Raw genomic sequence first — 57483 nt, 5'->3', positions numbered from 1 at the left:
TTGGGAATACATCTATCGCATAAGCATAACAGCTTAAACATAGGGGTTGGACTTTTAGCTGGTTCAATTTTTCCTGGTTCTAACCGCCTGATTGTAAACGGAATTTCGCCATGTTGGCATGGTTTTTACATATCGTCGATGGGTGGTGCCGGTTTGGTATTCGATAACCTTGGAATAAATATGTTTTCCATTGTAGGCAAGGCTGCAGCACCGTCAATCCTTTACCTAAACCGTATTCATGGTGAGGAAATTGAGGTAGAACTTCTACCAGTACGGCCGCGAACCATTTGGGCCGAAGGCCGTGGTGGGGTTTACTCCATGATGCAGTATGCACTCAACCAGTTTGGTAGCCGCTATGAGAATGAACCCCGAATACTTGCTACTGGGCCAGCATCGATGTACACCGATTTTGGAGCTATTGCCTCAGCTCCAATCCGTAAGAATGAGATTACCTATGTTGACACCTGGGCTGGCCGTGGAGGTTTTGGAACCAAAATGGTGCAGCAGCATAACATTGTTGCCATTATTTACGGTGGAACATATATCGATGAGGACTTCCGCGACCGTACCGTTGCCGATAGTTGGTTTGAGGATCGCTACCAGAAACGCCTTGCTGCCAAGGATATGGAGGCTACCACCAAGTATCGCTTCGATCCAAAGTTTGAAACCGGTGGAACCTTTGGCGTAAACTACGCCACCATGAAGGGCGATATTATGGCCTTCAACTATCGAACAATCTACATGACTGAGGAGGAACGCCTTAAAATTCATAACGATTTCATACTAAACCACTACCTTAAGCAGTTTAACGAGGAAACCATTAAAACCAAGCAGCAACGTACCTGTGGTGAACCTTGTGGGGCTGTATGTAAAAAAATGCACGGGGAGTTCAAGAAAGACTATGAGCCCTATCAAACCATGGGGCCTCTTTGCGGAATATTCGATCAGCGAGCTGCCGAGAAGCTAAACCACCATGCCGATATGCTTGGTTTCGATGCCATTTCGGTGGGTGGTGTGTTATCGTGGCTTATGGATTGCATGGCCGATGGGCTTGTAGAGCCTCAAGAACTTGGCATGGCCGATATTCCCGTGTTTACACCCAATGGTTTCCGTGTTGTGGAGGACTCCATGCATAACGCTAACATTGGAATTGCTTTACTCGACCAGATGGTGAATCCCAACGGAGTTTTTCACTTGCGCGAGGGGGCACGCAAGTTTGCCCGTCATCTTGCCCGGCGTAAGGGAACATCTGTACTCGATAAGTTTATGTACATAGGTTTTGCGCGCTCCGGCTGGATGGTACCCAACCAGTACTGGACACCCGGAGTACTATCGCCCATGGCAATTATGGGTAAGTACTACATGTACTACGGAAAGGATTTTGTTCCTCCACGCCAGTTAGGAAGGGAAAACGCTAAGCGCATGCTAAACGAGCTTGTAATGGATAACCTGGGAATGTGCCGCTTCCACAGGGCATGGGCTGAGGATATTCTCCCTGATGTAATTGAGCAACTTTACGGGTTAAAGGAAAAGTTTCAACGTTCGATACTTCTTACTGCAAGCCGAATAAACAGCCGTAACGCATCCATATTCTGGGAAAGCGAAAGGAATATCGATTTTGTTTACTCCTTCCTAAGGAAAAAGAAGGAGGTTGATGGTGTAAACAATCCTGAACTCGACCGATGGATAAAGTATTTTGAGGAGGACAAGCGCAGTGCTGCACTTGATTTCTGGTACGAAATCCATAAGGGCGTACATGAATCGCTTCTTGAATTTCATTAGTAGTTATATTTGACGAAAAAAATGAAGATCATTCGTAGGATACTTTTTTTCATTACACTATTACTAGTTGCTATAGCTGCATTCCTTTACTGGGGTACTTATGAGGAAGGCGTTATGGCAGGGAAAATAATTCGCATTAGCCAGAAAGGTGTGATATTCAAAACCTATGAGGCCAAGTTAGGCCTTGAGTCGTTTGGCGCATTAAGGGGAACCAGCCCCATTGCTGAAACCTTCGATTTTTCAGTTGAACCCAGTAATCATGAACTTGTTAGGGAACTAGAGCAGGTAGCTCTAAGTGGTGAAAGGGTAAACATACATTACAAGAAACGCTATTTCAGGGTTCCCTGGAGGGGCAGCACTAAGTACTTTGCAACAAGAGTGGAACGTTTACATAAGTAAATTAAAAAAGGCAGCCATTTGGCTGCCTTTTTACTTGGTATTCTTGAAAGAATCCTAGTAATCCCTTCTGCCACCGCGACCGCCACCACGGCTATCGCGACCCTCGCGGCTGTAACCCCCACGGCGTTCACCGTAACCACCGCCACGACGCTCACGGTTGAATCCACCACCGTTGCGGGGCTTGTCGGTTTTGGGTTTTGCTTCTGAAACGCTGATTACCTTACCATCGTATTCAGCGCCGGTAAGTTCCTCAATTGCAGTACGGGCCTCTTCATCATTGGCCATCTCAACAAAGCCGAATCCTCTCGAACGCCCTGTTTCCCTGTCGGTAATTACTTTGGCCGAGTTAATCTGGCCATACTCTTCGAAAAGTTGCCTTAGGTCGTCATCGTTAATGCGGTAACTCAGACCTGACACGTAAATGTTCATAAACTAAAATTAGATTGTGATTGATAAATAAATTGTTTTTTTGATTGAGGCCTTGCTTAACTGATGTTTTGTCGGGAATCGGCTAGATGCGGCAAAATATTCTGTGTTGAAGCGTTTCTCAATTCGCGGCAAAGGTAGTGCAATTAATTTAACAATCACCATTTTCGGAAAATTATTTTTTGCAAGGGAAAGACAAGGAAGTTTAAGTCAGATAACAGGAGCCCAAAAGTATAATATTGAATCTCACTTCAAATCAAAGCACTGAGAGCAATAAATGTTTTAAAAAAAAAGTGGGTACCTGAATGGGCACCCACTTATTAAGACTAGTATAATTGATTTTTACTTGGTTGCTTCTTCCAACCTCCGCATAATGGAGAAGATGAAAATTGCCGAGAGTAAGCAGCAAACAATAAAGATTGTCCAGAGCTGCCATAGCTCAATTCTTTCCCAGAAGAAGCTGCCTACAAAAAGCAACTTGTTTCCAATGGCAGTAGCAAGTAGCCAACCACCCTGCATTAATCCCTGGAAGCGTTGAGGAGCAACCTTTGATACAAACGACAATCCCATTGGGCTGAGGAATAGTTCAGCAATGGTTAGAATCAGGTAGCTGCTAATTAGCCAGTAAGGCGAAACTCGGCCCCATTCGGTTAGCCCTTGCGTCTCAATGGTTTTTGGAGCAATCAGTTCTATCGAACCTAATAGAACAACCACAAAGCCAATCGCAGCAATTATCATTCCTATACCAATTTTCTTAGGGGTTGAGGGCTCCATATTGCGTTTATTCATCCAGGCAAAAGCACCCATAACAGGGAATGTAAGCACTACTATGAACAATGGGTTAAACGATTGGAAAACCTCGGGTGCAATTGGGTTGGAAGCCCCAAATTTGATAGCCTGGTAGTAAGTTAAATAACCAAGGCCAAGAAACATAATTAGTCCAATTACTTTCTCACGAATCTGTTTACGGGCAAACATTAACACTAAACCTGCAATAGTGCCAATAAACGAAAGCATCGACCATAAGTTGAAGAAGATATTAGTGAAAGGTCCAACCTCCTTAACGGTATAGTCGCGGGCAAAGAGGGTCAAGGTTAAACCGTTCTGGTGGAACGACATCCAGAAAAAGATTACAACCACAAATACGAGTAGAAGCGAGGTAACCTTCGGAAGCTCTTCCTTGGTTGACATCATGAACATCATGGCCACAAAGCCAAAGAATAGACCAATGGCCAATCCTAAAGCAATTTCGGCTCCGAGCAACCAGAAAATCGCTCCTGTCAGTATTACGAGCGCAATGGGTACAATTACGTTTAGAAGGTTCTTTTTTGTAAATAGCGACCCCGCAGCTGGTGTAGTGCTAACTTTTTTCTCCTTATTGGGTAATTTTTTGTTGAAAATTACGTATACAAATAGCGAGATCACCATTGCAATTGCAGCAACGCCAAAAGCCCAGTTATAACCACGAGAAAAGGCATCAATGTAATTATTGGCAAATGTAGTGAGTTGTTCTGTACCGGCAACAGTAGCACCCGAAACCTTGCTGGCAAGGCTTTCGAAATTTGCGAGCGACTCAGGATCGGTTACCTTTCCGTTTAGGAATGCATGGCAAAGTGAGGGTAGGCTGGCATCGTGCTCAAAGCCTTGGCTGCGAAGAAACCAGTTACGGATACCGGTAGCTACAAATGGGGCAAAGAATGCACCTACATTTATACCCATATAAAAAATCATGAAACCAGTATCGCGAACCTTTGAGTATTCAGGGTTATCGTACATCTGGCCTACAACGGCCTGCAGGTTACCTTTGAATAAGCCATTCCCAAATGCAATGATGAAAAGCCCAAGTAATGTCATGGTCAGGCTCATGCCAGGCATGGCAATCATTGCGTAGCCACCAAACATAATGATTATCCCCAACAGAATTACCGTTTTATACCTGTTGGTTGCATCGGCTATTAATCCGCCAATAAGGGCTAACGCATAAATAGCAAAGTAAAACCAGCTGTAGTATCCGCCGGCTTCCTCGGCCGATAGGCCATACTTAGCTTGTAGGAATAACACCAGGATGGCCATCATGGTGTAGAAACCGAAACGCTCTCCCATGTTGGAGAAGAACGCTACCAGTAGTCCTTTAGGATGATTTTTCAACATATAAATTATGGTTTTGGTTTATCTTCAATTTTTCAAGATTGACAAAAATAGTATTTAATGGTTTATTTCCAAATCCACAAATTATGTTGTATAATGTTTTTGTTAAGCTTATTTTACCTAAATGTTAAAAGCGATAGCCATTTATTGGTTTTATTTTGTAAATATAATAAACCGAAGTGCCATGATTTAACGAATTCAGACGGGATTAGAGGAATGAGTCGGAATGAACGGAATATGATGGAGTTAGAGGAAGTTAGAGGGGGTTAGAACTAGTGAAAAGTGAAAAGTTAAAAGAAGAATTGAGGATATGAGGGGGTTGGAGAGCTTTATTTTCGTGAACCGTGTACCGTGAACCGTGAACCGGAAGAATTAGGAATATGACGGAGATAGAGGGAGTTAGAGGGAAGTGAACTGTTAAATCTAAATACCATGGATTATCATTATCAACCGGGTTGAAAAAAAGGGAGAGAAACATTTTTAGAGGAGATTCATCAATGGATTTTTTACAATTGACCAGTTCAGGATAAACAATCGGGAAAAATTAGTAACTTAGCACTATAGCCTGAATCAATGAAAGTATTCAAAACAAGCCAGATCAAAAGCATCGATGCTTTTACCATAGAAAACGAACCCATTGAGTCAATTGATTTGATGGAACGGGCTGCAACAGCTATTTTCAACTGGTTTCGAAGCAAATACCATAAAAATCGAAGGATTAAAATCTTTTGTGGCCCCGGTAATAACGGGGGCGATGGGCTTGCATTGGCTCGTTTGCTAATTAATTCGGGCTTTAACGCGCACTGTTACTACTTAAAAGCCGATTCTTACTCAGCCGACTTTTTAACAAATCTTGATCGTCTAAAGGAGTTAACGCCAGAATTATTTTTAGTTAAAAATCAATCCGATTTTCCTGAAATTCATACCGATGATCTGGTAGTTGATGCCCTATACGGTTCGGGGCTTAGTCGATCTATTGAAGGGGTTGCTGCTCAACTAATTGAGCATATCAACTCATCGGGGGCTAAGGTTATCGCTATTGATATTCCATCGGGTCTTTTTGGCGAGGCAAATCCAGTACCCAACAATAACCCTGTGGTAAAGTCCGACTACTGTCTTAGCTTACAGTTTCCCAAGCTGGCTTTTTTTATGCCAGAAAATGAGCAATTTCTAAAGCGCTGGGTAGTTCTACCCATTGGTCTGCATGCGGAGGCCATTGAAAATACGGCTACACCATACCATTATACCACGGCAAGTAGTATCAAAACCGATTTTTTCCAGTTGTCAACCTTTGCTCATAAAGGGACTTACGGGCATGCACTAGTTATTGCAGGTTCTAATGGGATGATGGGAGCAGCTTGCCTATGTGCTAAATCGGTAGTGAGGAGCGGGGCAGGATTAGTAACAATGCATATTCCCAAGGTAGGCTATACCATTGCCCAGGTAAATGTTCCTGAAGCCTTAGCTAGCATCGATAGCTGTGAAACTCACATTACCCAATTTCCTGAACTGGATCGATATCAAGCGGTTTGCGTGGGCCCAGGCATTGCACAAAGTACCGAAACCGAACAAATGCTCGTCAAGTTGATTAAAACCAGCCGATTACCTTTGGTGATAGATGCCGATGGACTTAACTTACTTTCCAGGAATATTGAAGTTCTTAACAATGCAAACAATGTATTGATATTAACACCACATCCCGGAGAGTTCGACCGCCTTTTTGGGAAATCGCAGTGTAGCTGGGAGAGGCTTGAACGTGCAAGAGAAATGGCACAAAAATACGGGGTGATAATTGTTCTAAAAGGAGCATACACAAGGGTAGTATTGCCCAATGGCAATGTTCATTTCAACTCCACCGGAAATCCGGGGATGGCAACCGGAGGGAGCGGCGATGTTCTTAGTGGAATAATTACCGGATTGCTGGCTCGTGGGCTTCCCCCAGCCGATGCTGCTATTACAGGTGTTTATATCCATGGCCTTGCAGGCGACTTGGCCGCCGACGAATTTGGACAAATTGGCTTGTGCGCTTCGGACATTGTGAACTATATTTGTAAAGCATTCCAACACATAACCAACAATGATGAGTAAAAATCATTTCTTAGTAGTTCTATCCCTTGTATTATTGGGCTGTAATAGTAAAACCATTCAAGTTGAACCAGTTGGTAAAACAATTGACTATAAAAAAGTTGCAGTTTACTATACGTTACCCCGAACTGTGGTTTACGTAAGGGTTGTTAGCTCTCAAAGCGAATATTTCCCCGGCCCATATGCCGATTATGCCAAAAAGTTTTTGGGTATCGACGGGGTAAGTAATACCGAAAAGGTTGAGTATCTAATTGAGAAAATAGATGTAGAAACCACCGCTGAACCTGATCCCAAAGCAGTCTTTGCCATTTACCCATCGGGAAAGGGTTATGGTAACTTTATAAAACTTTCTGATGAAGGGTTAATATTACCTGTTAACCAAACCCCTGAAAGTAGAGCCATTGCTAAAAACAAAGAATTTAGCATTAAAGGAGAGGTAATTTTTAAGGATTTATCGGTTAACCCTTTTGTTGCCGAGGAAACAACTACATTTTATGGTAGAACCCTGCGCGACAGTGTTTACGTTAGGGTACCCATACAGCGTTCAATGACCATTGAACGCAACCTTGAGGAAAAAGCTAAGGAGGCAGCCGATTTTATTTTTAGCATCCGAAAAAAAAGGCTCGATTTTCTTACCCCTGATATCGACCATCCATTCAGTGGCGATGCACTTCAGCTTATTTTGAAGGAGCTTCAAAGGCTGGAGGACGAATACCTGGCACTATTTGTAGGTAAAAGGTTTACTCACACATTCACTCAAACCTATAGTTTCATTCCTTCGAACACCGAAGGCGAGAGCGCTATCCTTTTCCGTTTTTCCGAAAGCAAAGGATTACTTTCATCAACCGACCTTTCCGGACGCCCAATACTCATTGAGTTTGATCAACCTGAATATCCTGAGAATATTGATGCTACCAAGAATAGCGTGGAAACCATTGCTTTAAAAGCCAAAATCGACAGGTTTTACTACAGAATACCCGTTGCAGTTAACATGAGAGTTATTGATGGCAAGCAGCTACTTGTTGAAAAGCGTTTAAGCGTATTTCAGTATGGACTGATAGCCCAATTGCCTGTTAATTTTCCGGGTAAGTGATTAAGGATTTGCCACGGTATTTAGTTTACTTACAAACTTTGCCCGAAAATCTTCCCATTTCTGGGTCTTGTAAGCATCGCTTTCAATGTAAGCCATTATTGGTTCTAGCTGTTCAGGAGTAAGGTATCCGGCAATGTAGGTAATTAGGTTATTGTTCTCGTCCATAAACACTATTGAGGGATACGATAACCTGCCTTGAAGAATAGCTATAGCAAACTCATGCGGATTACGTTGCCCCTGCCCCTTATTCTTGTATACCTTACCTTTATATGTAATATCTTTTGTCCCTTCGGCATTGAACTTTACTGCGTGAAACTTTTGGGTGAGGTACGAGGCTATTACAGGGTTGGTAAAAGTATTCTCATCCATCTTCTTACACCAGCCACACCAGTCGGTATAAACATCGATGAATATTTTTCGGGGTGTTTTTTCGTTTACCGCAAAAGCCCTATCTATTTCAATCCAGTTGATTTTTGTTTCTTGAGCCAAGGAAACCGAAGCGGATATGCCAAGCATCCAAATAGCTAAAACCCAGATTCTGTTTTTCATGGTTTTGATTTTGGTTAACGGTAAATGAGTTCAAAAATAATGCCTTAATATCACTTTGCATCACCATCTTTATACCAGCCTGAGTAAAAGAGGTAGTTGCGGGCTATACGCTCATTGGTTTCGCGGCTAAGTTCTGGGTCAACCTTTTTGACAAAACGAGCTGGAACTCCTGCATAAACGCATGTGGGCTCAACAACAGTGTTCTCCAATACCAGGGCGTTGGCAGCAACTATTGCCCCCTCACCAACTTTAGCGTTGTCCATAACGGTGCAACCCATTCCTAGCAAGGCTCCCCGGCCTACCTGGGCGCCATGAAGTATTACGCCATGTCCAATCGATACATCATCGCCAACCTCGATGGTTGTTTTCTGGTAGGTGGTGTGTAGCACCGCATTATCCTGGATATTAACCCGGTTACCTATTTTAATGGAGTTAACATCGCCACGAAGCACAGCGCCGTACCAAATACTGCAATCTTCGCCAATTTCAACATCACCTATTATCACTGCAGTCTCAGCAATAAAGCAGTTCTTACCAATTTTAGGGGTAATTCCCCTCAAGGGTTTGATTATTGCCATACCATTTTGTAATTTACTGCAAATTTAATACTTACTAACAGTTATCGTGCCGGTTGAGTTCAAAAAGTTTGTGAACATTAGAGTTTATGGCGATCTGAACGATTTTTTGCCACAAGGCAAAAAGCATAAGGATCAGCGTGTAGGTTTTTTTGGGATGCCCACTGTAAAGGACTTGGTTGAATCGATAGGGGTTCCTCATGTTGAGGTTTTTCTGATTTTAGCCGATAGCCTACCGGTTAAATTTGATTACCGTCCTGCCAACGGCACACTAATTTCGTGTTACCCAAAATTTACTTCATTACCAGTATCGGCAATTGCGTTAAGACCAGATTTTGAAAAGCCCCCTAGGTTTATTCTTGATGTTCATTTAGGCCGACTGGCCGCATACCTCCGCTTTTGCGGAATCGACACACTTTACGATAAGTCATTTACTGACAATCAGATACTTGATATTTCACAAGCCGATGGCCGAATTATTTTGACCCGCGATAAGGGTATCCTGCGTAACGGCCTAGCCCAATTTGGATATTTTCTCAGAAACACAAATCCTCAAATACAGCTTGCCGAGGTGGTTCATTACTTTGACCTTGATCACTACCTTGATCCGTTTTCAAGGTGCTCGCTGTGCAATGGTGAGGTAGAACAGGTTGATAAACCCATGGTTAAAAACTTAGTTCCTGCAACTACCTACCAGATTTACAGTGAGTTTTTTCAGTGTTCTAGATGTGGGCAGGTTTACTGGGAGGGACCTCACTTTATCCGGATTTCCAGGTTGCTTAGTAAGTATTCAAAGTAGTTGTTAGCTTATTTTTATGGTTAAGGTAAAAATGAAAAACATGCCGTAAAATATGTTTTAAAACGATTGCTGTGTATAAAAAAGCCTAATTTTGTGTCATAAATAAATAAGTAGTAAACAATATAACATTCTGGATATCAGATTTATACAATTCAGGATGTTTAAAAACTAAACAGCATCTTTATGGATAAACAAAAAAGTGTCCAAGAGCTGGACGAGGTTGTTGTTCGATTTTCAGGTGATTCCGGCGATGGTATGCAACTTACCGGAACCCTGTTTGCCGATGCATCGGCGCTTTTTGGTAACGATGTAAGCACTTTCCCCGATTACCCTTCGGAAATACGCGCCCCACAGGGCACCATTGGTGGTGTATCGGGTTTTCAGGTGCACTTTGGAAGCCGAAAAGTTAATACCCCAGGCGATTTTTGCGATGTGCTAATTGCAATGAACCCTGCAGCCCTAAAAGCCAACGCCAAATGGGTAAAACGTGGCGGTATGATTATAGTTGATGCCGACCAGTTTAATGAAAAGGGATATCAGCGTGCCGGCTATAAAACTTTCGATGCAGTATCGGAGTTAAACCTGCAGGATTACAAGGTGATTTTTGCTCCCATTACAAACCTTACCAAGGAAAGCCTTAAGGATAGCGGATTGGACAATAAGAGCATCATCCGAAGTAAGAACATGTTTGCCTTGGGTATGGTTTACTACATATTCGATAGGCCTTTAAACTTTACCGAGAAATTCTTTGAAAAGAAATTTTCCAAAAAGCCCGAAGTAGTTGAGGCAAACAAGAAAGTTTTACGCGATGGGTTTAACTACGCCGCAAATATTCATGCCATTGCAAGCACCTATAAAGTAAAGCAGGCAACTACTTTGCCCAAGGGTAAATACCGTAATATTAATGGAAACACGGCTACCGCATGGGGTTTAATAGCTGCTGCTGAAAAAGCGAGCTTACCCCTGTTTTGTGGTTCATACCCCATTACTCCAGCCACTGAAATTTTAATAGAGCTAGCCAAGCGTAAGGATTTAGGCGTTAAAACCCTTCAGGCTGAGGATGAGATTGCTGGAATATGTACCGCAATTGGCGCTGCATATGCCGGGAACTTTGCAGTCACCACTACATCGGGTCCTGGGCTTTCACTGAAATCTGAAGCTTTGGGGCTTGCCGTAATGACGGAACTTCCTTTAGTAATTGTTGACGTACAGCGTGGAGGGCCTTCAACAGGTTTGCCAACCAAAACAGAGCAATCCGACCTTATGCAAGCTCTTTGGGGACGCAACGGCGAGGCACCAATGGTTGTAATTGCCGCCAGCACCCCAAGCAACTGCTTCGATTATGCTTTTATGGCAGGTAAAATTGCCATGGAGCATATGACCCCTGTACTGCTTTTAACCGATGGTTATATTGCTAATGGCTCTGAGCCATGGCGCATACCAAGCATGAAGGATTATCCGGATATAAAACCACCAATTGTTGCGGAGGGAACCGAAGGGTATATGCCCTATGCTCGCGATGAGAAGCGCTTAGCGCGTGGTTGGGCTTTCCCCGGTAAAAAAGGAATTGCCCATAGGGTGGGGGGCTTGGAAAAGGATTTCCTAAAAGGTACCGTTTCGCACGACCCAACCAACCACCAACGAATGGTCGATATCCGTGCTGAAAAGGTTCAGCGTGTTCAGGAGTTCATCCCTGAGCAGCAAGTGATTGGCGACCCCGAAGGCGACCTGCTTGTTATTGGTTGGGGCGGAACATTCGGTCATCTGTTCGATGCAGTTCAGGAAATGCGTGCAAACGGCAAAAAAGTTTCACTTTGCCATTTCAACTACATAAACCCCATGCCAAAGAATGTTGCCGACATTTTTGGTCGTTTCAAAAAGCTTGTGGTATGCGAGTTAAACATGGGGCAGTTTGCAAACCACCTACGAATGAATTATCAGCAATTCAACTATTTACAGTATAACAAGGTTCAGGGTCTACCATTCACCGTGGTGGAGCTGGTTGAAAAATTTAACCAAATTTTGGAGGGTAAATAGCCATGGAAGAACAATATATGAATTACACCCCACAGGATTTTAAGAGCGATCAGGAAGTGCGTTGGTGTCCGGGTTGTGGCGACCACGCCATTCTGAATGCCGTACAAAAAGCCTTACCCGAGGTATCAAAACAGCTAAAGTATAACCTTGAACGCTACGTATTTGTTTCTGGTATTGGTTGTTCAAGCCGTTTCCCCTACTACGTTAATACATTTGGTTTCCATGGCATACATGGTCGTGCATCGGCTATAGCAACCGGAGTAAAGGTGGCAAACCCAACGCTGAGCGTTTGGCAGGTTACTGGCGATGGCGATGCCCTTGCCATTGGAGGTAACCACTTTATCCACGCAGTAAGGCGTAACATCGATATTAACATCTTACTTTTCAACAACCAGATTTACGGGTTAACCAAAGGTCAGTACTCACCAACCTCGCCACTTGGAGCAATAACCAAAACTTCACCATTTGGTACCGTTGAGCATCCATTCCGCCCAGGTGAACTGGTTATTGGCGCTCAGGGAAAGTTTTTTGCCCGTTCGCTCGATGTTGATGTTAAGCTTACCGCTGAGATTATGGTTGAAGCTGCTAAGCACGATGGCACGTCGGTTGTTGAAATTCTTCAAAACTGCGTCATCTTTAACGACGGGGCTTACGATAACATAGCCGACCGTGAACATCGCGACGATAGAGTGATTGTTCTCCGCCATGGCGAAAAAATGGTATTCGGAAAAAACAGGGATAAAGGACTAATTCTCAGCGGACTGAGCCTTAAGGTTGTAACCATTGGCCAGGGTGGCTTTACCATGGACGATATACTTGTGCACGATGCCTATAACCCAAATCCTGGTGTTCACATGATGCTTGCCAACATGGAGTACCCCGATTACCCTGTTGCCCTTGGTGTAATCCGTAACGTAAAAGACTCTACCTACGATGATAACGTACGCGACCAAGTGCTTGAGGTGATGAAAACCGCTAAGATTAAGTCAGTTGACGATTTACTCAACAGTGGCGATACCTGGGAAGTATAAAACCTTATTGTCTCTTTAATATATTAAGGCTGCCAACTTCAGGCAGCCTTTTTTCAATATTTTTTTTCACTATTACGTTGAACATTAGTTTATTTAGTTAATAAATGCTAAATTTGCTTATTTGATGAATTAAAAAGTTTAATGCAATTGGTTGCAAAATATGGTAAAGCAAAAGTTTATTAAGGCATTAATCGCACTGCAATTTATTCTTAGTTTCACAGCTAGCGAGGTTAAGGCTCAGGATAGTTTCAAGCAAATCTTTAGCGATGCAGAGTATTACTTCTTTCTTCAGGACTTCAAGGAGGCACTTCCCCTTTACCAGAGCCTATACAAACAAGATTCTACCAATGCCAATATCCTTTACAAGTTGGGTATGTGTTACCTAAACATACCCGGACTAAAACAGAATGCTATACCTTACCTAGAAAAAGCATCAAAGAATGTAAACCCTAAATACCGTGAAGGGTATTACCGCGAGACTGCCGCGCCCATTCAAACCTATTTTTACCTGGGACAAGCCTACATGGTAAATTTTAAGTTTGATGACGCCCTGCTGGCTTTTCAGAAGTTCAAGGATAATATTGATGTTAGAGATGTTTACAACCTCGACTATGTTAACCAGCAGATAAAAGCATGCGAGGTGGCTCGCAATTTCATTTCCAGGCCTATTGTGATGAAAACCGAACATATCGACCTGTTTCCCGATAGGAATAAGAATTGCAATTACCCAGTAATATCGGGCGATAGGCAAACCATGGTGTTTACGGTTAAGGAAAAATTCTATACTGCAGTATACTATTCCCGTTGGATTGATGGCAAGTGGAGTTCACCAAGGAATATTACACTTGACCTTAGGGTAGAGGGCGAACTTTATACAACCGCCCTTAACTACACCGGCGATTACTTGATTCTTTTTGTCAATGAAGTAACCTCGGGCAACCTATACTACTCAACGCTAGTAGGCGATAAGTGGCAACCCGTTAAAAAGTTACCAGCACCAATCAATTCAAAGGATTGGGAGACCTTTGCGTCGCTATCGGTCGATGGCAAACAGATGTATTTTGTTTCGAACCGGAAAGGTGGCTATGGCGGAACCGATATTTACATGTCCAGCTTGCAGCCCGATGGCAAATGGAGCAACCCAGTAAACCTTGGTCCACAGGTCAATACCCCATACAACGAGGAGTCGCCAATTGTATGCCCCGACGGACGAACGCTTTACTTTGCCTCGCAGGGGCATAACAGCATGGGAGGATTCGATATTTTTTACAGCCGAAAGATTGATGGTAATTCCTGGTCTATGCCCATAAATCTTGGGTATCCATTTAATACACCTGACGATGAGTTTTACTTTTACCCCCTCGATTCACTTTCTGGCGTAATGCCTATGGCCATTTCCAATCAATCAACCTTTTACGAACTTTACAAGGTAAACATCTACCCCAGTATATCACGTAAGATAGAACTCTTTGGCAAGGTTAATCTCTCTGACAATGCCGATATTAAATCCGACAGTATCGCCATTTTAGTTAAAGATACTGCAAATAACCTTATTGCCATGGCTTTACCCTTAAGCGATGGAACTTACAGCGTTGCAATTAAGCCTGGCAGATACTCCCTTGAGGCTACCAGCCAATTTTACGTAATGAACCCACTGCAGCTTCACATACCCTCCACCTATAACCAGGAAAAGTATCTTTTAGATATCAACCTTGATGCTAAGCCAATAACCAAAGAAGAGGTGATTCGGTTCAACTATGTACTTTTCGACTTTGACAGCTACGAGCTGAAACGCGATGCACAGTTTGAACTTGAAAAGGTTTACAAGCTAATGACTGATTATCCCGACTTGTATATCGAGGTGATTGGCCATACTGACAGCAAGGGCTCACCCATGTACAATCTTATGCTTTCGGCACGTAGGGCAAACGCCGTAGTTGAGTACCTGGTTAATAAGGGAATTGACGAAAAACGATTTGTAGTAAGGGGTATGGGCTCCCTGGTAAGCTTTGCCGCTAATACCAACCCCGACGGTTCCGATAACCCCAATGGCCGTAAGCTAAACCGACGAGCCAGCATTAGGGTATTTAACCCAAACAAGAATCTAAAAATTGAGTTTGTTGATGTTCCCGAACACCTCAAACCTCAAACCCAGAACTATACCATAATGCTTGCACCTATCGACGATACAATTTCTCCTGATCTAATTAAAGCCATTGAGAAGAAGTTTAATATCAACCTTCGTGAGTTTGTAATTGGATCACGACGATTGATTTGTATGAATGTTTACAAGTCAAAGGCCGACGCCATTGAGCATCTCAATACCATTATTGATATGGGTGCATCAAGGGCCGTGCTGGTAAATGAGGTTGAACTTCAACGCCTTGTGGCTGCTTTGCAGAAAAATCTTATAACAAAACAAAGCGTTTTTACCATTCTTGTTGCCACAAGCGAGATACCCTTAACGCTCGACTTTTTCCGGGGGCTATATGTAACCGAGGAGGTTGGTAACGACGGGTTATACCGTTACTACTTTGGAGCCTTCAATGAAAAAGCTAAGGCTACCGAGATGCTGGAAAAGGTAAACTCCATGGGATTCCCCAATGCAATTCTGGTTAAACTTGAAAAAAGGTAATGGAGGGTAATGTTTTAGAAAATAGCGTTGTAAAGCTTCGTGCACCTGAACCAGAGGATGTCGATTTGCTTTACAGCTGGGAAAACAACATGGAAATATGGAAGGTCAGTAATACGCTTACACCTTTCTCAAAATACCTGCTCAAAAAGTATATTGAGACATCGCATTTAGACATATGGGAATCCAAGCAGCTACGGCTGATTATTGAGGCTAAGGATCAGAACTCGCTTATGAATGTTCCGGTTGGCCTTGTTGATTTGTTCGATTTTGATCCCTACCATTTGCGGGCGGGCGTTGGTGTTTTGATAGCCAAAAACGAAGACCGCAGAAAAGGTTATGCTACTGAGGCTTTAAACGTGCTAATCCGATATGTATTTGAGGTGCTCCAGCTAAACCAGCTCTATGCAAATGTGTCGGCAAGTAATGTTATTAGCTTGCGCTTGTTTGAGAACCTTGGTTTTACTAAGGTTGGTGTAAAAAAGGATTGGTTAAAAACATTGAATGGATGGGAGGACGAGGTTTTACTTCAGCTATTAAATCCTAAACCTCGCCTACCCAAAAGTTAAAACTGGCGATAATTTTAGCTTTACTGGTTATAATTGAAAGTGCTCCTCAACATTTTTCCAAAGCATTGCTGCTTCAGGGTTCTTGTTGCAGAACTCATTGGTATGCTTGCAGTAGGAGTATTCGTTTTGCCATTCCTTACCGTTTGCAACAATCTCCGCTAACGCGTTGGCAATGTACTCTACTTCGGCATTGGTAGTTGTTGGATGTAACGACCATCGAACCCATCCGGGTTTTTCGGACAGGTCGCCTTTATTGATTAAATCAGTAATCCGATGCGATTGCTCCTTACTTACATTAAGTAGGAAATGTCCGTACGTGCCTGCGCACACGCACCCTCCACGCATTTGTATGCCATAGCGCTCGCTAAGTAGGGTTACAATAAGGTTGTAGTGCAAGTTATGAATATAGAACGAAATTGCTCCAATTCGATTTAGGCAGTTATCGGCTAAAATGTGTAACCCTTTAATTTTACTCAACCGTTCAAAGGCAAGGTGAACTAGCTCCTCTTCGCGTTTTTCGATATTCTCAACACCCATTTGCTCCTTCAATCGAATGGCTAATGCACTACGGATTGCTTGCAAAAAGCCTGGAGTACCTCCATCCTCGCGTCGTTCAATATCATCAATATATTTATACTCACCCCATGGGTTTGTCCAGTCAACCGTGCCACCTCCGGGTTGATCGGGCACACGGTTTTTGTAAAGGTTTGAGTTGAAGATGAGAACGCCTGAGGCCCCAGGGCCACCCAGAAACTTATGGGGCGAAAAGAAAATGGCATCTAAACGCTCCATGGGATCGGCAGGATGCATATCAATTTTTACGTATGGTGCCGATGCTGCAAAATCCACAAAGCATAAACCGCCAGCCTCATGCATGATTCTGGCAAGCTCATGGTAGGGGGTTTTTATTCCGGTTACATTGCTGCATGCGCTAAATGAACCAATTTTCATTGGTCTATCATTGTATCGCTCCAGTGTTTCGCGGAGTTTCTGTGGCGAAACCAAAAGATCCTTATCGGGTTCAACCACTACAACCTCAGCAATGGTTTCGTACCACGATGTTTGGTTAGAGTGATGCTCCATGTGTGTAACAAAAACCACGGGCCTTTCCTTGGGGTTTTGGAATACAAAGCTTTTGTTCTTAAGGCCAAGTATTCTTTGAAATTTGTTGATAGACGATGTCATTCCAAACCCTGATGTAACAATTACATCCTCGGGGCCAGCGTTAACATGTCGTTTAATCTCTTTAAGGGCATAGTGGTAAGCCTCTGTCATGAACTTTCCGGTAAAGCTACTCTCGGTATGAGTATTGGCAACCATTGGCCCAAAAAGATGGAGCATTTTTTCCTCTATAGGCCTGTATAGCCTGCCACTGGCAATCCAGTCGGCATATATTAGTTTCTGTTCACCATAAATGGTTTTATAGGTAGCATCGATACCTACAATGTTTTTACGGAATTGCTCAAAATACTTTTCAAGGTTACTCATATCTTAGTTATATTTTATTCCTTAGCTCAGGGAAGCCATCTAGGGTTATCCATCCTTTTCCCTCAGAAAGCCACAAAATTAAATGCTTTAACCCGTTAGTTACCAACAAATATTCGGCATTCAGCGCATAGTTATACCTGCATATCTGATCAACAACCTCGTTGGTAATTTCCACGTTAGGTGCTTTACATTCCGCAAGTAGTATTGGCTCGCCTTTTCGGTTATAGACTACAACATCGGCCCTATGGTTTACGCCATTGAATGAGAAACTTACCTCAACACCTATCAATCCTACTGGTAAGTTTAAATCGGTTATCAGGTAGCTAAGTAAATGCTGACGAACCCATTCTTCAGGGGTAAGTGCAATGAATTTTTTTCGGATTACATCAAAAATGTAACGGTTACCATTTTCCTGTTTTACCCGGAACTGGTAGGCAGGAAAGTTAAGTGAACCTCCGTTAACTGTGCTCATGCAGCAAAATTAAAAATTTTTAAATCATCCTTGGTCTTGCTAACGTTTTCGCCAGCCAAAACAAGCTGGTAATTATTAGCCTTTGCTAGAAAATTTCACCAAAATAGCACATCACTTTTGTTAAGTATGTTTAAAAACACTATTTTAAGATTGAGCGAATAGCCGTATCTTTGCCGAAATATACTTGTTGATAAAATTTAAATGTGTTGGTATGAAGACAAAAGAAGAAATTGTTGAGAACTGGTTACCAAGGTATACCGGGCAAGCACTTGAGGATTTTGGTTCCCATATTCTTTTAACCAACTTTAGGGGATACCTTGAATTCTTTGCTAGTTACTTTAATGTGCCCATTGTTAATCCAAATGCCAACATGCCCTGTGCCACTGCAAATGGTATAACCATGATCGATTTTGGCATGGGTAGTCCCAATGCTGCAACTATAATGGATTTGTTAAGCGCCGTAAAACCCAAAGCGGTACTTTTCCTTGGAAAATGTGGAGGCCTGAAAAAGAAGAACAACGTAGGCGATTTTATACTACCCATTGCAGCCATAAGGCACGAAGGAACCTCAAACGACTATATGCCCCCTGAGGTTCCCGCTTTGCCAGCATTTACGCTACAGCGTGTAGTTTCCTCAACCATTCGTAACCACAACCGCGATTACTGGACAGGTACTGTAGTTACCACAAACCGAAGGGTTTGGGAGTACGACGATAATTTCAAGGAGTACCTTCGCCGTACCCGTGCAATGGCAATTGATATGGAAACCGCAACCATTTTTACGGTTGGTTTCTATAATGAAATTCCTACCGGGGCACTTCTGCTGGTTACTGACCAACCCATGATTTCGGAAGGGGTTAAAACCGCTGAAAGCGATCAGAAGGTAAATTCACTCTTTGTTGAGGAGCAGATAAAGATTGGCATTGAATCATTAACCCGTTTGATAAACAACAGCGAATCGGTAAAGCACCTACGTTTTTAGGTTTGATATATGGCCAAGCAGAGTCAGACAGTTGAAACGTTTCAAAATATTCTTCAGGAGCTGAAGAATAAGATATATAAACCCATTTACTTTCTGACCGGCGATGAACCATACTTTATCGACAAGATTGCTGAGTACATTGAGGACAATGTGCTCAGCAGTTCCGAGAAAGCCTTCAACCAGACCGTGGTTTATGGTCGGGATATTTCTGCTGCCGATATTATCAACGCGGCACGTCGCTTTCCAATGATGTCCAACTACCAGGTAGTAATTGTTAAGGAAGCGCAGAACGTGCGTAACCTATCCGATTTGGAGATCTACCTTAAAACTCCGCTGAATTCAACAATACTGGTAGTTTGTCACAAAATAGCCAGCGATGGCAAGAAATCATCCGATAAGCTCTCAGGGGTTGTAAAGCTTGCAAAGCAAAAGGGGATTTACTTTGAATCAAAAAAGTTTTACGACTACCAAATTCCCGATTGGATTGTTGGATACCTTAAGGATAAAGGTATTAAAATTGACCCACTTGCGGCAAACCTACTAACCGAGTTTGTTGGTAACGATTTGAGCCGCTTGGCCCATGAACTTGATAAGCTAGCAATTATACTTCCTGCTGATAGCAAACTGATTCAGGCCGCAGATATTGAGCGAAACATTGGTATAAGCCGTGATTTTAACCGTTTTGAACTAACCAAGGCGCTTGGCGAGATGAACTTTGCCCGAGCCATGCGCATTGCCGACCACTTTGCACGGAATCCCAATGCCAATCCTTTTGTGTTGACCATTACTGCTATTTACCAGTATTTCATCAAAATACTAAAGTATCACTTTTTAGCTGACAAGTCAAAAGCATCAGTGGCCAAGGAGTTGGGTGTAAACGAGTTTTTTGTTGCTGAGTACGAGAGGGCAGCCAAACGATACAGCCCATCGCGCTGTGTAAGTATTATACACTGGCTCAGCGAGTACGATATGCGGTCAAAGGGTGTTAATAACGGTTCAACCGACCATGGCGAACTGCTGCGGGAACTAATTTACCTTATAGTATTCGGGAAATGACCTATATAATCATTGCTATTACCGCTATTGTTTCTTTTGCTGCATTTGGAAACAGCATCCTATTTCAACGGTTACTGCTTAACCCATACATAGTATTTAAGCGGAATGAGTGGTATAGGTTGATTTCGCATGCTTTTGTTCATGCCAATTTTTTACACCTATTTGTAAATATGATAGTGTTGCTATCGTTTGGCAGGTATGTGGAATCAATATTAAAGCAACTACAATCTATTGGTAGCATTGGTATGCACCAGGTTCACTTTCTCATTCTCTACCTTGGTGCAGCAATAGTTTCATCGTTAACCACGCTGAGAAAGCATAAGAACGACCCATACTACCAGAGCGTAGGTGCATCTGGTGCTGTCTCGGCTATTGTGTTTTTCAGCATTTTCTTTAGTCCTCTGGAAAAGCTTTACCTTATGGCTATTATACCAATTCCTGGAATTGTGTTTGCCATTGCTTACCTTTTTTACTCAAACTACATGAGCCGTAAGGGAGGCGATAATATAAATCACGATGCACACTTTGTAGGTGCGGTATTCGGATTCATTTACCCAATCCTTATCGACCCAAAACTGTTTTTTTTCTTTTTAAAGCAGTTGGGGCTATAGTTTGATACCCATGCAAGCCGAGGCGCACATCATTATACACCCCGATGGTTTAGATGCAAGTGTTTTGCAGCTGGTAGCTATTGTTAGTTGCATGAATGGGAATTGGCTATGGGTGCGTAATAAAAACCGTAATACTTGGGAACTGCCAGGAGGTCATATTGAACCGGGCGAATTGCCCGTAGAGGCTGCAAATAGGGAACTTTTTGAGGAAACAGGAGCAATTCGATACTCCATAAAGCAACTATTTGATTATACAGTGCGGCTCGATGGGGCCGTATCCTATGGGCGAATGTTTTACGCCGAAATAACAGAACTTGGAGCTTTACCCCAAAGTGAAATTGGGGAAGTAAAAGCATTTAACAGCATCCCTGAAAATTTAACCTACAAAAGGGTGCAACCCCGTCTTTTTAAAATGGCGATTGAATACCTAAAAGGATAGCTATCTTTGTATGCGATGACTCAAAATGCTTACATATGGTATAATGGCGAGTTTCATCGTGCCGATAGTTTGGTATTGGCCGTTTCAAACCGGGCTTTCCGATACGGCGATGGTCTGTTTGAAACAATTCATTGTTACGGAACAGAGCCTTACCATCTGGAATTACATTATGAAAGGTTGACCAAAGGATTACAAATTCTAGAGATTGAAAAACCCTCTTCCATATCAAAAGTTAAGCTTGGGGAGGTAATCACCAAGTTACTCAATAAGAATCGCCATTTTGGGAGTACCCGAGTAAGGGTTTCAGTTTTTAGAAATGGGAAGGGGCTTTACACACCCGAAAGTAGCGATGCATCAATTATTGTGGAGAGTCAGCCCCTAGACTTTAAGTTTTACGCTTACAACCAACAAGGTTTAATAGTAGATGTATACCCGGATATTAAAAAATCGGTAAATATTCTATCAACAGTAAAAAGTTGTAACGCCTTACTTTACGTGAAAGCGGGACTTTACAGGAAAAGAAATTTACTCGATGAGTGCATTATTCTCAACGAGTTTGGGCGGGTAGCTGAGACTATTTCATCGAATGTTTTTGTTGTTAAGAGAGGCGAGATATTTACACCAGGGCTTACGGAGGGGTGTATTCCGGGAATTATGCGCAGGGTTGTAATAAACCTTGCCCGCAGCTTAGGGTATAAAGTTTTTGATGATGTAGCCCTAAACACCAAGGTTTTCAGCACATGCGATGAGCTCTTTATTACAAACGCAATTAGTGGAATCCGTTGGGTTCTTGGACTTGGGAGCAATCGTTACTTTAACACTGTGTCCAGGCACCTCAGCGTTGAGTTAAATAAAGCAACCTTTAAGGATTTAGTTTAGCGATGGATTTTCAGGATATATAGTCCATACCTTAAACTTTTCGCCCAGTTGCTGAACGGCAAAGTACCAGTTATCGTAAACCCCTTTCATTACATCGGCTGGCGCAAAATTAGCCACTACCCATGACTTTTCCTTTATCTCATTCTCCAACTGCTTTGGCCCCCAGCCAGAGTAACCAATAAAAATTCTTAAATTCTTGGCGTTTACCTTACCGGCAATGGCAAGCGATTTTAATGCGTTGATATCGCCATTCATGTAAATTCCATTTCCCAGGGGGTATGAATTTGGTATCAGATCGCCAAAGGTGTGCAGGAAATTAATGGTTTCAGGGCTAACCGGTCCGCCAACCGACACGTTCACATCAACATCCGGAAAATCGACCAATATATCGCTAAGGCTGATGTTTAGCTTGCGGTTTACAATAAATCCCATACAGCCATTTGCATCGTGTTCAACCAGGTAGATTACCGTCCGCTTAAAGAACGGATCGTTCAGGGATGGCTGGGCAATTAGCACTCTGCCGGATTTAGGTGGAATTTGTTTGAACTTAATATCAAACAGGTTGATATCGATTTCTTTTCCTTTTGCCATAACCACCTCCTTCCTGATTTGTTTCACTCTTCAACTATCCAAAAATATGCCAAATTTTTCTTTTGAATTGCTTTTCCATAATAATTTTCCTGAACGATTTTTACATAAACGCATTCTTTGTATGTTAATGCTCGGGGACGATGGAGTTCATATCAGGATTATTGCTATTTTCGAAAAATTTTAATTGGGTATGATAAAGCAACCAAAACTCATTCTTGGCATTATTCCCATTGCATTTCTGATTCTTTTTCTCACTTTGAATGTGATTTACTTTGGCGATGAGACGCTATCGGGAGCTAACCAAATAGCATTGCTGCTTGCTTCAACTATAGGTTCCGCTATTGCTATTCATTTGGGCTATAAGTGGAGTTACATTAGGCAAATCATTGTAAAGACCATAGGATCGGCCATGCCCTCAATACTAATTCTTATGCTGATTGGTGCACTGGCAGGTACATGGATGATTAGTGGCGTTGTTCCTACACTAATATATTACGGTTTAAAAATCCTTCATCCCAAAATATTTTTGTTTGCTACGGTTGTTATTTCTGCATTAGTTTCACTAGCAACGGGGAGTTCTTGGTCTACAGTAGCCACCATGGGGGTGGCCTTGCTTGGAATTGGCAATGCGCTAGGCTTTGATCATGCCATAATTGCTGGCGCGATAGTATCGGGAGCCTATTTTGGCGACAAAATGTCACCTTTGAGCGATACCACTAACCTGGCTCCAGCTATGGCTGGAACTGACCTATTTACGCATGTAAAGTATATGACCATTACAACAATTCCTTCATTAACAATCACCCTTATCATTTTTCTGGTTATAGGACTTAGGTTTGAGCCACAAGGCGTTGTTGATGTTCAAGCCACAATGAATACTCTAACCTCTACCTTCAACATTACCCCATGGCTTTTGCTTGTACCCATCTTTTTGATTGTGGTAATTGTTAAGAAAACGCCTCCATTGCCGTCAATTATGTTTGGTGTTTTACTTGGTGGTGTTTTTGCTTTAATTTTTCAACCTCACATAGTTGAGCAGGTATCAGGAGTTACAGATAACTACCCGGAGGCCGGCTATATAGCAGTGATGAAAAGCATGTTTGGAAAAGTAACAATCGATTCGGGCGATGCTCAAATGAACGAGTTGCTTACAACGCGCGGCATGGCAGGTATGATGAATACCATTTGGCTTATTATAACAGCAATGATTTTTGGTGGTGTTATGGAATCGGCAGGTTTGCTGGTGAAGATAACTGAAACAATAATTAGGTTTGCTAAATCAACTGCAAGCCTGGTGGCCTCGGTTGTTACTAGCTGCCTATTCTTCAACGTTACAGCATCGGACCAGTACATTTCCATTGTAGTTCCCGGCCGAATGTTTGCTAAAACATTCCGAAAAAGGGGGTATAAACCAGAACTACTAAGCAGAACGCTGGAGGACTCTGGAACGGTTACATCGGTGCTTATCCCATGGAATACTTGTGGTGCAACCCAAGCCGCTGTGCTTGGTGTTCCAACTTTTAGCTATGCACCCTATGCATTCTTCAATATTATTAGCCCCTTTATGAGTGTGTTTATTGCTACAATCGGGTTTAAGATAAGAAGATTCACTCCTGAGGATATGCAGGAAATAGAGCGAGAAGACGAGAACTCGCCAGTAGAGTTAAAGTTCGAACAGGAATAAATATTAAAAAAGCCCGGGAAACCGGGCTTTTTTTACTTAGAATAGTTTAGGGTAGCGTTTGGGGTTAACTTCGTGCATCAATTCGTATATTCCATCAAAAACATCCTCGGCATTGGGATTCGAGAAGTAGTCGCCATCGGTTGTATAGGCTGGACGATGCTCACGCGCTGTAATTGTTTTTGGGGGAGAATCGAGGTATTGGTATCCTGCCCTCTCTTCAAGTACCTTTTGCATCATGTAGGCCGTTGCACCTCCAGGAACATCCTCGTCAAAGAATACAATTCGGTTTGTTTTCTTTATTGAATCGAGAATTAGGTTGGGTAAATCGAAAGGTAAGAGTGTTTGAACATCTATCAGTTCAACAGAAATTCCAAACTCCCAAAGCTGTTCAACGGCTTCCTGGGCTATACGAACGCAACTGCCATAGGTAACCAGTGTAACATCGGAACCCTCGCGAAGAATCTCGGGAACTCCCAGTGGAATCTTATACTCACCAATATTTTCGGGTCGTTTTTCCTTTAAGCGGTAGCCATTCAAGGGTTCAATTACCAATGCTGGGTCATCCGCTTCGAGTAGGGTGTTGTAAAAGCCGGCAGCCTGAGTCATATTGCGAGGAACACAAACGTAAACACCCCTGATTGAGTTGATAACCATGCTTAAAGGTGAGCCAGCATGCCAAACTCCTTCGAGCCTATGGCCCCGGGTTGTAATAATAAGGGGTGCCATTTGGCCACTTTTTGTTCTCCACCGTATGGTGGCCAGGTCGTCGCTCATGGTTTGGAGCGCATACAGGAGGTAGTCAAAGTACTGAATTTCAGCTACAGGACGCATTCCCCTGAGGGCTAAGCCAAGCCCTTGCCCCAGTATGGTATTCTCTCTAATTCCTGTATCGCTTATGCGAATTTCCCCATACTTCTTTTGTAATCCTTCGTACGATTGGTTTACGCCTCCAATTCCTCCAACATCCTCACCAAAAATAACCAAAAGGGGATTTTTCTGAAACTGGGCATCCCAGTTGTCGCGAAGTATTTCACGTCCGGCAACCATAGGTGAATCATCCTTGAAAACTGGGGGAATTCCTTTTACTTTCCATGCGGCTCGTTCGGTCTCGCAGTAAAGATGTGAGCTGTACCTGTCGTAACCATCTTCCATGTTGCGTTCAATCCAGGCGGTTAAGTCGGCCTGAAGTTTTTCGCGTATACTGCAATCGGAGCAAACATGGCGGAGTATGCGTTTAGCTGCGCTGATGTTATCCTTGCGGATGGGGTTGGGTATTGCCTTAAGCTGTTCAGTTATTTCACCAACCTTATCAACGTGCTCGCGTTTGCAGAAACACGAACGGTTATCAATAATTTTAATCAGTTCATCACGTTCCTTCTTGATAGGGTTCGTAAAATCAGCCCACGCCTTATCCCGTGCAGCTTTTGCGTCGGCTTGGGCTTTAGCTTCAATTTCGTTGAGTTCGCTTTCGGTGGCGTAGCCTTCGGTAATAATCCAATTCCGGAAGCGTGCATTGCAGTCGTAATCCTTTTCCCATTGCAAGCGCTCAGGCGATTTGTACCGCTCATGCGAACCCGATGTGGAATGCCCTTGGGGTTGTGTAATTTCCGTTACATGGAAAAGAACAGGGACCTGTTCGGTTCTTGAGCGCTCAACTCCTTGTGTAAATGTTTCAATCAGAGCTGGATAGTCCCAACCTTTTACACGGTATATATATATTCCGTTTACGTCGGATTCGCCTTTCTCAAAGCCTTTTACAAGTTCTGAGATATTACCCTTAGCTGTTTGGTAATCCCTAGGTACAGAGATTCCATAGCCATCGTCCCAGATTGCAACAACCATTGGAACTTGAAGCACTGCAGCAGCATTGAGGGTTTCCCAAAAATGCCCTTCCGATGTGCTGGCATCGCCAATTGTACCGAATGCAACCTCGTTCCCTTTACGGCTAAATTGCTCAAATCGCCAAAGCTCCTTGTTGTTCCTGAAAAGTTTTGATGCCCAGGCTAACCCAAGTAATCGGGGCATTTGGCCAGCTGTAGGGGATATGTCAGGTGTGCTATTCTTTTGCTTTGTTAAATCCTTCCATGTGCCATCGGGATTTAGGCTGCGGGTGGCAAAATGATTGTTAAAGGTTCTACCTGCATTACCCGGGTTAAGTTCAATATCGGTTTGACCGTAAAGCTGGGCAAAAAACTCCTCAGCGGTAAACAGTCCTGCCGCCATCATAAAGGTTTGGTCGCGGTAGTAGCCCGAACGCCAATCGCCTTCCTTGAAGGTTTTTGCAAGGGCAATTTGAGCAAGCTCTTTACCATCGCCAAAAATTCCAAATTTTGCTTTACCGGTTAACACCTCCTTACGCCCCATAAGGCTTATATTGCGGCTGAGGTGGGCAATGTAGTAGTCGTTTAATATCTCTTCTTTACTAAATTTAATTTTGGTTGTGCTCATCGTTCAATTCTGTTGAGTTTCATCAGGTAAACAAAAAAGTTGTGCAATTGTTTTGAACCCAAATCTTAATGCTTGACTTTTGATTTTTTAAGCTTTTTAATAAAACTTTTTGTGTTTCTATCTGTTAGTTTTTTGCGCGAGCAGGCTAATAGGTATACTTTTGCAAAAATTTTAACCCAAATGTTAACCCTAAAATTAATTCTTGTTGCAGCCGCAATTCTTGGAATAGCTTTGTTGGGGATGGCTGTTAGAATAATTTTTCATAAGAGCCATAAGTTTCCGGAAACATCGGCTGGACATAATAAGGAATTGCGAAAGCGTGGTGTTACATGTCCTCGGCACGAGGAAATTAAGTGCTGGGGGAAAAACGGCAAAAATACCGATTGCGCAACCTGTTACGAGCATGCCCGCGAAGTTGTAAACTAAAACTTAACATTATGGCATTGCTTAAACTTATTGGCGTAGTTGCATTCCTTTTAGGAATTGTTATTATTGGGTTATCGCTTAAAACAATTATCAAGCGACGTAAACCCGGGTGCAACGATTCCGATATTGGTTATACCTGTGGCTGTGGCTGTGGTGCAAATTGCAGCACTAACGCTGCAAGTAAGGGGATTTAATTAAGGTATAATTCTCTTTTTCATACCTTCGTTCATCCAAACAAGGTAATTTCCAAGCGAATCGGAGTAAACAAGGTAAGCGTCAATATTGTTGCTGTTGACAACAAAGTTTTTGCTCCATTCAACACCTTTAACCATGAATGCGGTTGCCAGAGCATCGGCCTTGGTAGCACTGGGTGCAACTACAGTTGCACTCAACAAGCTGTTCAGCTCAGGAAATCCAGTTTTGGGATTGATAGTGTGCGCATACTTTTGTCCGTTTACCTCGATAAATTTTCGGTAATTACCTGAGGTTGCTAACCCATAGCCATTGCTAATTGATATTTTTGCTTGAATGTTCTCGCCTGGTAGAGCAGATTCTACAGGCTTATCGATACCAACAACCCAATCGGTTCCCTTCGAATTCTTACCGCGAGCAGTAATTTCGCCACCCACTTCAACAAGATAATGCTTAATACCATTACTCTCCAAATACTTACCAATTACATCAACCGTATAGCCCTGTGCTATGGCATTTACATCAATCTGAATTCTGCTATCATCCTTTTTAAGGGTATTACCGTCAAGGTGTATTTTGTTCATCCCAATTAAAGGGAGTAACTGTTTTACTTTAGCCGAGTCAATACCTTGTGTTTTATCCTTGCCAAAGCCTATGGCTCTAACAACTGGGCCTACTGTAATGTCAAAAGCCCTATCGGTTTGGTAGTAAATTTCAAAAGAGCTTACTATTACTTCCTTTAGCAAATCGTCAATACTATCGGAAATATTACTGTTCAGTTGGCTAATTATGGAACTGTCGTTGTAAATGGACATTGAATGGTCAATTCTTCCAAGTATGGAATCTATTTGAACTGAAAGATCACGGCTAAGGGAGTCGTAATAGGTTATACTGTAGGTAGTCCCTTGGGTAAAGCCTTCAATTTTTATGTATTCTTTTTTGGGTGAGCAACTTACTAAAATAAGCACTTCCAGTGTAAATAATGTTAGATATCGCATAGTTCATTTTTTTTACAAATGTAGCCCTAAAGCCTAAACTCCTGAACAATCTTTTGGATACTTTTTTTGTAAATTGCCAAAAATTTGCGCTATGTTGAATTTGTTAGGCGATCAGGCATACCTTAACTCTTACCAGCTGGATATTTACGATACTTCGTTCGACAAGCTGATGCAGAAACGCATTTACAAGGTTTTACTTATCTGCAGCAGTTACGATGCATTTCTTCTTGAAGAGGACGGAAGGATAGATGAACAAATCTTTAATGAATATGTTTCGTTAAATCTTCGATATCCACCAGTTTTCCTTCAAGCCCATAGTGCCCGTGAGGTCCTACGAATACTCCAGGAAGAGCATATCGATTTAATCATTTCCATGCTTAACGTGGGCGAGATGGATACCTTTAAATTGGCAAAAATGCTGAAGCATCGTTATCCATCTATCCCTATTGTTATCCTTACCCCCTTCTCACGCGAAGTATCATTGCGCTTACAGAACGAGGATTTAAGTGCTATCGACTATGTTTTTTGCTGGCTCGGCAATGCCGATCTTCTTTTGGCTATCATTAAGCTTATTGAGGATAAGATGAATGCCGAGCACGACATTCTTGAAATTGGCGTTCAGACTATTATTTTGGTGGAAGATTCGGTAAGGTATTACTCCTCGTTTTTGCCAAACCTTTACAAGATAATCTTTAGGCAAGCCCGCATGTTTATGACCGAAGCGTTAAATGAGCACCATAGAATGCTTCGTATGCGCGGACGACCCAAAATTCTACTGGCTACAACCTACGATGAGGCCATAGAGCTCTATAGTAAGTATAAGAATAACGTGCTTGGCGTTATTTCCGATATAAGCTATAAGGTAAACAATAAACGCGACCATGTGGCAAAGGCTGGACTACAGCTATGCAGACACATTAAAGCCGATGATCCAAACATTCCGTTCCTCCTTCAGTCGTCCGAGCTTTCAAATAAAATATATGCCGATGAGCTTTGTGTGGGTTTTTTACACAAGTATTCCAAAACTTTTAGCCTTGAGCTGCGCGATTTCATTGTAAACAATTTTGGATTTGGCGATTTTGTTTTTCGTGACCCCGATACCCTTGCCGAAATTGCCCGCGCATCGGACTTGCGCCAGCTGCAACAACTAATTCTCACCATTCCCGATCGCTCATTGGTTTACCATTCCAGCAGGAACGACATCTCCAAATGGCTCAATGCCAGGGCTATATTTTCAATTGCGCAGCTCTTTAAGCCCATGCGGCTTAAGGATTTTAAAAGCATAGATGATGCCCGAAACTTTATTTACTATGCCATCTCGGCTTATAGGTTAAGTAAGGGGCGTAGCATTATTGCAAAGTTCGATAGGGAAACTTTTGATGACTATAAGTTCTTTTCCCGTATTGGCGATGGATCAATAGGGGGTAAAGCGCGTGGATTAGCTTTTGTAAACCAGGTAATCAGGAAATATAATCTTTTCAATAAGTTTGAAAACACTATTATTACCATTCCAAGAACCGTTGTGCTTAGCACTGATATTTTTGACGAGTTCATGGAGTCTAATAACCTTTACTCAATTGCTTTGCAAGATTTAGATGATGAGGTCATCCTTGATGCCTTCTTGAAAGCTAAGCTACCCGAGCGTATAAAAATCGACCTTCGGAAAGTCATCTCAGTATTTCAAAGACCTCTTGCGGTTCGTTCCTCAAGCAAACTTGAGGATTCCCACTATCAGCCGTTTGCTGGTATCTACTCAACCTATATGGTTCCCCATTCCGATAACCCCGATCAAATGCTCCAAAACTTAGCTAAAGCAGTTAAGGCTGTGTATGCATCGGTATTCTATAAGGCCAGCAAGGCGTATATGAATGCCACCCAAAACGTGATTGACGAGGAAAAGATGGGGGTTATAATTCAGGAAATCTGTGGAAACCAGTATGGTAACATGTATTTGCCGACCCTTTCCGGGGTAGCTCGCAGTATCAACTTTTACCCCATTGGTTCCGAAAAAACTGAGGATGGTGTTGTTAGCATAGGTTTTGGGCTTGGCAAGCTTATTGTTGATGGTGGGGTAGCGCTTAGGTTTTCTCCTAAATATCCTAAAAAGATACTGCAGCTTTCATCGGTTGAAATGGCGCTCCGCCAAACCCAGAAGAACTTCTACGCCCTTAATGTTGATCCCAACAGCTTTGAACCTAAGGTTGACGATAGCTCAAATTTGCTAAATCTTGATATACGAGAAGCCTCTTCTATACCCGATTTCCGCTTAATAACATCTACCTACGATATGCATTCAGGAGTACTACGCGATGGGTATTACGATGAGGGTTTGAAGCTGGTAACTTTTGCTCCAATCCTAAAACACGATACCTTCCCACTGGCCAAGATTTTATCGGAACTCCTCGAGATAGGCGAGCGTGAAATGAATAATCATATCGAGATTGAGTTTGCAGCAAATTTAAACCCACCAAGTGGAATGCCTAATCTTTTTAATTTTCTTCAAATTCGGCCCATAGTTGATAGCGACCAGACTGAACTGGTAGAATGGAATGAAATTGATATAAAAAAGGCAATCCTTTACTCTAAATCGGCATTGGGACATGGAAAAGTAAAGGACATTCATGATTTTGTTTACATTAAACCGGAAAGTTTTAATCCGGCCATGACCAAGGAAATTGCTCATGAGCTCGATGAGCTCAACAAAAGGTTTACCGAATTGAAAAGGAACTACGTTCTGGTAGGCCCAGGCCGCTGGGGTAGTAGCGATCCATGGTTGGGTGTACCCATCAAATGGTCACAGATTTCACAGGCGCGTGTTATTGTTGAGGCCGGTCTTGAGAACTTCAGGGTTGATCCTAGCCAGGGTACCCATTTCTTTCAAAACCTTACCTCGTTCAGAGTAGCATACCTTACCGTAAACCCTTACTTACATGATGGTACCTACGACATTCAGTTCCTCAACTCTATTCCTGCATGGTTTGAAACAAAATATATAAGATGCATAAGGTTTGAACAACCGCTTGTAATACAGGTTGATGCTAAAACAAACCAAGGTGTTATATTAAAACCTGAAAACGGTTGATTGGTTTTAATTTTTAAGTAATACGCCAAAAAAATGTTTAATATCATATTTTTTCATGGTTTTTTTCTTTTGAAATGTCATTTTAATAAATCAATTTTGAAAAACTTTTTAAGGGGATAATTCCTCGCAATAAGAAAACCGAGTTTAACAACTAAAAACAGTTAGCGCAATGAATGTAAATAAATTAATGGCTGAGCTTGAAGCTAAGCACCCGGGTGAGGTGGAATACTTACAAGCAGTTCGTGAAGTTCTTGAGTCAATTGAAGAGGTTTACAACCAGAATCCTCAATTTGAATCGGCAAAGATTATTGAGCGTATGGTTGAGCCCGATCGTATTTTCACCTTTAAGGTGCCCTGGATGGACGATGAGGGTAATATTCACGTTAACTTGGGTTACCGTGTTCAGTTCAACAATGCCATTGGACCTTACAAAGGTGGCCTTCGTTTCCACCCAAGCGTAAACCTTTCAATCCTTAAGTTCTTAGGTTTTGAGCAAATTTTCAAGAACGCCCTTACAACCCTTCCTATGGGTGGTGCTAAGGGTGGTAGCGATTTCAACCCTAAGGGCCGTAGCGATGCTGAAGTTATGCGCTTCTGCCAGTCGTTCATGCTTGAGCTTTGGAAGCATATTGGTCCTGAAACCGACGTTCCTGCTGGTGATATAGGTGTTGGTGGCCGTGAAATTGGCTACTTGTATGGAATGTATAAGAAACTTGCCAGTGAGAACACAGGTGTACTAACCGGAAAAGGTTTAAACTGGGGTGGTTCACTTATCCGTCCTGAAGCTACCGGTTTTGGGGCTACCTACTTTGCTCAGGAAATGCTTGCTACCAAAGGCATGTCGTTTGCAGGCAAACGTGTTGCAATTTCTGGTTTTGGTAACGTTGCTTGGGGTGCTGCTCTAAAGGTTACCGAGCTTGGTGGTAAGGTGGTTACCATTTCGGGTCCCGATGGTTATATCCTTGACGAAGCTGGCATTAGCGGCGAAAAGATTGATTACCTACTAGAGCTTCGCGCTTCGAACCAGGATATCGTTGAGCCTTACGCTAAGAAGTTCCCTGGCTCTAAGTTCTTTGCCGGTAAACGTCCTTGGGAAGTAAAGGTTGATGTTGCTATGCCTTGCGCTACCCAGAACGAACTTGGCAAAGCCGATGCTGAAGCCCTGGTAAAGAACGGCGTAGTTTGCGTTGCTGAAGGCGCTAACATGCCTTGTACTCCTGAAGCCATTGAGGTATTCCAGCACAACAAGATTCTCTTTGCCCCTGGTAAAGCTGTAAACGCTGGTGGTGTTGCTACTTCAGGTCTTGAAATGACTCAGAATAGCATGAAACTCAACTGGCCACGCGAAGAGGTTGATGCTCGTCTACACCAAATTATGAAGAGTATCCATGAAGCTTGCGTTAAACATGGTACTGAAAAAGACGGTTATGTTAACTACGTTAAGGGCGCTAACATTGCCGGTTTCTTAAAAGTTGCCAACGCAATGCTTGACCAAGGTTTGATCTAAACAAAACCAAATATTTTGTTAACTTTAAGGGCTCAGCAATGAGCCCTTAATTTTTTAAATAAAATGGTATGAGCACTACATCAACAATTATCTATAAGGGTGACTTACGAACCGAGGCAACGCATACACGTTCAGGGGTGACCATTACAACTGATGCTCCAGTGGACAATCAGGGTAAGGGCGAATGTTTTTCACCAACCGATCTGCTTGCCACCTCATTGGGTTGCTGCATGGTAACAATTATGGGGATTGCAGCACAAACCCATGGATTTAATATAGATGGTACAAAAATAGATGTGCAAAAGGTAATGGGAACAAACCCGCGAAGGGTTGTTGAGGTAATAGTTGACCTTTACTTTCCGCACAACAACTATACTGCTAAAGAACGGAAACTACTTGAGGCATCAGCAAAGGAGTGTCCCGTAGCGCAGAGCCTCCATCCCAATTTAAAGCAAACAGTCCGATTCCATTTCCCTGAATAAAAAACGCCCGTTAGGGCGTTTTCTTCTTTTATAGACTTTGTTTGCTTTCTGCGGCAATATCCTTGTTTACTTTCTTAATTAAACCCTGAAGCACGTTGCCTGGACCTAACTCAACAAATTCAGTGGCACCGTCGGCAATCATGTTTTGAACGGTTTGTGTCCATCTAACAGGTGTGGTTAGTTGGGCTACAAGGTTTTTCTTTATCTCCTCAGGACTGGAGGTGGGTTTGGCAGTTACATTCTGGTAAATGGGACAAACAGGTTTGTTAAATGGAGTAGCATTGATGGCTGCTTCGAGTTCCTGGCGTGCAGGCTCCATGAGTGGCGAATGGAATGCGCCGCTAACGGCTAGCTTAAGCGCCCTTTTGGCACCAGCTTCTTTTAACCTCTCACAAGCAATATCGATACCCTTAACTGAGCCCGAAATAACGAGTTGACCAGGACAGTTATAGTTGGCAGCAACAACAATTTCGTCAACAGAGGCGCAAATTTCTTCCACCTTTGAATCATCAAGCCCTAGCACAGCGGCCATGGTTGAGGGTTGAAGTTCGCAGGCTTTTTGCATGGCCATTGCGCGTGCCGATACTAGCCTTAAACCATCCTCAAAACTCAAAGCGCCTGCTGCTACTAACGCTGAGAATTCTCCCAATGAGTGACCTGCCACCATTTCGGGTTTGAAATCGTTCCCCAAAACCTTTGCAAGTATAACAGAGTGCAGGAATATAGCAGGTTGGGTAACTTTGGTTTGCTTTAAATCCTCATCGGTTCCAGCAAACATTAAATCGGTAATTCTAAATCCTAGAATTTCATTTGCTTTTTCAAAAAGTTCCTTGGCTACGGGTGAACTGTCGTACAAATCTTTACCCATACCAACAAACTGGGCGCCTTGACCCGGGAAAACATAAGCTTTCATAGTTAAAGGTTATAGTTAATTAAAGGCAAATGTAAAGCATTTTTTTATTTCTGTGACCGTGAAACCTGAAATTGTAATGGTTCATTGACCTTAGGTGATGCTTACCTAAATCCTAAAGATCAATTACCATTTCGCCTATGGGAAGGTCTTGTAAAACAACTTTTTTATCGAGCAGCAAAACTTTACCATCTGGATAAATATCAAATGCTGCGTTGTATAGTGAGCGATCGGCAGTAATATTACAGTATATCGTGAACTGGTTGTTTGATAGGGTTACCACTGGGGCTTGAATTTGATGGCTTATTACCTCGAAAAGTTCTAATTCAGGAAATTCAATGAAATCAAGATCGTTAACAGTTTCTACTATTTTTTGATACTGGTAAGGAAAAAGGTAGGTTGAGTAGTAAAGTTTAAGGTACTCGAGCACATTCTTAATGTTAAGGTTTAGCCTTTCATTCATTAGTAATGAGTTCCATTGTCCTAAGCCGGTTAATGGGTAAACCTGAACTCCATTATCAACCACTATTAGTTTTGATGCTGGAATACAATCATAATCGGTTATGGAAAGCAGCCTGGAGTTTGGGAAGAATGTTTGCTCAATTGGTTCAATAGAACAATTCTTATTAAAGGTTATGTATTTGCCTAGCAGGGCATTCACATTGCGTACTATGCGGGAATATAATTCCTTATCAATTTTTGAAATGTCCATACTTCTAATTTACCACTTGCAAGATATTGGTAAATACGATTTAAGTCAAGAGTCTTGGAAAAAATATTTGTTAACAGTTTGATGGTAACTTTTTTTACACTAACCTTGTATGAAAATTAACCCCTAAAACCATGAAAAAATTATTAGTTATTCTAACAATTTTAGCAGCAAGCTGTTATACTGCCAATGCTCAGCTATTTAAAGTATTTGGCCATGATGTTGGGTTTATCTACGTTGGCCCAAAGGTGGGTATGAACTTTTCAAAATTTAGCCAATGGTCATATACCGGCTATGAAGTGAAAAACAGAATTGGATATCAGCTAGGTGTCGTTGGTGATTTTGGGTTTACGAATAGGTTTTCCTTTCAAACAGAATTGAACCTTATTTCCAAAGGTACAAAAGGAATCTATGGTACAGTTGAGGAAACAAAGCGTATGCCTGCAATTCAAATTCCACTACTTGCAAAGTACACTTTTAGCTTGCTGGGGTTAAAGAGAGTATACGCAAACGGCGGTGTTTACTCCACTACAAGAATTGGTAGCGGTAAAGTTATTTACGAGGATGGCTCAGTTTACGACGATTATCATTGGACCCGTTTCGACTGGGGATTTTCAGTGGGTTGCGGAGCCGAATATCCAACCAAGGATGGCATTTGGGGGTTAGATTTACGTTACGACTTGGGTATGGTTGATATTTACCGACAAATGGATGAGAATACTAAATCGCGCTTTCGTTCATTTCAGTTTGCTCTAACCTATAAATTTGATATGGTTGACCTATACTTCAAGTTGCGTAAAAAGAATAACGATGAGGGTGGTGATAGAGAAACCGGCAACAAGGGTCCTAAAGGACTTAAGGTTGAGCAACGCAACTAGTCATTAACCATTTACATAAAGTAAAGGGTGCTTCAAATTTTGATGCACCCTTTTGTTTTATTCTGTTTCATCACGCTAATGGAGCTTAACACCAATAAGATGAATGAACTCCTCGCGTGTTTCATTGTGGGTAAGGAAGGCACCCGTAAATGCTGATGTTGTGGTAACAGAGTTTTGCTTTTGAATTCCACGCATCTGCATACACATATGGGCTGCTTCTATTACTACGGCAACACCAAGTGGATTGAGGGTTTCCTGCAAGCAATCGCGTATTTGAACAGTTAACCTTTCCTGTACCTGTAACCTTCGCGCGTATGCATCAACAACCCTGGCTACCTTGCTAAGACCTGTAATGTAACCATTTGGAATGTAGGCCACGTGAGCTTTCCCGTAGAATGGTATCATGTGGTGTTCGCACATAGAGTATAGCTCAATATCCTTAACCAGCACCATCTGTTTATACTCCTCGTGGAACTTTGCACTTCTTACAAGCACATGGGGGTCAATATTATAGCCATGGGTTAGGAACTGAATGGCTTTTGCTACTCTTACAGGAGTTTGCAACAATCCCTCACGACCAACATCCTCCCCAATTAACTTAAGTATTTCCTTGTAGTGGTAGGCTAGCTTTTCGGTTGTCTCAGGGTTCCACCTCTCAATCTTTGAGTAGCCTTCATCTTCGTTGAACGATGCGTTGTGATTTACTATCTCCATAAATTTAATCTCCGTAATATTCTACAAAATTATTCTCGGTTTCTTTTATTTTTATGCAGTGAAGTTGTGCTCCTACATCACTCAATGGTTTTTCAAGTTCTTTCCATATTGCTATGGCTAGGTTTTCGGTAGTGGCAAGCACTCCTTGCATAAAGTCTACATCAATGTTTACATTTTTGTGATCCAGCTTGCTAATTATCCGCTCTTTTATGATTTGACTTACCACTTTGAGGTTTACCACATAACCCAGCTCATGGTTCACTTCACCTTTAATCGTAACAAAAAGCTCATAGTTATGTCCGTGCCAGTTGGGGTGTGAGCACTGCCCAAATAGCCTAAAATTTTCTTCATCGGTCAATTCTTGCTTGTATAACCTGTGAGCAGCGCTAAATCGTTCTCTTCGTGTCAGGTACGCAATGGGCATTTTCTTTTAAAGTTACAAACTATTTTGTTTTTTGTTAAAATACCTATCATTATTTATTTTTAACCATTATTTTTTAACAACACTTTTACTTTATTGTTTAACTATTTACTTTAAAAAATAATCATTATTTGAAAAAAATTTTGATAGTTGTTGCCAGCCAAGTAGAAATTTTGCCCCAGTACAGGCAACCGGGTAATGATTTTTACTCGCTTCAACAGTATGGTATTCATGCCGATATTCTGATTAGCGGACCAGGAGCAGTTCCAACAGTATTTGCCCTTTCCAGAGCAGCCGATGCTTATGATATCATTATTAACGGGGGAATTGCTGGAAGTTTTACTGAGCAATTACCATTAGGCAATGTAGTTCTTATTGATTCCGATTCTTTTGCCGATTATGGTGTAGATGATAATGGCACTTTTCGGCATATCGATAATATTTTACCCCCGTTGCAAAAGGCTTTACCCTTAAGAGAGTTGGTTAACCCATACACTATTAAGCCAAACACAAAGTTACTTGGGGTTAGGGGAATAACTGTTTCAACCGTTTCGGGTTCTAATGAGCGAATCGCTATGATTAAACGTTCATGGGATGCTCAGGTTGAAACCATGGAGTCGGCTGCGGTTTTCTATGTTTGCTTAAAACTTGGTAAACCATTTTTTTGCCTAAGGGCTGTATCCAACTATGTTGAACCCCGGAATCGCAAAAACTGGAAAATCGACCTTGCTGTTCAAAACCTTTGGAATGAGCTAGATTTACTTGTGAGTTACTTAAATACACTGTAGAATGAACCTATCGCTGAACTTTTCAACTTGCCCAAACGACACTTTTATGTTTTATGCCCTGGTGCATGGGTTGCTTACTGACAAATACACCTTTGACGTTCACATGGCCGACATTGAGGATTTGAACCTTTTAGCCCTTGAGGCTAAACCCGATATTACTAAGGTTAGCTATGGTGCATACCCTTTAATTGCTGAGCATTACCAACTACTCGATTCGGGAAGCGCGCTGGGCAAAGGGGTTGGGCCATTGCTTATAAGCACGGAATCCATACCATTTGAACAGGTTAAGCACAAACGTATTGCCCTGCCCGGTGAACATACCACTGCTCATCTTTTGTTTAACTTAGTATTCCCTGATGTGCACGATAAGAGGTTTTACCTATTCTCAGAGATTGAGGATGCAATTCTGAATAACGAGGTTGATGCAGGTGTCATAATTCATGAATCACGATTTACCTATCAATTTAAGGGATTAACCAAGCTAATGGATTTAGGCGATGAGTGGGAGAAAATGTCTGGATTACCTACGCCTCTTGGGGGTATTGCAATTCGTCGGTCTTTGCCTGATAATATAAAACACGATATTAACCGGTTGTTAAAGGAAAGTGTTGAATATGCATTTCAGTATCCGGAAAATACTATGGGATTTGTTTCACAGTTTGCCCAGGAGCTAAGCACTGAGGTAATGCGCAACCATATCAGTTTATATGTTAATGACTTCTCCATAACCCTCGGCCAAGTAGGACGTAAGGCTATAATACAGCTCATAAGTAGCAGCAAGCCCGCATATAATTTTGACGAAAGGAGCGTTTTTGTTTACGAATAACATAAACCCTTGTAAACAAAACAGATAATCGATTGTTTTTACTGTTAGAAACCAACTGCTGTTTGGAGATTAACTTAAAAGATGTTAATTTTAAATTAAATTTATTGTGGGTACTTACATACGACAAGCTGAAACATTAGATTTAATGAAACGACCCTTTATTGGAAAATCAAAACACCTCCAAGATACAATACTTTCACTCGATCATAAGTGGTATGTTGAATTTTGGGTAATTCGCTACTACTTTTTAGGAATTGAGGTTTACAGAACCAAAAAGGAAAAGGTAAGGTATGTTAATGGGAAAAATGGAAATTCTGTCAACCCTCAGTAATCATTTCTTAATAATCCTTTGAACAAAATTTATCAAGCCGCGTTTTACTATTTAGAAACAATTTAAATAGTAGACTTATGGCTTTTCAGTTACCTAAATTGAAATACGATTACAAGGCGCTTGAGCCTTATATCGACGAAATGACCATGGATATTCATTACAATAAACACCATGGTGCATACACTAATAATTTGAACAATGCCATTGCTGGCACATCAATTGAAGCGCTTCCGATTGAGGAGATACTTCGGGAGGTTTCCAAGCATTCACCAGCAATCCGAAACAACGGAGGGGGTTTCTTCAATCATAATCTTTTTTGGGAGATTATGTCGCCAAATGGAGGTGGAAAACCTAATGGCGAGCTGCTAAAGGGGATTGAAAAGTTCTTTGGCTCTTTTGATGAGTTCAAGGAAAAATTTTCAAACGCTGCAGCTACCCGTTTTGGTTCGGGTTGGGCTTGGCTGGTTTGGACAGGTAAGGATCTTCAGGTCTTTTCATCCCCCAATCAGGACAACCCCTTAATGGATGTTTCTGAGGTAAAAGGCACTCCCATTCTCGGACTCGATGTTTGGGAGCATGCATACTACTTAAAGTATCAAAACCGCCGCCCTGAGTATATACAGAACTTTTGGAATGTCATTGACTGGAAGGCGGTGGAAGAAAAATATCTTGTTGCTACAGGTAAATAGTTTTTTATTGGTTTAAGTTTGGTTTGGTTTATGTTTTGGTTTGGCGGCCGGTTTTACCGGTCGCTTTTTTTTGTATTTTTATTGGGTTAATATTTATGCTATGTTTTTCAACAGAATTCATATTCAAAATCTTATTCTGTCCTGTTTTTTTACGGTTATTTTCCCTGTTTTAGCCCATGGGCAAAAAATAATGGTCGATACAGCTCAGGTTAATTCTCAGCTTACTACTGTAAGGTCGTTAATTGATGTCAGGGAATTCAGCGCTGCAAAAAAAATTGCTCAAAAGGTATTAGTCAATGCAAGCGCTTCAGAATATAATGAGGCGCGTGCTTGGTGTGAGTACTACATGGGAATTATTTACTTTGAAATAACACCAATTGATTCCGCTTTTTACTGGCTAAATAGGGCAAAAGCTGATTTTAGCCTCATCAACAATCAAAAAGCGTTAATAAAAACTTACAATCGCTTAGGAATATTTTATAGAAGAACCGATTTGAACGATAGCTCATTGCATTATTACAATCTTGCACTAAATAAGGCAACGGCTATTGCCGATTCTACCGGTCTGGGTGAAGCTAACTATGGTTTGGGTATGGTTAATGCTCAAGTTGGTAACTATACAAAAGCCCTTGAACATTACTCTAACTCTTTGGCAATACGCGAGAAATTGAACGATAAAGCTGGTATTGCCTCCGTATATAATAGCATGGGAATCCTTTTCTGGGAGCAGGGTGCGTATTCTACTGCCCTCGATTTCTTTTTCAAAGCATTACCCCTAAGGGTTGAAACCAAGGATAGACAGGGCGAAGCATTCCTACTAAACAACATAGGTCTAATATTCCGCGATGTGGCTCAATTTGAAAAGTCTCTTGATTATCTCAGGAAGTCGTGGAAAATAAAAATTGAGATAAACGATAAGCGAGGAATTTCCAATTCATTGATGAATATTGGATCGGTTTACCTGCTTTTAGGGCAAGTTGATAGTGCCTTGCTTTACTTTGAGGATGCTCTTGCGCTTAAGCAGATTCTGCTTGATAGGGGTGGGGTTGCCAATATCAACCGTTTTCTTGGCGAAGCTTACATGAAAATCAAAATGTACGATAGGGCTCAGCTATATCTTACAAAAGCAATTGAAGGATACACTAAACTCGAAGAACCCCGTGGTGTGGTTGAGTCAAAGTACGATTACGCTCTTCTACTTTTCCAAATGGGTAATAGCCCTAAGGCTTTCGCACTAGTCAATGAGGTCCTAGAGCAGGCTAAAAAACACGGGATGATGGATATGGTGGCCCAATCGTATAATGCGCTTTACCAGTTCAACCTAGCCAAAAATAATTGTCAGGGGGCTTTACAGAACTACGAAAAGTACATTGCGGTTAAGGACTCAATTGCAGGCACTGAAAAGATGAAGCAGATTCTCGCAGCTCAGCTCCAGGTTGAGTACGAAAATATTGTTCGTCAGCATTTTGAGAGGTTCAATGAGCAGCTTAGCTTGGTTGATAGCCAAAAGCAGAGTAGAACCCGCCTGTTAATACTGGTTGCCATTGCATTTGTTTTACTCCTCGGGTTGTTCCTGGGACTGCTATATACTATGTATAAACGCAAGCAGGCCTTGGTTGAGGTTGAGAGCCAGCGAATTTCAGTAGATATCAAACAGCGTGAACTTCAGGAACAACGCGATGAACTTGAAAGGCAGAAAAACCTTGTAGTTTACCAACGCGATCGAATCATTAACATACTAACGGATTTGGGAGAATCCATTGAGTATGCCCGCAAAATACAGCAGGCAGTTTTCCCAACCGATGCACTGCTAAGCCAGTACTTTAGGGACTTTTTTGTGCTTTATCTTCCTAAGGAGACCGTTGGTGGCGATTTTTACTGGGTCGGGAACTGCTCCGGTAAAATTGGATTTGCGGTTGCTGACTGTACTGGCCATGGCGTTCCCGGTGGCTTCATGAGTATGCTTGGGATTTCAATGCTCAACGACCTTGTTGCAAACACTCCAACATCATCGCCGGGTTTGCTACTCGGTAAACTCCGCGATAACATAATTTCTGCCTTACGGCAAGGTGGACATGAGGACGATAGCCATGATGGCATGGATATAGCTTTTTGTACTTTCGATAGGAATACCCATACCCTTAACTATTCAGGAGCGAACATGCCAATTATTATCAGCACAAATTCTAACATCCCAAATGATAATCGGATTGTTCAGATAGGCGAAGGGCTTATAGAGTTTCGTCCCGATAGAATGCCCGTTGCATACTATGAACGCATGGAGCGATTCAACGAACTTTCAATAAAGCTAGAGCCTAACGATACGGTTTACCTATTCTCCGACGGATTTACCGATCAGTTTGGTGGTAAACCCAGCAAAAAATTTGGTTACCATTCGTTCCGTAATCTTATTTTAAGCATTAAGCATCTTCCTCTTTTCGAGCAAAAGATGACGCTGTATAAAACACTTGAAAAATGGAAGGGTGAGGAAGAGGCGCAAACCGACGACATACTCATTTTGGCAGTTAAACCAATTTAAAAACTATAGCTATGAAACATGAACTTCCAAAGCTGCAGTACTCACTGAATGCTTTAGCTGAGGTAATATCGGAGAAAACAATGGAGTTCCATTACGGGAAGCACCATCAGGCTTACGTTAACAACCTGAATAACCTGATACCCGGAACAAAGTTCGAAAATGCTAGCCTTGAGCAAATAGTTATGGAGGCTGAGGGTGGTGTGTTTAACAATGGCGCACAGGTTTGGAATCACACGTTCTACTTTGAGGCTTTTAGTCCGGCTCCAAAGCATAAGCCCGAGGGTGATCTACTAAAAGCTATTGAGGCTTCATTTGGTTCATTTGAAGAATTTTTAAGCAAGTTCTCCAATGCCGCTGCCACCCTTTTTGGTTCAGGTTGGGCTTGGCTTGTGGTTGATACCGATGGGAAACTTAACATTACCCAGGAATCAAATGCCGGCAATCCGTTGCGAAAAGGGCTAAAGCCCTTGCTAACCTGCGATGTGTGGGAGCATGCCTATTACCTCGACTACCAGAATCGTCGACCCGACTACATTCAAGCTTTCTGGAAAATTGTTGACTGGAGTGTGGTTGAAAAACGTTTTGAAAAGGTTAGGTAAACATGCTAAAGGATCTTGTAGTTCAAAATCGAAGCTATCGAAGGTTTGACCAATCCCATAATATCGATTTAGGGCTGCTTGAACAGCTGGTTGAGCTGTGTAGGTTTTGTCCTTCGGGCCGTAACCTACAGCCACTTAAGTTTATGATTATCAATACTCCTGAATGGTGCAACAATGTGTTTCCTAATCTGGCATGGGCAGGTTACTTGAAGGATTGGGATGGCCCTGTTGAGGGGGAACGTCCATCGGCTTATATTGTAGTTCTTGAGGATCAGAGGTTGTCAACAGCATCGCAGTGGGATCAGGGTATAATGGCGCAAACCATTCTTTTGGGTGCGGTTGAAAAGGGACTTGGGGGGTGCATTATTGCATCGGTTAAAAAAGAAAATCTACACAAATTACTCAATCTTCCCGAATATCTAAAGGTCGCACTGGTGATTGCCCTAGGCAAACCAGTTGAGAAAGTTGTTATTGATGATATTGATGATTCGGGAAGTGTAATTTACTGGCGCGATTCAGAACAGGTACACCATGTTCCCAAGCGAAAGCTAAGTGAACTGATTTGGCGTGGTTAGCCCATTACTGCTATAGGGCCGTATCCACAAATCTTGCAGTATCCTCTAGTGTCAATCATTTTCAATGTAGTACTATATCCATGCCTCTCAATAACGGTGGTGTTACACGAGGGGCATGTTGTTTTTGTGCCGATATCGGAGTTGTGTAGGTTGCCAATATATACAAACTTTAGGTATTCCATGGCAACATCTCGAAGTTCTAACAATTTTCCAGGATGTGTTGGAGGGATGCTTAACTTGTAAACGGGATAATATCTGTTGATGTGTAAGGGTGTGTCGCTACCCAAATTTTCATTTATCCACCTAAACATCTCTACTGCTTCATTGGTTGAGTCGTTTAGTCCCGGAATAACCAGGAAGGCAATCTCTAAATGGTTGCCATTCTTTTTTATGGCCTTTAAATTGTTTAGCACTGGGGCTAACTTTCCGCCTGCTTGAGTTTTATAAAACTCATCGGTAAAAGCTTTTAAATCGATATTAAATGCATCAATAACATCAAGAAGTTCAAGTAGGGGTTTGTGATTAATAAATCCGTTCGAAACCATTACATTTTTTAAATCTTTGCCTTTAGCCAATCGTGCCGTTGCAAGCATAAGTTCAAAGAACACGGTTGGTTCATTGTAGGTGTAGGCGATGCCAATGTTCTGTGGTAAAAACAGAGCCTTATCAACAATATTTTCTGGCAAATTTTCTCTTAATCGGCTATTAGAGTCAGGAACATATTGCGATATTTCATAGTTCTGGCAGAATGCACACCTTAGGTTGCAGCCATAGCCACCAATTGAGTAAATTTTGCTACCGGGGTAGAAATGGAAAAGGGGCTTCTTCTCAATGGGATCCAATCCTGACGATGCTATTACTCCTGAGTTCAGGAGTCTCATTTCGCCATTATCGTTATAACGGGTTTTGCAGATACCTCTCTTACCAGGGGTGAGTTTACACTCATGAGGACATAAATTGCATTGTAACGCCTTATTCTCTAGGTGTATGTAATATAATGCTTCCATACCTCACTTGTTTTGCCAGTTCACAAGTTAGTTATTTTTATAGGTGAAAATCAACAGCAAGCATTGGTTTTTATTTAGGCTATTTAATAAATTTAGGGTGATAATTTTAAAACCTTTTTACTATGTCAGCCAGCATTCAACTTGCACTTGTAACCATTGGTTACTTACTTTTTATCATTGGGTGGGGGATTTACCAAGGACGAAAGGTTAAGAATAATGCCGATTACTCCATTGCCGGCCGAAACCTACCGGGTTGGGTTGCTGCCCTTTCCGAAAGGGCAACTGGCGAATCGTCGTGGGCGCTGTTGGGACTACCAGGTGCTGCCTACGCAATGGGAATAGCTGAGTTGTGGACTGCAATTGGCTGTGTTGTAGGTATTATCACTGCTTGGTGGCTTTTGGCTTGGCGTCTGCGCGATGAAGCCGAAAAGTATTCGGCTACCACTTTTTCCGATTATCTTGCTGCACGTCATGGTGAGGTTGCCAAATGGATACGGCTGGTGAGTAGCTCAACCATTGTTTTCTTTTTCTTCCTTTATGTAGGCGCTCAATTCCTGGGAGGCGGTAAAACCTTAGATACCATGTTTGGCATTAAGCCTCAATGGGGAATGCTTATTACCGCACTAATCATTATCCCTTATACCATTTACGGAGGATTTCAGAGCGTTGTATATACCGACGTGGTTCAAGCTTTAGTAATGATTTTCACCTTAGCGGTTGGCCCAATTGTCGGGTTTTTCTACCTGGCAAACCATCCTGAGGTATACTCAAGCTCCATTACCATTGCTCTGGAGAGCGCGAGTCCAACCCATGCATCTTTATTCAATGGTTTAAAGGGAGCAGCCGCAGGTATGTTTCTTGTGGGTGGCTTTAGCTGGTTCTTTGGTTACCTAGGTGGAATGCCCCAGCTAACCATGAGGTTCATGGCCATTAAGGACGCCAGGCAGGCTAAGCTTGCGCGTAATATTGGCATTACCTGGACAGTTGTTGCCTACATTGGTGCAATGCTGCTCGGAATGATTGGTTTAGCCATTTTTGGCCCCAACGCCCTTACTGACAGGGAGTATGTGATGCCTGCTACAATCATGAAAATATTCCCTCCGGCACTTGCAGCCTTACTTATTACCGGGTCCATTGCCGCAATGATTTCTACGGCCGATTCACTGCTTGTGCTTTCATCAACTGAGCTAAGCGAGAATATTGTTAAACCGTTCAGGCGCATTAATGACGAAAGGATTGTTTTACGCCAATCACGAATTATTACCGCTTTGCTTGCTTTAATAGCTTTGGCAATAGCCTATGCATCGCCCCAGAAAGTGATATTTACCCTGGTAAGCTACGTGTGGGCGGGTATTGGTTGTACCTTTTCTGTAGTAATACTTCTTACCCTTTTCTGGAAACCCTTTCATGGGAGGGCAGCACTAACGGCAATAATTTTGGGCTTAGTTTTTACTATTGTATGGATTAGTTCTGGAATGGATAAGGTGGTTACGGCTAAGCTTGTTAATTTCTTCTTTACATTGATAGTGGCTGTTTTATCAACCTATTTAATTCCATCAAAGAAATAAAAAAGGGAGCTGAACAGCTCCCTTTTTTGGTTTTATTGATTAGAATTTAGAACGTTACAGCAGTTCTAAAGCTGATTGTTTTGATAGTTTCAGCGCTCCCCTTAATGATTCCATTTCCGTCAAGGTCTTGGAATGTCCATCGATAGTCAATTCCAACAATGGCTCCTTTGTAGTTGTAGCCAATATTAAAGCCTACAAGTGAACTTGGGGTTTTCCATTGCCTGAAATCTTGAACGTTGTTCTGGATGTAGTATCCTTTTAGGTCAGCAAAGTGAAGCATTTTCTTGAGGGTTTCACCCATTCGAACCTCACCGTGTAGTGAACGCATATGGGTTTTGTCAGAACCAATAAGATCCTGATAGCCTGCATAACCCACAACATATCCAAACATGTTCAGCTCTGCGCTGGCATAAATACCATTAAGCTCCTGCTGGATGGTAATTAATTGCTGCTGCTTGGTTATTACGCTATCCCTTCCAATAAACTGTGCTCTTTCCAGCTCATAGGTATTATTGAAATATCCAAACAGGAACTCTTTGGAAGAACGACGGTATTCAGCCTTGAAGGTTAAGAAGTTCTGAACATTGCTGGTTCCAAGAATCATCCTAATACCGGGTAAAGCTACGCCCCACCCGTAGGTTCTATCTTCACCTCGTAGCTGGGTTATATGGGAGTAAATATCAAACTTAAAGTTTTCCTTACGGGCAATAGGAATTCCAATATCGAAACTGTAAGCGAACATCTTAGAGGTTTGGTTATTCAGGTTGAAGAGGTTTTCCATTCTGATTGTATCAGCTGGAACCAAACCAAGGCTCAGAAGTTTTTGGTAGGCCTCCTCACGGGTTGCACCCCAGAATGGGTCGTTAAGGAGGTGATTCCAATCAGTTAGGGATATTTTATCCATATCCGTTGCCAGGTTTTTATCCCTGGGGTAAAGGTCAATCAGGTTTGGTACACCATCGCCGTCTCTATCTTCAAATGCGTTGTACTCGTTAAGGTCTGCAACGCCGGTAATTCCTAACTCAAGGAAGCGTAGGGGGCGGTAGAAAATGCGGCTACCCACCAGCATTGCCGACTTGCGGGGCGATTCAACAAAAAGTTCTTTCATGTCGTTAAAGAAAAACTCACCACCTGCAACCGGCATTCCCTTGTAACGCTCAGCCGGAATCCAGAACGACAGTTCGCCACCATAACGCCTGCGCGATGGATACTGAATCATGTTGGAGTAGCCATTCACAATGTTGGCGTAACCCAAATAGGTGTAATCCAATCCGCCCAAACGGATGTAAAACGGATCGTCCTTTTTACCATATCGGATGTAGTAAATTTTATCGATATAGTCCTGCCATTCATCCCATTCATCTTTCCTGATTTGTCCGTTTTCGTCAAAAAGTAGCTGGATATCGATACCGAAACCGAACTTACCAATTGGGATATCGGTACGTAGCGCAAATTGCTGATAGGTTTTACCATCAATGGTAACCGCTCCAATAACAGCTCCACCAGTAACACCTGCTGTGTCGCTCTTGGGGAGCTCCTCCATTTGTGCGTAAGCCGCTACAAATGAAAACGTAAGCATAATGCTTACCAGGATTTTTTGGAATGCTTTCATTGCTAATAGTGTTTGGTTAAACATTTTTCAGTGTCAAAAAGGGTAGTATTTATTGTTTCAAATTTATTTTAAAACCAGTTAACACAAATAATAGGCCAAACTTTTTTTCACGGGTAATGTATTTCTCCTTTTCCAGTCTTTAATTTATTCCCACAAACAAAAATCCCCTTGAAAAAGTTCTCAAGGGGACTGATTTTATTGCAATTCACACTCTACAAATCAATCTTGTCAAATCCGCAGTAGGGTTGAAGAGCTTTGGGAATTTTAATACCATGTGGGGTTTGATTGTTCTCAAGTAGCGCTGCCACAATACGGGGCAATGCAAGCGAACTTCCGTTAAGGGTATGAGCCAGCTGTGCTTTCTTGTCGCCCTCCTCCTTAAAGCGAAGCATCATGCGATTTGCCTGAAACGATTCAAAGTTCGATACTGAGCTAACCTCAAGCCACTTGTGCTGGGCTGCTGAAAAAACCTCAAAGTCATAGGTTAACGCCGAAGTGAAACTCATATCGCCACCGCAAAGCTTAACAATTCGGTAGGGGAGTTCCAGTTTCATAAGTAACCCCTCAACGTGGTTAACCATTTCTTCAAGGGTTTCATATGAACGGTCGGGGTGCTGTATCTGAACAATCTCTACCTTATCGAACTGGTGTAACCTGTTTAAACCACGAACATCCTTTCCGTACGAACCTGCCTCGCGGCGGAAGCATGGAGTGTAAGCGGTTAGCTTAATGGGGAGTATAGCTGCATGTAAAATTACATCGCGGTAAATGTTTGTTACTGGAACCTCCGCAGTAGGTATCATGTAAAATCCGTCAGCGGTTACATGGTACATTTGTCCATCCTTATCGGGTAGCTGGCCGGTTGCGTAAGCAGAGTCCTCGTTCACCATGTGCGGTGGTTCTACCTCCTCGTATCCGGCTGCAGTGTTGTAGTCAAGGAAAAAGTTAATCAAGGCTCTTTGGAGCTTTGCACCCTTACCTCTATATACCGGGAACCCACTACCGGTTATTTTGACGCCAAGTTCAAAATCGATGATATTGTACTTTGAAGCCAGGTCCCAGTGTGGCAAGGCCTCCTCGTGTAGTTTTGGTACACTCCCTCCAGATCGAACCACAACGTTGTCGCTTGCGCTTACACCCTGCGGAACTGATTCATGGGGCAGGTTAGGCACCTGGAGCAGAAGTTTAGTTTGCTCTTCCTCAACCTCTTTAAGTTCCTGCGAGAGGTTTTTGGACAGTTCCTTAAGCTCAGCCGATTTTGCCTTGGCTGCGTTTGCCTCAGCTGACTTCCCCTCGGAAAATAGTTTTCCAATTTCCTTTGCAATCCGGTTTTGCTCAGCAAGGTTATTGTCAAGCTGAAGCTGAATAGCCTTACGCTTGTCGTCAAGTTCTATAATTTTGGCAATAATTACAGAACCATCAAAATGCTTTACTGCTAACCTACGGATAACTTCCTCGGTATTCTCTCTGATATACTTTAGGGTAAGCATAGTGTTGGGTTTTTAATAAAACAAAATCTCCTGTTCAATACTTGATTGCATTGCACAGGAGACCAAAGTTATGAAAATTTTAGAAAAACTACGATTCTTTTGGCAAAACTGATACGTACGATTTGTCGTCGGCTTTTTTGCGGAAAGTTACCACACCGTCAATTAAGGCGTAAAGGGTGTGATCCTTGCCCATGCCAACATTCATACCGGGATAGTGCCTAGTTCCTCTCTGGCGTACAATAATGTTACCAGCTTTGGCAACCTGACCACCAAAAAGCTTAACGCCTAAGCGTTTGCTATGCGATTCGCGTCCGTTCCGGGAACTACCAACTCCTTTTTTGTGTGCCATGACTAATCAATATTTTCGTGTTATGCTACTATTTCTGCAATCTGAATCTGAGTATAGTTTTGGCGGTGTCCATTTTTCACCCTATACCCTTTACGACGTTTCTTCTTGAATACAATAACCTTGTCGCCTTTTACATGGCCAAGGATTTTAGCAGTAACCGAAGCGTTTTTTAGTTCAGGAGTTCCCACGGCTACTTTACCATCGTTGTCAACAAGCAGCACCTTGTTGAACTTAACCTCTGTCCCTGCCTCTCCCTCAAGCAGGTTCACGTAGATCTTTTGGTCTTTTTCTACTTTAAATTGCTGTCCTGCAATATCTACAATAGCGTACATCGTATTTAGTATGAATTGTTTGACAATATTTTGGGCTTGCAAAGGTATAAAAGTTTAATTAATTGTCAAATAATCAGTAAAACTTTTTTGTGTTTTTATCATTTAACTTGTTTGTTATCGGAATTCATGTACTTTTCGGGGGCTAACTTTTTATGCTCTTCCATAATTAACTGGTTCAGGCGCTTTGTCAAATCAGGTACTGAAGTTGATAAAACCTCTTCAACTTCAACTGGGTCAAGAACCTTTAATGTTAAGTCCTGGCGTAGCTTAACAATTCCTGGTTTTGGGAAAATATCCTTTGAACCTTCAATAACCACAGGTAGAATGGGCGAGTTTGCTTGCTTAGCCAACAGAAATGCTCCTTCCTTGAATCGCTTAACCTGACCATCCTTTGTTCTTGTACCTTCAGGAAATACTAGTACGGAACTCCCTCCTTTTAGGTGTTTTAGCCCATTAGAAATCATCTTTTTAGTGCTCACTGCACTAGCTCTGTCAATTAGTATGCTATTGTTAAGAATAAGGTTCCATCCAATAACTGGAACCTTGGCCAACTCCTTTTTGGCCACCCACTTGAAATGGGTAAAAAGTCTGTAAAGCAGCACAATATCGAAGGCGCTTTGGTGGTTGCAAACAATGACATAGGATTTGCTTTTGTCAATTTTTTCCAACCCTGAAACTTTGATTCTCCATCCCGGGTTAATCCAAATGTAAAACATCGCCCAAACCGACGAGTATTTGTGTAGTAGTTTTAAACGCCTATCCCACCAGAAGGTTAAGAGCCATACAACAAAATCAATTAGAAAGAGTAGGAAAGCCGTAATGGCCACAAATAACCATAAAAAAATGGATACAATTAGCATCAGAATATGTTTGGCTCCTTTCATAGCAATAATTTTCCTGCAAAAATAGCAATTGTTTGCAGGAATTGATTATGGGGTTTTCTTACTACATTTGTTGATATACTAATTTGAGATAAATGTCGTTTAAGTTATTTTAGAACCTTTGCCATATGTCTCAGTGAGTGAGTTAAGAATTTCCAAATTGAGAGGTTAAGTATTGTTCAATATGCAAATGGTTTTGTTACTCCTATATGGAGTTTGAACTGAATAATTCTTTTTACATGGTAATTAGTATGTTAATTATTAATACATTTGTAAAACGTTATTACTAACAGATTAATAAACTGGTATATGAAACCCTTAAAATTTCTTGACAAGATAGCCATTTGGATGTTAAGGCTAAGTTTTGCCGGATATCTTATTTTGGCCAACATCGGGTATTTCAGAAGCATAGCTATTTCCGATTTCCAATTCTATGTTGCACTAGCAGTTGTAGTTTTGGCTGTGTTGTTCATTGTAGGAGGTTTCACCTCAAATCAAGGCTTAACAGTTATATCATCTGTAGGTATCTTTTTAGTGCTATTGTATAAAGCCCTAACACCCTGGGCTCCTACTCTTACCGATCACTTTTTAGTCCAGATAGTACTAGTTTCGGTGGCACTCGTATTTGCTAGCCGAGGGAATTGATACATTTTAACTGGTTTGTTTTTGTAATAACATCAAATGGCATTAACTTTGCAGTTAATTCATTAAAATGAAAATTACGGGCATGCGATTTATAGCATTACTCTTCATAACTTTTCTTCCAATTTTCTCCATTGCACAGGAAGCTTTGGACACAATAATTCTGGTAAGTAACCGAAAGCTTATTTGCAATGTAAAATCTGTAAGTTCAAGCAAAGTAACAATCATTAAAAAAGGTGCTGCTGCACCTGAAGATCTTTCGCGGAAGCAAATCCATAAAATACTTTACGCAAACGGTAGGGTAGAAAAGTTTAACGATTTGGCCTTTAAAATGATAGATGAGACCAATTTCCAATCGGTAGTGATAACAACTAATCCTGCCGACGTAGATGGTCTCTATATATATGGCAAAGTAGAATCTGTATCGGGAAAAAATAGCAAGAATGCCAAATCGGCCGAAAAAAATGCCCGTATCCGATTACAGCGAAGGGCGGCTGCTCTTGGGGCAAACTACGTACTGGTTACAAAAAGCGAGAGTAGAGGTGGTTATAGAGAGGTTCCTACTCATTACTATGAGGGGGTTGCTTATGGCTTTGAGCCCCCTAAAAACGAGAACCAAACACCTCACTAGCGCTAAAACAGTTTCTCAATTATTTCTTGAATCTTTTCAGGGTGCTCAGTCTTACCTAATTCATTTTTAAGGTAAGCATAATCGTGTCGTTTCCCCTCCAGGAATTTTGCCAGATTACTTACCCAACTAATGCTACTTTGTTGTATTTCAACACTCTCAATAATTCCATTTGTTACCCTAAGAACAAGAATATCTGAGTCGATATTTACCTTGAAGTCATAGCTTGCATTGTAGCCGTAGTTCCAGTTCCAATCGGTATACTTTGTGGTGGCAAGTGTGCTAATAGTTCTTTTTGCGCTGTCATCCAGTTGTAAGGGAGTGGCAGAGTGGTACTTAGTAAGAAATTCTGATAGGGCTATTTCAAAAGTTTCAATAGCCACAGGGTAGGGAAGAAGCTCTGCTATGTTTATTGTTTGGCTTCGGTTCGATCGTATTGCCCTGTCGGTATAGCTATCCTCATTGGACTTTATGGCTTGCTCTAACCAAAGCATGTTGGTACTATACAGGAGGGTTCCATGGTGCATTACCCTGTTTTTATACACATGTTCTGCATTGCCCGAAACCTTATAGTTGCCAATCCTAATATCATTCTTTTCGCCGCGGTAGGCATTTAATCCAAGCTCTTTCAGGAATTCAATAATTGGCGTTGTAAAGCGTTTAAAATCAACCAAATTACCCTCTCGGCCGTTTACTATGAAGCAGAAGTTGACATTACCTAAATCGTGAAACACGGTTCCGCCTCCCGATAACCTCCGAATTACGGGAATTTTGCTACTGTTAATAAAGGTATGGTTCAGTTCTGCCATAGTGTTCTGGTGTTTACCAACAATAACCGAGGGGGTATTACGGTAAAGAATAATATAATCGTCACTACTATGCTTTAAGAGGTATTCCTCTGTAGCAATGTTAAAGTATGGGTCGTGTGTAGGCTGAAGTATTATTCTCATTATGGTTGTACCCTGTAAAATAATCTACATAAATATAAACTACAAAAAGTTGATTTGGTTCTAATTAAATGGCAGTTTACTATTTTTGCAAACCAAAAAATTACTGAAATGACAACCTACGAGAGTAAGATTGTGGCAATTAGTAAAAGAGCCGAGGATGTTTTTAGAGTGCTTTCCGATTTTCGCAACTTTTCGCCAATGGCAAAGGACAAACTTGAGGAGTGGCAAGCTACTGAGGATAGCTGTAGTTTCAAGTACAAAGGTATGGGACCTTTTGGCATCAAAATCATTGAGCGCGAAGAGTTTAAAACTATAAAATTTACTGGTGATGAAAAATCACCCATGGAATTTTTCATGTGGATTCAGTTCAAGGAGGTTGCACCATACGATACCCGTATGAAAATCACTGTTAAGGCAGAGCTTAACATGATGATGCGCATGATGGTTGGTAATAAGCTTAAGGAAGGAATCGATGCCCTTGCCGATGGCATTGCTGCCGCTTTTAATGCGGTATAGTTTAACCTATATTATAAAGGTTACTTCCTTAAATGCAAATGTCCTAATTGCACCTTCCGCAGTCCTTAGGACTAACTCCCCAGTGGGCTGAATGCCTATTATTGTAGCATAAAACTCCTCGCCATTGGAGTAATACTTGCAAAGCTGATTTTTTCTGTAAATGGCATTAAAGTAGTCATTATCGATGTTTTCTCTGTAGCCTTCAGTAAGCTGTTGGTACCGTCCATCAATGCAGCTAACCATTTCAGCTAATGCATTACGGGGATCAACCCTGCTTCCGGTTTCAAGTAGTAAAGATGTTGGATTTGGCAAATCGTCGGGGAAAGAAAGCTGGTTTAAGTTTATACCCACTCCAACAACTGTACTTTCCAGGTACTGACTACTAAAGCTATTCTCAATGAGTATTCCGCAAACTTTACTATCACCTATATATATATCGTTTGGCCATTTAATTTTTACTGGTTTGTTTGTCACATAGGCTACAAGCCAATCGGAAACTGCAAGCGATATTGCTTTTGAAAGGTAGAATTGTTCAGCAACGGGTAGGAAATTTGGGCGAAGTAAAACGCTAAAGGTGAGGTTTTGCCCCTCTTGGCTTTCCCATGCGTTACCTCGCTGTCCTCGCCCTTGCTCCTGAAATTCAGCCGCTACAACTATTCCTTCATCTGCACCTTTTGTAGCATACTGTTGACAAACATCGTTTGTGGAAGAAACGCGTTTATGCCATTCAACTTGAAAAACTACTGACACGTCAATTATTTTTTATGCCCGTTTTATTACGTTGATTTTTTGGTATAGTTGCATGTTTGGGGGCATAGATTGATGTTTTAAAACAGCAGTTTGTTATGTTGGTTAATAATTGGTATCTTTAAGGCCAATCAAATTAAAAATTTAAACAATTAGGTTGATATGAATAAAGAAATCTTCAAACTTGAACCACAGCGTGTTTGGAAACATTTCCATAGCTTAACGCAAATTCCTCGCCCATCAAAAAGCGAGAAGGCTGTAATTGATTTTGTAGTAAAATTTGGGAAAGATCTTGGGCTCGAAACCATTATTGATGAAGTAGGGAACGTTATCATCCGCAAGCCGGCTACTCCGGGCATGGAGGATCGTAAAGGTGTTATTCTTCAGGGCCACCTCGATATGGTACCCCAAAAGAATAACGATAAAGTTCACGATTTTGAAAAGGACCCAATTGAAGCTTATGTTGATGGGGAATGGGTAACAGCCAATGGCACAACTCTTGGAGCCGACAACGGTATAGGTGTGGCGGCTGCTATGGCTGTGCTGGAAGCAACTGACTTAGTACATGGCCCTGTTGAAGCACTTTTCACCATTGACGAGGAGACTGGAATGACCGGGGCTTTTGGGTTAAAACCCGGCCTGCTTAAGGGTGATATCCTTATCAACATGGACTCCGAGGACGAAGGTGAACTCTACGTGGGTTGTGCTGGTGGACTGGATGCCAACATTGAGTTTAATACCAAACTTGAGTCTGTACCCCAAGGTACCACTGCCTATAAGCTTGCCATTACAGGACTAAAGGGAGGACACTCCGGTATGGATATTAACCTTGGTCGTGGTAACTCCATTAAACTCCTTTTCCGCTTCCTTTACAATGCCGAGAAGGAATTCGGAGTACGCATTGCTTCAATCGATGGCGGGAGCTTGCGTAATGCTATTCCACGCGAAGCCTTTGCCGTTGTTGTTGTTTCTGCTGATAAAGCTACTGCATTTGAAAAAGCCGTTAAAGAGTATGAAAGTATTTATAAATCAGAGTTTGCTTTAAGTGAACCATCGCTTTCGTTCACCTCGGAAAAAACAGGAAATCCTTCAACAGTTATTGACAGCCAAAAACAAACAAAGGTTATCAGAGCCTTTTTTGGCTGCCCTAACGGCGTTGTTCGAATGAGTGACTCAATCCCAGGTTTGGTTGAAACCTCCAACAACCTTGCACGCGTTTACACCGATGGCGAAAAAGTAAAAGGCCAGTGCTTGCTGCGCAGCTCAGTTGATTCCTCAAAGGATGCATTAGCTCAAAAAATGGCTGCCATTTTTGAACTCGCAGGTGCTAACATTAATTTTACCGGGGGCTACCCTGGGTGGAAACCTAATCCAAATTCAGCCATACTCAAGGTAATGCAGGATGTTTACAATAAAAAATTTGGCAAAGTGCCGGAAATTAAGGCAATTCATGCAGGGTTAGAATGCGGCTTGCTAGGTGGTGTTTACCCTAACTGGGATATGATTTCATTTGGACCAACCATCCGTCACCCCCATTCACCCGATGAGAAGGTAAACATTGCAACCGTTCAAAAGTTTTGGGACTTTTTGGTTGAAACACTCAAGAATATCCCCAAAAAATAACCTGTATGGTTTCAATAAAAAAGGGGCTTTTAGCCCCTTTTTTATTAGTTAATCATCGGTTCTGAGAATATTTATCCACTGTTAATATTTGTTACAAACCCTTGCTCTTTTGTATCGTAAGTCTTGAATTTCTTCCATAACTCATGTATATTAAGAGATACTTTAAATAAAATTATTAAACTGAATTACTATTCTGAAATATGCAAAACTGGGTTGAAGTTATTTCAAGGTACAACTATCCCGACCATCTAAAAAGCTGGTGGCAGGTAATAAATTCCGTTCTGCCCTATTTTGCTCTTTGGGTGGCTATGTACCATAGTTTGAAAGTATCATACTGGTTGACCCTAGCACTTTCCCTCATTGCAGCAGGCTTTCTTGTTCGAATTTTCATCATTTTTCACGATTGTGGGCACGGTTCCTTTTTTAGAACTGAAAGGTTAAATCGATTAGTGGGAATACCCCTTGGGTTAATGGTATTTACTCCTTACCATCGCTGGCATCGCGATCACTTCATTCATCACTCTACCATTGGCAACCTCGATAAGCGTGGTATTGGCGATGTTGAAACCCTAACGGTTAAGGAGTACCTTGAACTAACAAAGTGGGGTAAATTAAAGTACAGAATTTATAGGCATCCGCTTTTCCTTTTTGCAATTGCCCCAATTCTTCTATTTCTTATTCAGTACAGAATACCAAAGTCGTACATGAACTTTAAGCAACAGATGTATATTCATCTTTCCAATATCGCTATCGTTGGTACAATTGTATTACTGATGTGGTGGATAGGTTGGCGTGAATTTATTTTGATACAGCTACCCATAATCTATTTTGCATCAATTGCAGGTGTTTGGCTTTTTTACGTTCAACATCAATTTGAAAGGGTAGTATGGAAGCGCTCCCATGAATGGGACTATCAATCGGTTGCTCTAGAGGGAAGTTCATTCCTTAAGCTCCCTAAGGTTTTACAATGGTTTAGCGGTAACATTGGGTATCATCATATTCATCACCTAAGCCCAAGGATTCCTAACTATAAGCTTCAGAAATGCCACGATGAGAACGAGATGTTTTCACATATTAAGCCACTCTCATTTAGGGAGATATTAAGATCTTTCAGGTTGAGGTTATGGGATGAGGACAGGAAAAAACTTATTACGTTTGACGAACTTCAAGTTGAGTAGTTGGAAATTCCTCTAAAAATGTTTCTGTGTTCCTATTTTTTTGCGGTAAATTTGTTAATCTAAGGTTTTGATTTAATATTTTCCCTCTAACTTCCTCTAGCTCTGTCATAGTCTTAATTCTTCCGGTTCACGGTTCACGTTTAACGGATTTGAATATCCTCTAACATCCTCTAAAACAGCTATATTGTTAATTCTTCCGGTTCACGTTTCACGGTTCACGTTTTACGGAATTGAACTTCCTCTAACTTCCTCTAACTCCATCATATTCCGTCTATTCCGATTCATTCCGATTCATTCCGATTCATTCCGACACATACTTCAAAATCCAATGCACTTGAGTTGATTTGACAACACCTTCATAATTTTCTTGTAAAAATTGACATTGATAGTCAATAATATGTAACTTTTTTTTAAAAAAAATCTTGTTTTTTTTAAAATCCTCTTGCGTAATTAAAAACGCTTTTCTACTTTTGCACCCGCTTTCGGAGGGGAGCGCGCGCGGGGTAGCGGAGCTGAGGG

General features: G+C 41.8%; 56 protein-coding genes (1 of these 56 only partly in view). 34 read left to right on the top strand and 22 right to left on the bottom strand.

Annotation, left to right across the window (positions count from 1 at the left end; translation table 11 throughout):
• Both AB6811_RS10165 and AB6811_RS10160 read left to right on the top strand, forming a co-directional pair.
• Positions 1-1782, top strand: partial view of an aldehyde ferredoxin oxidoreductase C-terminal domain-containing protein gene (locus AB6811_RS10165; protein WP_369490351.1) — the 3' portion only. It extends 105 nt beyond the left edge of the window; the window shows 1782 of its 1887 coding nt (coding positions 106-1887); its start codon lies off the left edge, out of view; the stop codon is at positions 1780-1782.
• Positions 1783-1803: 21 nt separating this feature from the next.
• Entirely contained in the window at positions 1804-2181 is a 378-nt protein-coding gene (locus AB6811_RS10160) for a DUF8785 domain-containing protein (protein ID WP_369490350.1), read from the top strand.
• A 54-nt stretch (positions 2182-2235) separates the two neighbouring features.
• On the opposite strand, the gene rbp is transcribed toward AB6811_RS10160, so the two are convergent.
• Together rbp and AB6811_RS10150 are read right to left on the bottom strand one after the other, a co-directional pair.
• Entirely contained in the window at positions 2236-2610 is a 375-nt protein-coding gene (gene rbp / locus AB6811_RS10155) for an RNA-binding regulator (RefSeq protein WP_369490349.1), read from the bottom strand.
• A 339-nt stretch (positions 2611-2949) separates the two neighbouring features.
• Positions 2950-4758: a peptide MFS transporter gene (locus AB6811_RS10150; protein WP_369490348.1), complete on the bottom strand. Its 1809-nt coding sequence runs from the start codon at positions 4756-4758 to the stop codon at positions 2950-2952.
• 570 nt (positions 4759-5328) lie between these two features.
• On the opposite strand from AB6811_RS10150, the gene AB6811_RS10145 reads away from it, so the two are divergent.
• Both AB6811_RS10145 and AB6811_RS10140 read left to right on the top strand, forming a co-directional pair.
• On the top strand, positions 5329-6843 hold the full coding sequence (locus tag AB6811_RS10145) for an NAD(P)H-hydrate dehydratase (protein ID WP_369490347.1): 1515 nt from the start codon (positions 5329-5331) through the stop codon (positions 6841-6843).
• The gene (locus AB6811_RS10140) at positions 6836-7933 is read left to right on the top strand and encodes a DUF4831 family protein (RefSeq protein ID WP_369490346.1); all 1098 of its coding nucleotides are present in this window, start codon (positions 6836-6838) and stop codon (positions 7931-7933) included. Before AB6811_RS10145 ends, AB6811_RS10140 begins: the two co-directional genes overlap by 8 nt.
• Here AB6811_RS10140 and AB6811_RS10135 read toward each other — a convergent pair whose 3' ends face one another.
• Together AB6811_RS10135 and AB6811_RS10130 are read right to left on the bottom strand one after the other, a co-directional pair.
• Positions 7934-8482 (bottom strand): thioredoxin family protein, encoded by a 549-nt coding sequence (locus AB6811_RS10135; RefSeq protein ID WP_369490345.1) that lies wholly within the window; start codon positions 8480-8482, stop codon positions 7934-7936. It abuts the gene before it with no gap.
• A 50-nt stretch (positions 8483-8532) separates the two neighbouring features.
• Complete coding sequence (locus AB6811_RS10130; protein WP_369490344.1) at positions 8533-9060, bottom strand: gamma carbonic anhydrase family protein; 528 nt, start codon at positions 9058-9060, stop codon at positions 8533-8535.
• Positions 9061-9130: 70 nt separating this feature from the next.
• On the opposite strand from AB6811_RS10130, the gene AB6811_RS10125 reads away from it, so the two are divergent.
• The 5 genes from AB6811_RS10125 to AB6811_RS10105 all read left to right on the top strand — a co-directional run bounded on the left by AB6811_RS10125 (position 9131) and on the right by AB6811_RS10105 (position 16125).
• Complete coding sequence (locus AB6811_RS10125) at positions 9131-9856, top strand: Mut7-C RNAse domain-containing protein (protein ID WP_369490343.1); 726 nt, start codon at positions 9131-9133, stop codon at positions 9854-9856.
• 183 nt (positions 9857-10039) lie between these two features.
• Positions 10040-11893, top strand: a complete 1854-nt coding sequence (locus AB6811_RS10120; protein WP_369490342.1) for a 2-oxoacid:acceptor oxidoreductase subunit alpha — start codon at positions 10040-10042, stop codon at positions 11891-11893.
• Between the two features lie 2 nt (positions 11894-11895).
• On the top strand, positions 11896-12924 hold the full coding sequence (locus AB6811_RS10115) for a 2-oxoacid:ferredoxin oxidoreductase subunit beta (RefSeq protein ID WP_369490341.1): 1029 nt from the start codon (positions 11896-11898) through the stop codon (positions 12922-12924).
• 160 nt (positions 12925-13084) lie between these two features.
• Positions 13085-15559, top strand: a complete 2475-nt coding sequence (locus AB6811_RS10110; protein ID WP_369490340.1) for an OmpA family protein — start codon at positions 13085-13087, stop codon at positions 15557-15559.
• The gene (locus AB6811_RS10105) at positions 15559-16125 is read left to right on the top strand and encodes a GNAT family N-acetyltransferase (RefSeq protein ID WP_369490339.1); all 567 of its coding nucleotides are present in this window, start codon (positions 15559-15561) and stop codon (positions 16123-16125) included. Before AB6811_RS10110 ends, AB6811_RS10105 begins: the two co-directional genes overlap by 1 nt.
• Before the next feature lie 27 nt (positions 16126-16152).
• On the opposite strand, the gene AB6811_RS10100 is transcribed toward AB6811_RS10105, so the two are convergent.
• Complete coding sequence (locus tag AB6811_RS10100; protein ID WP_369490338.1) at positions 16153-17613, bottom strand: aminotransferase class V-fold PLP-dependent enzyme; 1461 nt, start codon at positions 17611-17613, stop codon at positions 16153-16155.
• 7 nt (positions 17614-17620) lie between these two features.
• Positions 17621-18085, bottom strand: coding sequence for a type I restriction enzyme HsdR N-terminal domain-containing protein (locus AB6811_RS10095; protein ID WP_369490337.1), 465 nt, complete (start codon positions 18083-18085; stop codon positions 17621-17623).
• Between the two features lie 211 nt (positions 18086-18296).
• Between AB6811_RS10095 and AB6811_RS10090 the strand changes: the two genes are divergently transcribed.
• The 5 genes from AB6811_RS10090 to AB6811_RS10070 are packed head-to-tail and all read left to right on the top strand — an operon-like array spanning position 18297 to position 22052.
• Entirely contained in the window at positions 18297-19067 is a 771-nt protein-coding gene (locus AB6811_RS10090) for an AMP nucleosidase (RefSeq protein WP_369490336.1), read from the top strand.
• A 9-nt stretch (positions 19068-19076) separates the two neighbouring features.
• The gene (holA, locus tag AB6811_RS10085; protein WP_369490335.1) at positions 19077-20123 is read left to right on the top strand and encodes a DNA polymerase III subunit delta; all 1047 of its coding nucleotides are present in this window, start codon (positions 19077-19079) and stop codon (positions 20121-20123) included.
• A complete protein-coding gene (locus AB6811_RS10080; RefSeq protein WP_369490334.1) occupies positions 20120-20734 on the top strand; it encodes a rhomboid family intramembrane serine protease in 615 nt (204 codons plus the stop codon). The genes holA and AB6811_RS10080 overlap by 4 nt, the downstream gene beginning before the upstream one ends.
• A gap of 10 nt (positions 20735-20744) precedes the next feature.
• A complete protein-coding gene (locus tag AB6811_RS10075) occupies positions 20745-21173 on the top strand; it encodes an NUDIX hydrolase (protein WP_369490333.1) in 429 nt (142 codons plus the stop codon).
• Between the two features lie 15 nt (positions 21174-21188).
• Positions 21189-22052 carry an aminotransferase class IV gene (locus AB6811_RS10070; protein WP_369490332.1) on the top strand — a complete coding sequence of 288 codons (864 nt, stop codon included), beginning with the start codon at positions 21189-21191 and terminating at the stop codon, positions 22050-22052.
• Here the strand turns inward: AB6811_RS10070 and AB6811_RS10065 are convergent.
• On the bottom strand, positions 22044-22643 hold the full coding sequence (locus AB6811_RS10065) for a YqgE/AlgH family protein (protein ID WP_369490331.1): 600 nt from the start codon (positions 22641-22643) through the stop codon (positions 22044-22046). The two genes, AB6811_RS10070 and AB6811_RS10065, sit on opposite strands and share 9 nt — an antisense overlap.
• A gap of 190 nt (positions 22644-22833) precedes the next feature.
• Between AB6811_RS10065 and nhaC the strand changes: the two genes are divergently transcribed.
• Entirely contained in the window at positions 22834-24327 is a 1494-nt protein-coding gene (gene nhaC / locus AB6811_RS10060) for a Na+/H+ antiporter NhaC (protein WP_369490330.1), read from the top strand.
• A 36-nt stretch (positions 24328-24363) separates the two neighbouring features.
• Here nhaC and AB6811_RS10055 read toward each other — a convergent pair whose 3' ends face one another.
• Positions 24364-26775, bottom strand: a complete 2412-nt coding sequence (locus AB6811_RS10055) for an alpha-ketoacid dehydrogenase subunit alpha/beta (protein ID WP_369490329.1) — start codon at positions 26773-26775, stop codon at positions 24364-24366.
• A gap of 180 nt (positions 26776-26955) precedes the next feature.
• Here AB6811_RS10055 and AB6811_RS10050 point away from each other — a divergent pair, with 180 nt between their 5' ends.
• Positions 26956-27201, top strand: a complete 246-nt coding sequence (locus tag AB6811_RS10050; RefSeq protein ID WP_369490328.1) for a hypothetical protein — start codon at positions 26956-26958, stop codon at positions 27199-27201.
• A gap of 11 nt (positions 27202-27212) precedes the next feature.
• Positions 27213-27395, top strand: a complete 183-nt coding sequence (locus AB6811_RS10045; protein ID WP_369490327.1) for a hypothetical protein — start codon at positions 27213-27215, stop codon at positions 27393-27395.
• Here the strand turns inward: AB6811_RS10045 and AB6811_RS10040 are convergent, their stop codons facing one another.
• The gene (locus AB6811_RS10040; RefSeq protein WP_369490326.1) at positions 27396-28391 is read right to left on the bottom strand and encodes an FAD:protein FMN transferase; all 996 of its coding nucleotides are present in this window, start codon (positions 28389-28391) and stop codon (positions 27396-27398) included. It lies immediately after the preceding gene.
• 91 nt (positions 28392-28482) lie between these two features.
• Here AB6811_RS10040 and AB6811_RS10035 point away from each other — a divergent pair, with 91 nt between their 5' ends.
• The 3 genes from AB6811_RS10035 to AB6811_RS10025 all read left to right on the top strand — a co-directional run bounded on the left by AB6811_RS10035 (position 28483) and on the right by AB6811_RS10025 (position 33462).
• On the top strand, positions 28483-31473 hold the full coding sequence (locus AB6811_RS10035) for a PEP/pyruvate-binding domain-containing protein (protein WP_369490325.1): 2991 nt from the start codon (positions 28483-28485) through the stop codon (positions 31471-31473).
• A 169-nt stretch (positions 31474-31642) separates the two neighbouring features.
• Entirely contained in the window at positions 31643-32980 is a 1338-nt protein-coding gene (gene gdhA / locus AB6811_RS10030) for an NADP-specific glutamate dehydrogenase (protein ID WP_369490324.1), read from the top strand.
• Positions 32981-33048: 68 nt separating this feature from the next.
• On the top strand, positions 33049-33462 hold the full coding sequence (locus tag AB6811_RS10025) for an OsmC family protein (protein WP_369490323.1): 414 nt from the start codon (positions 33049-33051) through the stop codon (positions 33460-33462).
• A gap of 28 nt (positions 33463-33490) precedes the next feature.
• Here AB6811_RS10025 and fabD read toward each other — a convergent pair whose 3' ends face one another.
• Positions 33491-34375 (bottom strand): ACP S-malonyltransferase, encoded by an 885-nt coding sequence (gene fabD, locus AB6811_RS10020; RefSeq protein WP_369490322.1) that lies wholly within the window; start codon positions 34373-34375, stop codon positions 33491-33493.
• A gap of 112 nt (positions 34376-34487) precedes the next feature.
• Complete coding sequence (locus AB6811_RS10015; RefSeq protein ID WP_369490321.1) at positions 34488-35084, bottom strand: hypothetical protein; 597 nt, start codon at positions 35082-35084, stop codon at positions 34488-34490.
• A 131-nt stretch (positions 35085-35215) separates the two neighbouring features.
• Here AB6811_RS10015 and AB6811_RS10010 point away from each other — a divergent pair, with 131 nt between their 5' ends.
• A complete protein-coding gene (locus AB6811_RS10010) occupies positions 35216-35959 on the top strand; it encodes a porin family protein (RefSeq protein WP_369490320.1) in 744 nt (247 codons plus the stop codon).
• 75 nt (positions 35960-36034) lie between these two features.
• Here the strand turns inward: AB6811_RS10010 and folE are convergent, their stop codons facing one another.
• Both folE and AB6811_RS10000 read right to left on the bottom strand, forming a co-directional pair.
• Positions 36035-36673, bottom strand: a complete 639-nt coding sequence (gene folE / locus AB6811_RS10005) for a GTP cyclohydrolase I FolE (RefSeq protein ID WP_369490319.1) — start codon at positions 36671-36673, stop codon at positions 36035-36037.
• A gap of 4 nt (positions 36674-36677) precedes the next feature.
• The gene (locus AB6811_RS10000; protein ID WP_369490318.1) at positions 36678-37097 is read right to left on the bottom strand and encodes a 6-carboxytetrahydropterin synthase; all 420 of its coding nucleotides are present in this window, start codon (positions 37095-37097) and stop codon (positions 36678-36680) included.
• A 128-nt stretch (positions 37098-37225) separates the two neighbouring features.
• On the opposite strand from AB6811_RS10000, the gene AB6811_RS09995 reads away from it, so the two are divergent.
• From AB6811_RS09995 to AB6811_RS09965, 7 genes are all read left to right on the top strand, one after another.
• Positions 37226-37882 (top strand): phosphorylase family protein, encoded by a 657-nt coding sequence (locus AB6811_RS09995; protein WP_369490317.1) that lies wholly within the window; start codon positions 37226-37228, stop codon positions 37880-37882.
• Position 37883: 1 nt separating this feature from the next.
• A complete protein-coding gene (locus AB6811_RS09990; RefSeq protein ID WP_369490316.1) occupies positions 37884-38708 on the top strand; it encodes a 1,4-dihydroxy-6-naphtoate synthase in 825 nt (274 codons plus the stop codon).
• 145 nt (positions 38709-38853) lie between these two features.
• A complete protein-coding gene (locus AB6811_RS09985) occupies positions 38854-39039 on the top strand; it encodes a hypothetical protein (RefSeq protein ID WP_369490315.1) in 186 nt (61 codons plus the stop codon).
• Between the two features lie 77 nt (positions 39040-39116).
• A complete protein-coding gene (locus tag AB6811_RS09980; protein WP_369490314.1) occupies positions 39117-39728 on the top strand; it encodes a superoxide dismutase in 612 nt (203 codons plus the stop codon).
• 100 nt (positions 39729-39828) lie between these two features.
• Complete coding sequence (locus AB6811_RS09975) at positions 39829-42267, top strand: tetratricopeptide repeat protein (RefSeq protein WP_369490313.1); 2439 nt, start codon at positions 39829-39831, stop codon at positions 42265-42267.
• Positions 42268-42278: 11 nt separating this feature from the next.
• Positions 42279-42866 carry a superoxide dismutase gene (locus AB6811_RS09970; RefSeq protein ID WP_369490312.1) on the top strand — a complete coding sequence of 196 codons (588 nt, stop codon included), beginning with the start codon at positions 42279-42281 and terminating at the stop codon, positions 42864-42866.
• Positions 42867-42868: 2 nt separating this feature from the next.
• A complete protein-coding gene (locus AB6811_RS09965; protein WP_369490311.1) occupies positions 42869-43441 on the top strand; it encodes a nitroreductase family protein in 573 nt (190 codons plus the stop codon).
• On the opposite strand, the gene amrS is transcribed toward AB6811_RS09965, so the two are convergent.
• On the bottom strand, positions 43438-44448 hold the full coding sequence (amrS, locus tag AB6811_RS09960; RefSeq protein WP_369490310.1) for an AmmeMemoRadiSam system radical SAM enzyme: 1011 nt from the start codon (positions 44446-44448) through the stop codon (positions 43438-43440). The genes AB6811_RS09965 and amrS overlap by 4 nt on opposite strands.
• Positions 44449-44570: 122 nt before the next feature.
• On the opposite strand from amrS, the gene AB6811_RS09955 reads away from it, so the two are divergent.
• Complete coding sequence (locus AB6811_RS09955) at positions 44571-46016, top strand: sodium/proline symporter (RefSeq protein WP_369490309.1); 1446 nt, start codon at positions 44571-44573, stop codon at positions 46014-46016.
• A 46-nt stretch (positions 46017-46062) separates the two neighbouring features.
• Here the strand turns inward: AB6811_RS09955 and AB6811_RS09950 are convergent, their stop codons facing one another.
• From AB6811_RS09950 to AB6811_RS09930, 5 genes are all read right to left on the bottom strand, one after another.
• Positions 46063-47628 (bottom strand): hypothetical protein, encoded by a 1566-nt coding sequence (locus AB6811_RS09950; protein WP_369490308.1) that lies wholly within the window; start codon positions 47626-47628, stop codon positions 46063-46065.
• 212 nt (positions 47629-47840) lie between these two features.
• Complete coding sequence (gene serS / locus AB6811_RS09945) at positions 47841-49118, bottom strand: serine--tRNA ligase (RefSeq protein ID WP_369490307.1); 1278 nt, start codon at positions 49116-49118, stop codon at positions 47841-47843.
• A gap of 88 nt (positions 49119-49206) precedes the next feature.
• On the bottom strand, positions 49207-49467 hold the full coding sequence (gene rpmA / locus AB6811_RS09940; protein ID WP_369490306.1) for a 50S ribosomal protein L27: 261 nt from the start codon (positions 49465-49467) through the stop codon (positions 49207-49209).
• 20 nt (positions 49468-49487) lie between these two features.
• Complete coding sequence (rplU, locus tag AB6811_RS09935; RefSeq protein ID WP_369490305.1) at positions 49488-49799, bottom strand: 50S ribosomal protein L21; 312 nt, start codon at positions 49797-49799, stop codon at positions 49488-49490.
• 98 nt (positions 49800-49897) lie between these two features.
• Positions 49898-50683, bottom strand: a complete 786-nt coding sequence (locus tag AB6811_RS09930) for a lysophospholipid acyltransferase family protein (RefSeq protein WP_369490304.1) — start codon at positions 50681-50683, stop codon at positions 49898-49900.
• Between the two features lie 306 nt (positions 50684-50989).
• Here AB6811_RS09930 and AB6811_RS09925 point away from each other — a divergent pair, with 306 nt between their 5' ends.
• Both AB6811_RS09925 and AB6811_RS09920 read left to right on the top strand, forming a co-directional pair.
• Positions 50990-51325 (top strand): hypothetical protein, encoded by a 336-nt coding sequence (locus AB6811_RS09925; protein ID WP_369490303.1) that lies wholly within the window; start codon positions 50990-50992, stop codon positions 51323-51325.
• Positions 51326-51407: 82 nt separating this feature from the next.
• Positions 51408-51953, top strand: coding sequence for a hypothetical protein (locus AB6811_RS09920; RefSeq protein WP_369490302.1), 546 nt, complete (start codon positions 51408-51410; stop codon positions 51951-51953).
• A gap of 2 nt (positions 51954-51955) precedes the next feature.
• Here AB6811_RS09920 and lplA read toward each other — a convergent pair whose 3' ends face one another.
• Positions 51956-52900 carry a lipoate--protein ligase gene (gene lplA / locus AB6811_RS09915; RefSeq protein WP_369490301.1) on the bottom strand — a complete coding sequence of 315 codons (945 nt, stop codon included), beginning with the start codon at positions 52898-52900 and terminating at the stop codon, positions 51956-51958.
• Positions 52901-53008: 108 nt separating this feature from the next.
• Here lplA and AB6811_RS09910 point away from each other — a divergent pair, with 108 nt between their 5' ends.
• Complete coding sequence (locus tag AB6811_RS09910; RefSeq protein ID WP_369490300.1) at positions 53009-53416, top strand: polyketide cyclase; 408 nt, start codon at positions 53009-53011, stop codon at positions 53414-53416.
• Positions 53417-53422: 6 nt separating this feature from the next.
• On the opposite strand, the gene AB6811_RS09905 is transcribed toward AB6811_RS09910, so the two are convergent.
• The gene (locus tag AB6811_RS09905) at positions 53423-54166 is read right to left on the bottom strand and encodes a biotin--[acetyl-CoA-carboxylase] ligase (RefSeq protein WP_369490299.1); all 744 of its coding nucleotides are present in this window, start codon (positions 54164-54166) and stop codon (positions 53423-53425) included.
• Between the two features lie 159 nt (positions 54167-54325).
• On the opposite strand from AB6811_RS09905, the gene AB6811_RS09900 reads away from it, so the two are divergent.
• The gene (locus AB6811_RS09900; RefSeq protein WP_369490298.1) at positions 54326-55786 is read left to right on the top strand and encodes an aminoacyl-histidine dipeptidase; all 1461 of its coding nucleotides are present in this window, start codon (positions 54326-54328) and stop codon (positions 55784-55786) included.
• Positions 55787-55986: 200 nt separating this feature from the next.
• Positions 55987-56964: a fatty acid desaturase gene (locus tag AB6811_RS09895; RefSeq protein WP_369490297.1), complete on the top strand. Its 978-nt coding sequence runs from the start codon at positions 55987-55989 to the stop codon at positions 56962-56964.
• A 301-nt stretch (positions 56965-57265) separates the two neighbouring features.
• Here AB6811_RS09895 and AB6811_RS09890 read toward each other — a convergent pair.
• The coding region (locus tag AB6811_RS09890) for a hypothetical protein (RefSeq protein ID WP_369490296.1) at positions 57266-57483 on the bottom strand (218 nt) is incomplete at its 5' end.

The sequence above is a fragment of the Tenuifilum sp. 4138str genome, assembly GCF_041102575.1.
Classification (GTDB): Bacteria; Bacteroidota; Bacteroidia; order Bacteroidales; family Tenuifilaceae; genus Tenuifilum; species Tenuifilum osseticum.
The sequence above is the reverse complement of the archived record's forward strand: the minus strand, read 5'-3'. Positions and strand labels throughout refer to the sequence as shown.

What these genes read in the sequence shown, in the direction of transcription:
- AB6811_RS10025 (WP_369490323.1), top strand. Translation starts at nt 33,049, where the DNA reads ATGAGCACTACATCAACAATTATCTATAAGGGTGACTTACGAACCGAG.
- AB6811_RS10070 (WP_369490332.1), top strand. Translation starts at nt 21,189, where the DNA reads ATGACTCAAAATGCTTACATATGGTATAATGGCGAGTTTCATCGTGCC.
- AB6811_RS09925 (WP_369490303.1), top strand. Translation starts at nt 50,990, where the DNA reads ATGAAACCCTTAAAATTTCTTGACAAGATAGCCATTTGGATGTTAAGG.
- AB6811_RS10120 (WP_369490342.1), top strand. Translation starts at nt 10,040, where the DNA reads ATGGATAAACAAAAAAGTGTCCAAGAGCTGGACGAGGTTGTTGTTCGA.
- gdhA (WP_369490324.1), top strand. Translation starts at nt 31,643, where the DNA reads ATGAATGTAAATAAATTAATGGCTGAGCTTGAAGCTAAGCACCCGGGT.
- amrS (WP_369490310.1), bottom strand. Translation starts at nt 44,448, where the DNA reads ATGGAAGCATTATATTACATACACCTAGAGAATAAGGCGTTACAATGC.
- AB6811_RS10105 (WP_369490339.1), top strand. Translation starts at nt 15,559, where the DNA reads ATGGAGGGTAATGTTTTAGAAAATAGCGTTGTAAAGCTTCGTGCACCT.
- serS (WP_369490307.1), bottom strand. Translation starts at nt 49,118, where the DNA reads ATGCTTACCCTAAAGTATATCAGAGAGAATACCGAGGAAGTTATCCGT.
- holA (WP_369490335.1), top strand. Translation starts at nt 19,077, where the DNA reads ATGGCCAAGCAGAGTCAGACAGTTGAAACGTTTCAAAATATTCTTCAG.
- AB6811_RS10000 (WP_369490318.1), bottom strand. Translation starts at nt 37,097, where the DNA reads ATGCCCATTGCGTACCTGACACGAAGAGAACGATTTAGCGCTGCTCAC.
- AB6811_RS10115 (WP_369490341.1), top strand. Translation starts at nt 11,896, where the DNA reads ATGGAAGAACAATATATGAATTACACCCCACAGGATTTTAAGAGCGAT.
- AB6811_RS10080 (WP_369490334.1), top strand. Translation starts at nt 20,120, where the DNA reads ATGACCTATATAATCATTGCTATTACCGCTATTGTTTCTTTTGCTGCA.
- AB6811_RS10140 (WP_369490346.1), top strand. Translation starts at nt 6,836, where the DNA reads ATGAGTAAAAATCATTTCTTAGTAGTTCTATCCCTTGTATTATTGGGC.
- AB6811_RS09930 (WP_369490304.1), bottom strand. Translation starts at nt 50,683, where the DNA reads ATGAAAGGAGCCAAACATATTCTGATGCTAATTGTATCCATTTTTTTA.
- AB6811_RS09910 (WP_369490300.1), top strand. Translation starts at nt 53,009, where the DNA reads ATGACAACCTACGAGAGTAAGATTGTGGCAATTAGTAAAAGAGCCGAG.
- AB6811_RS10145 (WP_369490347.1), top strand. Translation starts at nt 5,329, where the DNA reads ATGAAAGTATTCAAAACAAGCCAGATCAAAAGCATCGATGCTTTTACC.
- AB6811_RS10090 (WP_369490336.1), top strand. Translation starts at nt 18,297, where the DNA reads ATGAAGACAAAAGAAGAAATTGTTGAGAACTGGTTACCAAGGTATACC.
- AB6811_RS09985 (WP_369490315.1), top strand. Translation starts at nt 38,854, where the DNA reads ATGAAACGACCCTTTATTGGAAAATCAAAACACCTCCAAGATACAATA.
- AB6811_RS09970 (WP_369490312.1), top strand. Translation starts at nt 42,279, where the DNA reads ATGAAACATGAACTTCCAAAGCTGCAGTACTCACTGAATGCTTTAGCT.
- AB6811_RS09900 (WP_369490298.1), top strand. Translation starts at nt 54,326, where the DNA reads ATGAATAAAGAAATCTTCAAACTTGAACCACAGCGTGTTTGGAAACAT.
- AB6811_RS09895 (WP_369490297.1), top strand. Translation starts at nt 55,987, where the DNA reads ATGCAAAACTGGGTTGAAGTTATTTCAAGGTACAACTATCCCGACCAT.
- folE (WP_369490319.1), bottom strand. Translation starts at nt 36,673, where the DNA reads ATGGAGATAGTAAATCACAACGCATCGTTCAACGAAGATGAAGGCTAC.
- AB6811_RS10075 (WP_369490333.1), top strand. Translation starts at nt 20,745, where the DNA reads ATGCAAGCCGAGGCGCACATCATTATACACCCCGATGGTTTAGATGCA.
- AB6811_RS10065 (WP_369490331.1), bottom strand. Translation starts at nt 22,643, where the DNA reads ATGGCAAAAGGAAAAGAAATCGATATCAACCTGTTTGATATTAAGTTC.
- AB6811_RS10045 (WP_369490327.1), top strand. Translation starts at nt 27,213, where the DNA reads ATGGCATTGCTTAAACTTATTGGCGTAGTTGCATTCCTTTTAGGAATT.
- AB6811_RS10015 (WP_369490321.1), bottom strand. Translation starts at nt 35,084, where the DNA reads ATGGACATTTCAAAAATTGATAAGGAATTATATTCCCGCATAGTACGC.
- AB6811_RS10010 (WP_369490320.1), top strand. Translation starts at nt 35,216, where the DNA reads ATGAAAAAATTATTAGTTATTCTAACAATTTTAGCAGCAAGCTGTTAT.
- AB6811_RS09965 (WP_369490311.1), top strand. Translation starts at nt 42,869, where the DNA reads ATGCTAAAGGATCTTGTAGTTCAAAATCGAAGCTATCGAAGGTTTGAC.
- AB6811_RS09920 (WP_369490302.1), top strand. Translation starts at nt 51,408, where the DNA reads ATGCGATTTATAGCATTACTCTTCATAACTTTTCTTCCAATTTTCTCC.
- rplU (WP_369490305.1), bottom strand. Translation starts at nt 49,799, where the DNA reads ATGTACGCTATTGTAGATATTGCAGGACAGCAATTTAAAGTAGAAAAA.
- AB6811_RS10150 (WP_369490348.1), bottom strand. Translation starts at nt 4,758, where the DNA reads ATGTTGAAAAATCATCCTAAAGGACTACTGGTAGCGTTCTTCTCCAAC.
- AB6811_RS10110 (WP_369490340.1), top strand. Translation starts at nt 13,085, where the DNA reads ATGGTAAAGCAAAAGTTTATTAAGGCATTAATCGCACTGCAATTTATT.
- AB6811_RS10135 (WP_369490345.1), bottom strand. Translation starts at nt 8,482, where the DNA reads ATGAAAAACAGAATCTGGGTTTTAGCTATTTGGATGCTTGGCATATCC.
- nhaC (WP_369490330.1), top strand. Translation starts at nt 22,834, where the DNA reads ATGATAAAGCAACCAAAACTCATTCTTGGCATTATTCCCATTGCATTT.
- rpmA (WP_369490306.1), bottom strand. Translation starts at nt 49,467, where the DNA reads ATGGCACACAAAAAAGGAGTTGGTAGTTCCCGGAACGGACGCGAATCG.
- AB6811_RS10040 (WP_369490326.1), bottom strand. Translation starts at nt 28,391, where the DNA reads ATGCGATATCTAACATTATTTACACTGGAAGTGCTTATTTTAGTAAGT.
- AB6811_RS10050 (WP_369490328.1), top strand. Translation starts at nt 26,956, where the DNA reads ATGTTAACCCTAAAATTAATTCTTGTTGCAGCCGCAATTCTTGGAATA.
- fabD (WP_369490322.1), bottom strand. Translation starts at nt 34,375, where the DNA reads ATGAAAGCTTATGTTTTCCCGGGTCAAGGCGCCCAGTTTGTTGGTATG.
- AB6811_RS10055 (WP_369490329.1), bottom strand. Translation starts at nt 26,775, where the DNA reads ATGAGCACAACCAAAATTAAATTTAGTAAAGAAGAGATATTAAACGAC.
- AB6811_RS10095 (WP_369490337.1), bottom strand. Translation starts at nt 18,085, where the DNA reads ATGAGCACAGTTAACGGAGGTTCACTTAACTTTCCTGCCTACCAGTTC.
- AB6811_RS09950 (WP_369490308.1), bottom strand. Translation starts at nt 47,628, where the DNA reads ATGAAAGCATTCCAAAAAATCCTGGTAAGCATTATGCTTACGTTTTCA.
- AB6811_RS10130 (WP_369490344.1), bottom strand. Translation starts at nt 9,060, where the DNA reads ATGGCAATAATCAAACCCTTGAGGGGAATTACCCCTAAAATTGGTAAG.
- lplA (WP_369490301.1), bottom strand. Translation starts at nt 52,900, where the DNA reads ATGAGAATAATACTTCAGCCTACACACGACCCATACTTTAACATTGCT.
- AB6811_RS09980 (WP_369490314.1), top strand. Translation starts at nt 39,117, where the DNA reads ATGGCTTTTCAGTTACCTAAATTGAAATACGATTACAAGGCGCTTGAG.
- AB6811_RS10035 (WP_369490325.1), top strand. Translation starts at nt 28,483, where the DNA reads ATGTTGAATTTGTTAGGCGATCAGGCATACCTTAACTCTTACCAGCTG.
- AB6811_RS09990 (WP_369490316.1), top strand. Translation starts at nt 37,884, where the DNA reads ATGAACCTATCGCTGAACTTTTCAACTTGCCCAAACGACACTTTTATG.
- AB6811_RS09975 (WP_369490313.1), top strand. Translation starts at nt 39,829, where the DNA reads ATGTTTTTCAACAGAATTCATATTCAAAATCTTATTCTGTCCTGTTTT.
- AB6811_RS10160 (WP_369490350.1), top strand. Translation starts at nt 1,804, where the DNA reads ATGAAGATCATTCGTAGGATACTTTTTTTCATTACACTATTACTAGTT.
- AB6811_RS09955 (WP_369490309.1), top strand. Translation starts at nt 44,571, where the DNA reads ATGTCAGCCAGCATTCAACTTGCACTTGTAACCATTGGTTACTTACTT.
- rbp (WP_369490349.1), bottom strand. Translation starts at nt 2,610, where the DNA reads ATGAACATTTACGTGTCAGGTCTGAGTTACCGCATTAACGATGACGAC.
- AB6811_RS10100 (WP_369490338.1), bottom strand. Translation starts at nt 17,613, where the DNA reads ATGAGTAACCTTGAAAAGTATTTTGAGCAATTCCGTAAAAACATTGTA.